This window comes from Stenotrophomonas sp. STEN056 (genome assembly GCF_056759635.1).
Window position 1 is genome coordinate 1 of record NZ_JBRRDL010000019.1, and the last position, 54,964, is coordinate 54,964.

The 54,964-nt window shown below is 65.3% G+C and carries 57 protein-coding genes and 2 tRNA genes (1 of these 59 cut by a window edge); 25 read left to right on the forward strand and 34 right to left on the reverse strand.

All coding sequences use genetic code 11. From position 1 onward, the window contains the following. Positions 1-220 precede the first annotated feature (220 nt). The gene (locus ACVOLO_RS11240) at positions 221-1,045 is read left to right on the forward strand and encodes a hypothetical protein (RefSeq protein WP_481570372.1); all 825 of its coding nucleotides are present in this window, start codon (positions 221-223) and stop codon (positions 1,043-1,045) included. A gap of 116 nt (positions 1,046-1,161) precedes the next feature. Here ACVOLO_RS11240 and ACVOLO_RS11245 read toward each other — a convergent pair whose 3' ends face one another. The 5 genes from ACVOLO_RS11245 to ACVOLO_RS11265 form a co-directional block, all read right to left on the reverse strand. Then, positions 1,162-2,442 (reverse strand): Xaa-Pro dipeptidase, encoded by a 1,281-nt coding sequence (locus ACVOLO_RS11245; protein ID WP_481570373.1) that lies wholly within the window; start codon positions 2,440-2,442, stop codon positions 1,162-1,164. A 149-nt stretch (positions 2,443-2,591) separates the two neighbouring features. Further along, the gene (gene lpdA / locus ACVOLO_RS11250) at positions 2,592-4,721 is read right to left on the reverse strand and encodes a dihydrolipoyl dehydrogenase (protein ID WP_481570375.1); all 2,130 of its coding nucleotides are present in this window, start codon (positions 4,719-4,721) and stop codon (positions 2,592-2,594) included. Positions 4,722-4,738: 17 nt separating this feature from the next. Then, positions 4,739-5,395, reverse strand: a complete 657-nt coding sequence (locus ACVOLO_RS11255) for a hypothetical protein (RefSeq protein WP_481570376.1) — start codon at positions 5,393-5,395, stop codon at positions 4,739-4,741. After that, positions 5,395-6,894 (reverse strand): dihydrolipoyllysine-residue acetyltransferase, encoded by a 1,500-nt coding sequence (aceF, locus tag ACVOLO_RS11260; protein ID WP_481570377.1) that lies wholly within the window; start codon positions 6,892-6,894, stop codon positions 5,395-5,397. The genes ACVOLO_RS11255 and aceF overlap by 1 nt, the downstream gene beginning before the upstream one ends. Before the next feature lie 60 nt (positions 6,895-6,954). Then, a complete protein-coding gene (locus ACVOLO_RS11265; RefSeq protein WP_481570378.1) occupies positions 6,955-7,509 on the reverse strand; it encodes a DNA-deoxyinosine glycosylase in 555 nt (184 codons plus the stop codon). A gap of 202 nt (positions 7,510-7,711) precedes the next feature. On the opposite strand from ACVOLO_RS11265, the gene ACVOLO_RS11270 reads away from it, so the two are divergent. Continuing rightward, the gene (locus ACVOLO_RS11270) at positions 7,712-8,350 is read left to right on the forward strand and encodes an OmpW/AlkL family protein (protein ID WP_481570379.1); all 639 of its coding nucleotides are present in this window, start codon (positions 7,712-7,714) and stop codon (positions 8,348-8,350) included. A gap of 255 nt (positions 8,351-8,605) precedes the next feature. On the opposite strand, the gene ACVOLO_RS11275 is transcribed toward ACVOLO_RS11270, so the two are convergent. Next, the gene (locus ACVOLO_RS11275; protein WP_481570380.1) at positions 8,606-9,367 is read right to left on the reverse strand and encodes a YiiX/YebB-like N1pC/P60 family cysteine hydrolase; all 762 of its coding nucleotides are present in this window, start codon (positions 9,365-9,367) and stop codon (positions 8,606-8,608) included. Positions 9,368-9,503: 136 nt separating this feature from the next. Further along, on the reverse strand, positions 9,504-10,067 hold the full coding sequence (locus ACVOLO_RS11280; RefSeq protein WP_481570381.1) for a CcdC protein domain-containing protein: 564 nt from the start codon (positions 10,065-10,067) through the stop codon (positions 9,504-9,506). Between the two features lie 258 nt (positions 10,068-10,325). Between ACVOLO_RS11280 and purH the strand changes: the two genes are divergently transcribed. The 4 genes from purH to purD are packed head-to-tail and all read left to right on the forward strand — an operon-like array spanning position 10,326 to position 14,467. Beyond that, complete coding sequence (gene purH / locus ACVOLO_RS11285; RefSeq protein WP_481570382.1) at positions 10,326-11,909, forward strand: bifunctional phosphoribosylaminoimidazolecarboxamide formyltransferase/IMP cyclohydrolase; 1,584 nt, start codon at positions 10,326-10,328, stop codon at positions 11,907-11,909. A gap of 11 nt (positions 11,910-11,920) precedes the next feature. Continuing rightward, entirely contained in the window at positions 11,921-12,748 is an 828-nt protein-coding gene (locus tag ACVOLO_RS11290) for a hypothetical protein (protein ID WP_481570383.1), read from the forward strand. After that, the gene (locus tag ACVOLO_RS11295) at positions 12,748-13,158 is read left to right on the forward strand and encodes a hypothetical protein (protein WP_481570384.1); all 411 of its coding nucleotides are present in this window, start codon (positions 12,748-12,750) and stop codon (positions 13,156-13,158) included. Before ACVOLO_RS11290 ends, ACVOLO_RS11295 begins: the two co-directional genes overlap by 1 nt. Before the next feature lie 22 nt (positions 13,159-13,180). Continuing rightward, positions 13,181-14,467, forward strand: a complete 1,287-nt coding sequence (gene purD, locus ACVOLO_RS11300; protein ID WP_481570385.1) for a phosphoribosylamine--glycine ligase — start codon at positions 13,181-13,183, stop codon at positions 14,465-14,467. Positions 14,468-14,705: 238 nt separating this feature from the next. Here purD and ACVOLO_RS11305 read toward each other — a convergent pair whose 3' ends face one another. Beyond that, positions 14,706-15,701, reverse strand: coding sequence for an aldo/keto reductase (locus tag ACVOLO_RS11305; RefSeq protein WP_481570456.1), 996 nt, complete (start codon positions 15,699-15,701; stop codon positions 14,706-14,708). A gap of 81 nt (positions 15,702-15,782) precedes the next feature. Between ACVOLO_RS11305 and ACVOLO_RS11310 the strand changes: the two genes are divergently transcribed. Both ACVOLO_RS11310 and yccS read left to right on the forward strand, forming a co-directional pair. Continuing rightward, positions 15,783-16,706, forward strand: a complete 924-nt coding sequence (locus ACVOLO_RS11310) for a LysR family transcriptional regulator (RefSeq protein WP_481570386.1) — start codon at positions 15,783-15,785, stop codon at positions 16,704-16,706. A gap of 83 nt (positions 16,707-16,789) precedes the next feature. After that, on the forward strand, positions 16,790-18,982 hold the full coding sequence (gene yccS / locus ACVOLO_RS11315) for a YccS family putative transporter (protein ID WP_481570387.1): 2,193 nt from the start codon (positions 16,790-16,792) through the stop codon (positions 18,980-18,982). A 149-nt stretch (positions 18,983-19,131) separates the two neighbouring features. Here the strand turns inward: yccS and ACVOLO_RS11320 are convergent, their stop codons facing one another. Next, the gene (locus tag ACVOLO_RS11320; protein WP_481570388.1) at positions 19,132-20,319 is read right to left on the reverse strand and encodes an MFS transporter; all 1,188 of its coding nucleotides are present in this window, start codon (positions 20,317-20,319) and stop codon (positions 19,132-19,134) included. A gap of 98 nt (positions 20,320-20,417) precedes the next feature. Between ACVOLO_RS11320 and ACVOLO_RS11325 the strand changes: the two genes are divergently transcribed. The 5 genes from ACVOLO_RS11325 to ACVOLO_RS11345 all read left to right on the forward strand — a co-directional run bounded on the left by ACVOLO_RS11325 (position 20,418) and on the right by ACVOLO_RS11345 (position 24,486). Next, positions 20,418-21,290, forward strand: a complete 873-nt coding sequence (locus ACVOLO_RS11325) for a LysR family transcriptional regulator (RefSeq protein ID WP_481570389.1) — start codon at positions 20,418-20,420, stop codon at positions 21,288-21,290. Positions 21,291-21,331: 41 nt separating this feature from the next. Beyond that, positions 21,332-23,221: an MFS transporter gene (locus ACVOLO_RS11330; RefSeq protein ID WP_481570390.1), complete on the forward strand. Its 1,890-nt coding sequence runs from the start codon at positions 21,332-21,334 to the stop codon at positions 23,219-23,221. Positions 23,222-23,319: 98 nt separating this feature from the next. Beyond that, complete coding sequence (locus ACVOLO_RS11335; protein WP_481570391.1) at positions 23,320-23,673, forward strand: hypothetical protein; 354 nt, start codon at positions 23,320-23,322, stop codon at positions 23,671-23,673. 31 nt (positions 23,674-23,704) lie between these two features. Continuing rightward, positions 23,705-24,076, forward strand: coding sequence for a CD225/dispanin family protein (locus ACVOLO_RS11340; protein WP_481570393.1), 372 nt, complete (start codon positions 23,705-23,707; stop codon positions 24,074-24,076). Positions 24,077-24,096: 20 nt separating this feature from the next. After that, positions 24,097-24,486, forward strand: a complete 390-nt coding sequence (locus ACVOLO_RS11345) for a DUF2752 domain-containing protein (protein ID WP_481570457.1) — start codon at positions 24,097-24,099, stop codon at positions 24,484-24,486. Positions 24,487-24,529: 43 nt separating this feature from the next. Here the strand turns inward: ACVOLO_RS11345 and ampE are convergent, their stop codons facing one another. The 6 genes from ampE to ACVOLO_RS11375 form a co-directional block, all read right to left on the reverse strand. Continuing rightward, positions 24,530-25,417 (reverse strand): regulatory signaling modulator protein AmpE, encoded by an 888-nt coding sequence (ampE, locus tag ACVOLO_RS11350; RefSeq protein WP_481570394.1) that lies wholly within the window; start codon positions 25,415-25,417, stop codon positions 24,530-24,532. Positions 25,418-25,487: 70 nt separating this feature from the next. After that, entirely contained in the window at positions 25,488-26,396 is a 909-nt protein-coding gene (nudC, locus tag ACVOLO_RS11355; protein WP_481570395.1) for an NAD(+) diphosphatase, read from the reverse strand. 115 nt (positions 26,397-26,511) lie between these two features. Beyond that, positions 26,512-26,844, reverse strand: coding sequence for a hypothetical protein (locus ACVOLO_RS11360; RefSeq protein ID WP_481570396.1), 333 nt, complete (start codon positions 26,842-26,844; stop codon positions 26,512-26,514). A 26-nt stretch (positions 26,845-26,870) separates the two neighbouring features. Continuing rightward, positions 26,871-27,257 carry an iron-sulfur cluster insertion protein ErpA gene (gene erpA, locus ACVOLO_RS11365; RefSeq protein WP_481570397.1) on the reverse strand — a complete coding sequence of 129 codons (387 nt, stop codon included), beginning with the start codon at positions 27,255-27,257 and terminating at the stop codon, positions 26,871-26,873. Positions 27,258-27,288: 31 nt separating this feature from the next. Further along, the gene (locus ACVOLO_RS11370; protein ID WP_481570398.1) at positions 27,289-27,726 is read right to left on the reverse strand and encodes a bactofilin family protein; all 438 of its coding nucleotides are present in this window, start codon (positions 27,724-27,726) and stop codon (positions 27,289-27,291) included. A gap of 2 nt (positions 27,727-27,728) precedes the next feature. Then, positions 27,729-28,466: a DUF6776 family protein gene (locus ACVOLO_RS11375; protein ID WP_481570399.1), complete on the reverse strand. Its 738-nt coding sequence runs from the start codon at positions 28,464-28,466 to the stop codon at positions 27,729-27,731. 168 nt (positions 28,467-28,634) lie between these two features. Here ACVOLO_RS11375 and ACVOLO_RS11380 point away from each other — a divergent pair, with 168 nt between their 5' ends. The 3 genes from ACVOLO_RS11380 to ACVOLO_RS11390 are packed head-to-tail and all read left to right on the forward strand — an operon-like array spanning position 28,635 to position 33,406. Beyond that, positions 28,635-29,276 (forward strand): DUF4126 domain-containing protein, encoded by a 642-nt coding sequence (locus tag ACVOLO_RS11380; protein ID WP_481570400.1) that lies wholly within the window; start codon positions 28,635-28,637, stop codon positions 29,274-29,276. A gap of 31 nt (positions 29,277-29,307) precedes the next feature. Next, on the forward strand, positions 29,308-31,128 hold the full coding sequence (locus tag ACVOLO_RS11385) for an EAL domain-containing protein (protein WP_481570401.1): 1,821 nt from the start codon (positions 29,308-29,310) through the stop codon (positions 31,126-31,128). A gap of 1 nt (position 31,129) precedes the next feature. Beyond that, complete coding sequence (locus ACVOLO_RS11390) at positions 31,130-33,406, forward strand: ATP-binding protein (protein ID WP_481570402.1); 2,277 nt, start codon at positions 31,130-31,132, stop codon at positions 33,404-33,406. Positions 33,407-33,563: 157 nt separating this feature from the next. On the opposite strand, the gene bfr is transcribed toward ACVOLO_RS11390, so the two are convergent. The 3 genes from bfr to ACVOLO_RS11405 all read right to left on the reverse strand — a co-directional run bounded on the left by bfr (position 33,564) and on the right by ACVOLO_RS11405 (position 35,038). Further along, entirely contained in the window at positions 33,564-34,034 is a 471-nt protein-coding gene (gene bfr / locus ACVOLO_RS11395) for a bacterioferritin (protein WP_481570403.1), read from the reverse strand. Positions 34,035-34,150: 116 nt separating this feature from the next. After that, positions 34,151-34,351, reverse strand: coding sequence for a (2Fe-2S)-binding protein (locus ACVOLO_RS11400; protein ID WP_057631586.1), 201 nt, complete (start codon positions 34,349-34,351; stop codon positions 34,151-34,153). An 87-nt stretch (positions 34,352-34,438) separates the two neighbouring features. Beyond that, positions 34,439-35,038: an RNA pyrophosphohydrolase gene (locus ACVOLO_RS11405; RefSeq protein WP_481570404.1), complete on the reverse strand. Its 600-nt coding sequence runs from the start codon at positions 35,036-35,038 to the stop codon at positions 34,439-34,441. 119 nt (positions 35,039-35,157) lie between these two features. Here ACVOLO_RS11405 and ACVOLO_RS11410 point away from each other — a divergent pair. Together ACVOLO_RS11410 and ACVOLO_RS11415 are read left to right on the forward strand one after the other, a co-directional pair. After that, a tRNA-Met gene (locus tag ACVOLO_RS11410) sits at positions 35,158-35,234 on the forward strand. A gap of 26 nt (positions 35,235-35,260) precedes the next feature. Continuing rightward, positions 35,261-35,335, forward strand: a tRNA-Gln gene (locus ACVOLO_RS11415). Positions 35,336-35,613: 278 nt separating this feature from the next. Here the strand turns inward: ACVOLO_RS11415 and rpsI are convergent. Then, a complete protein-coding gene (rpsI, locus tag ACVOLO_RS11420) occupies positions 35,614-36,006 on the reverse strand; it encodes a 30S ribosomal protein S9 (RefSeq protein WP_481570405.1) in 393 nt (130 codons plus the stop codon). Between the two features lie 2 nt (positions 36,007-36,008). After that, complete coding sequence (gene rplM / locus ACVOLO_RS11425; protein WP_481570406.1) at positions 36,009-36,437, reverse strand: 50S ribosomal protein L13; 429 nt, start codon at positions 36,435-36,437, stop codon at positions 36,009-36,011. 203 nt (positions 36,438-36,640) lie between these two features. On the opposite strand from rplM, the gene coq7 reads away from it, so the two are divergent. Continuing rightward, positions 36,641-37,285, forward strand: coding sequence for a 2-polyprenyl-3-methyl-6-methoxy-1,4-benzoquinone monooxygenase (gene coq7, locus ACVOLO_RS11430; protein WP_481570408.1), 645 nt, complete (start codon positions 36,641-36,643; stop codon positions 37,283-37,285). A 121-nt stretch (positions 37,286-37,406) separates the two neighbouring features. On the opposite strand, the gene sugE is transcribed toward coq7, so the two are convergent. Further along, positions 37,407-37,721 (reverse strand): quaternary ammonium compound efflux SMR transporter SugE, encoded by a 315-nt coding sequence (gene sugE / locus ACVOLO_RS11435; protein WP_481570410.1) that lies wholly within the window; start codon positions 37,719-37,721, stop codon positions 37,407-37,409. A gap of 141 nt (positions 37,722-37,862) precedes the next feature. Then, positions 37,863-38,657 (reverse strand): adenosylmethionine decarboxylase, encoded by a 795-nt coding sequence (gene speD / locus ACVOLO_RS11440; RefSeq protein WP_057506052.1) that lies wholly within the window; start codon positions 38,655-38,657, stop codon positions 37,863-37,865. Between the two features lie 152 nt (positions 38,658-38,809). On the opposite strand from speD, the gene crp reads away from it, so the two are divergent. Both crp and ACVOLO_RS11450 read left to right on the forward strand, forming a co-directional pair. Further along, entirely contained in the window at positions 38,810-39,499 is a 690-nt protein-coding gene (gene crp, locus ACVOLO_RS11445; protein ID WP_481570413.1) for a cAMP-activated global transcriptional regulator CRP, read from the forward strand. A 269-nt stretch (positions 39,500-39,768) separates the two neighbouring features. Continuing rightward, positions 39,769-40,530, forward strand: coding sequence for a sulfite exporter TauE/SafE family protein (locus ACVOLO_RS11450; RefSeq protein WP_481570415.1), 762 nt, complete (start codon positions 39,769-39,771; stop codon positions 40,528-40,530). A 243-nt stretch (positions 40,531-40,773) separates the two neighbouring features. On the opposite strand, the gene ACVOLO_RS11455 is transcribed toward ACVOLO_RS11450, so the two are convergent. The 11 genes from ACVOLO_RS11455 to ACVOLO_RS11505 form a co-directional block, all read right to left on the reverse strand. Continuing rightward, positions 40,774-41,496: a haloacid dehalogenase-like hydrolase gene (locus tag ACVOLO_RS11455; RefSeq protein ID WP_481570416.1), complete on the reverse strand. Its 723-nt coding sequence runs from the start codon at positions 41,494-41,496 to the stop codon at positions 40,774-40,776. Beyond that, the gene (trpC, locus tag ACVOLO_RS11460) at positions 41,493-42,287 is read right to left on the reverse strand and encodes an indole-3-glycerol phosphate synthase TrpC (protein ID WP_481570417.1); all 795 of its coding nucleotides are present in this window, start codon (positions 42,285-42,287) and stop codon (positions 41,493-41,495) included. The genes ACVOLO_RS11455 and trpC overlap by 4 nt, the downstream gene beginning before the upstream one ends. A 51-nt stretch (positions 42,288-42,338) precedes the next feature. Further along, positions 42,339-43,379, reverse strand: coding sequence for an anthranilate phosphoribosyltransferase (gene trpD / locus ACVOLO_RS11465; protein ID WP_481570418.1), 1,041 nt, complete (start codon positions 43,377-43,379; stop codon positions 42,339-42,341). A gap of 15 nt (positions 43,380-43,394) precedes the next feature. After that, the gene (locus ACVOLO_RS11470) at positions 43,395-43,907 is read right to left on the reverse strand and encodes a DUF1543 domain-containing protein (RefSeq protein WP_481570419.1); all 513 of its coding nucleotides are present in this window, start codon (positions 43,905-43,907) and stop codon (positions 43,395-43,397) included. Then, positions 43,904-44,554, reverse strand: a complete 651-nt coding sequence (locus ACVOLO_RS11475; RefSeq protein ID WP_481570420.1) for a LysE family translocator — start codon at positions 44,552-44,554, stop codon at positions 43,904-43,906. Before ACVOLO_RS11475 ends, ACVOLO_RS11470 begins: the two co-directional genes overlap by 4 nt. Next, the gene (locus ACVOLO_RS11480) at positions 44,548-45,132 is read right to left on the reverse strand and encodes an anthranilate synthase component II (protein ID WP_481570421.1); all 585 of its coding nucleotides are present in this window, start codon (positions 45,130-45,132) and stop codon (positions 44,548-44,550) included. The genes ACVOLO_RS11475 and ACVOLO_RS11480 overlap by 7 nt, the downstream gene beginning before the upstream one ends. A 131-nt stretch (positions 45,133-45,263) precedes the next feature. Next, a complete protein-coding gene (gene trpE, locus ACVOLO_RS11485; RefSeq protein ID WP_481570422.1) occupies positions 45,264-46,754 on the reverse strand; it encodes an anthranilate synthase component I in 1,491 nt (496 codons plus the stop codon). Between the two features lie 185 nt (positions 46,755-46,939). Then, positions 46,940-47,869: a lipid kinase YegS gene (gene yegS / locus ACVOLO_RS11490; RefSeq protein ID WP_481570423.1), complete on the reverse strand. Its 930-nt coding sequence runs from the start codon at positions 47,867-47,869 to the stop codon at positions 46,940-46,942. 254 nt (positions 47,870-48,123) lie between these two features. Then, positions 48,124-48,615, reverse strand: a complete 492-nt coding sequence (locus ACVOLO_RS11495) for an N-acetyltransferase family protein (RefSeq protein ID WP_481570424.1) — start codon at positions 48,613-48,615, stop codon at positions 48,124-48,126. Positions 48,616-48,618: 3 nt separating this feature from the next. After that, positions 48,619-49,293 carry a ribulose-phosphate 3-epimerase gene (gene rpe / locus ACVOLO_RS11500; protein WP_481570426.1) on the reverse strand — a complete coding sequence of 225 codons (675 nt, stop codon included), beginning with the start codon at positions 49,291-49,293 and terminating at the stop codon, positions 48,619-48,621. Between the two features lie 10 nt (positions 49,294-49,303). Further along, complete coding sequence (locus ACVOLO_RS11505) at positions 49,304-49,633, reverse strand: J domain-containing protein (protein WP_481570427.1); 330 nt, start codon at positions 49,631-49,633, stop codon at positions 49,304-49,306. 162 nt (positions 49,634-49,795) lie between these two features. On the opposite strand from ACVOLO_RS11505, the gene ACVOLO_RS11510 reads away from it, so the two are divergent. After that, complete coding sequence (locus ACVOLO_RS11510; protein ID WP_481570428.1) at positions 49,796-50,722, forward strand: phosphoribosylaminoimidazolesuccinocarboxamide synthase; 927 nt, start codon at positions 49,796-49,798, stop codon at positions 50,720-50,722. A gap of 97 nt (positions 50,723-50,819) precedes the next feature. Beyond that, entirely contained in the window at positions 50,820-51,299 is a 480-nt protein-coding gene (locus ACVOLO_RS11515; RefSeq protein WP_481570429.1) for an Mpo1 family 2-hydroxy fatty acid dioxygenase, read from the forward strand. Positions 51,300-51,348: 49 nt separating this feature from the next. On the opposite strand, the gene ACVOLO_RS11520 is transcribed toward ACVOLO_RS11515, so the two are convergent. Beyond that, positions 51,349-52,266, reverse strand: a complete 918-nt coding sequence (locus tag ACVOLO_RS11520; protein WP_481570430.1) for an NAD-dependent epimerase/dehydratase family protein — start codon at positions 52,264-52,266, stop codon at positions 51,349-51,351. Between the two features lie 71 nt (positions 52,267-52,337). On the opposite strand from ACVOLO_RS11520, the gene ACVOLO_RS11525 reads away from it, so the two are divergent. Then, a complete protein-coding gene (locus tag ACVOLO_RS11525; protein WP_481570431.1) occupies positions 52,338-53,270 on the forward strand; it encodes a universal stress protein in 933 nt (310 codons plus the stop codon). An 89-nt stretch (positions 53,271-53,359) separates the two neighbouring features. Next, positions 53,360-54,964 carry the 5' portion of a monovalent cation/H+ antiporter subunit A gene (locus ACVOLO_RS11530; protein WP_481570433.1) on the forward strand. Its footprint extends 1,224 nt past the window's final position, so 1,605 of the gene's 2,829 nt are visible here — the first part of the coding sequence; its start codon is at positions 53,360-53,362; its stop codon lies off the right edge, out of view.

Here is a 54,964-nt window from a genome sequence, read left to right on the forward strand (position 1 = left end):
GCAACGACCCCCCGCCCCCCGGGTCGGATCCCCCCACCCGCCCCCCTACCCGGGTCCTGGGCGGCGTAGCGGGGGGTGGGGGGGCGCCCCGCCCCCCCACCACCACCCCACCGCAATTGATCCGCGCACCCGGCCCTGCACACGGCGTACACGCGCAGTCACGCCAGGGCCACATCACATCGCCGATGGTTGGTGCTTTCACGCAACACAAGGCGAAAGCATGCGCACTGTCCACTTCCTCCCCGTAATCGCTCCCTGCACGCTGGCATTGGGCCTGCTCACCGCGATGCCCGTGCACGCAACACAAGGCGACCCCCGCTTTACGTTGCGCCTGGGCGCCATGAACATCGACACCGACAACACGATCCGCGGCAGCACCCGCATCGGCGGCCAGGATGTCGACTTGTCCGAAGATTTCAGCATGGGCGGGAAGGAATGGGAGCCGCGGGTGGACGGCATGTTCCGCATCAGTGATCGGCAGCGCCTGATCTTCGACTACTTCAAATACGACAAGGATCGGCGCGAGACGCTCGGCGAAACGGTGCGCTACGGCGACACCACGGTGCCGGCCGGCAGCTTCGTCAAAGGCGAGTTGAAGTACCAGGTCGCCACGCTGGTCTATGACTATTCGGTGGTGGACGGGGAGACATTCGATTTCGGCCTGCAACTGGGTGCCGAGTACGCCAAGATCAGCGCCGACGCGCATGCCGACCTGGGCGAGCTCTACCAGGGTCGCTTCATCAATGAGAAAGCCGATGGCATCGCGCCGGTGGTGGGCGCGCGATTGACCTTCACTCCGTCCGAGCACTGGATGATCAACCTGCAGGGCCAGTACCTCAACACGCGCTGGGGCAACTTCGACGACTACAAGGGTGATCTCAGCCGCGCCAATGCAATCGTGCAGTACAACTTCAACCAGAACTTCGGCATCTTCGCCGGCTACGACTGGTTCAAACTCGATGCCGACAAGCGCGGCAGCGATGGCGTGATCGGCCTGAAGCAGGAATTCAAGGGACCGCTGGCAGGTGTGAGCCTGTCGTTCTGAAGGCCGCGCTCACCCCAGCGTCGACGCCGACAATGCGCCCGTCGCAGCATCGCTGCGCTCTGAGAAGCTGCCCTCACCCCAACCCCTCTCCCGCATGCGGGAGAGGGGCTAGTTGCCTACGGCTGCAGCAAGCGCCCACCTTTCACCACTGCCACCGGGCGTGCCAGCACCGTCACGTCCTGCAGCGGATCACCTTCGACCGCGACCATGTCGCCAAAGCGCCCCACCTCAACTGCGCCCACGTCCGCCTGCCAACCCAGGGCTTGCGCTGCATTGACGGTCGCCGTGCGGATGGCCTCCAGCGGACTCATGCCCCACTCCACCATCTTGGCGAATTGACGGGCGTTGTCGCCGTTGGGGTAAACACCGCCATCGGAGCCGAACACCATCCGCACCCCGGCCGCATGCGCGTCACGGAAGGTTTCACGCTGTTTGCGGCCCACCTGTCGCTCCTTCTCCAGCGACTCGGGGAACAAACCGTTGTTCTCACCCTCGGCGAGAATGTAGTCACTGCCGTAGATGTCCATCGAGAACCAGGTGCCTTGCTGCCGCGCCAGCTTGAACGACTCCGCATCCGCCAGGCTGGCATGTTCGATGGTGTCGGCCCCGGCACGGATGGCCGCGTTGATGCCGTTCGTTCCATGCGCATGCACTGCCACCTTCATGCCCAGCCGGTGCGCCTCCTCCACCAGCGCCGTCATTTCCTCCTGGCTGTACTGCTGCTCACCCAGCGTCGTCCCCTTGGACATCACGCCTCCGGTGCCGCAGAACTTGATCACCTCGGCACCGAATTTGCGCAGCTTGCGCACCGTGGCGCGGATCGCATCCGGACCATCGGCTGCACCCGGATTGAGCACGGTCACCGACGGTGGCAAGCCTCCGCCATCGCAATGCCCGCCGGTGGCGCCGACGGCAAAGGTGGCCGGTACGATGCGCGGGCCATCGATGTAGCCGGCCTCGATGGCCTGCTTCAAGGCCACGTCATCGAAACCGGCCGAGCCGAGATTGCGCACCGTGGTGAAGCCCGCGCGCACCGTGCGGCGGGCATTGACCACGCCCACCACGGTCCAGAAATTGTCGGTGAATTCCAGGCCCTGGTAGCCGCCCAGCGTGGGATCGATGGTCAGGTGCACATGCATGTCGATCAGGCCCGGCAGCAAGGTACGCGCGCCCAGGTCGATGTGCTCGGCACCGGCGGGCATGGGATCGCCGGCGCGGCCGATCCGGCTGATCCGGCCATCGACGATTTCTATCTGCGGCTGCGGCACATAGCGGCCGCTGCGGACATCCAATAGACGGGCGGCACTGACCACGCTGGTTCCAGCATGCGCCGCCATGGACACACAAACACCGACAACGACCAGCGCGAGGGCTGGCACGCGGAATCTGGTTCGCATCATCGTTCCCCGGGACTATGGGTGGCGTCAGGGTTCAGCGGCGCCAGCTTGCGCCAAGCCCGCGGGGCAGGCAACCGGCCGGGGCGTAAACAAAGAACGCCCCGACAGGCGGGGCGTTCTCGGTGCATGCCGGCCTGGTGGCCGCCTGCTTACTTCTTCTTCGGGATATACAGATCGGTGATGGTGCCGTCGTAGATCTCCGAGGCCATCGCCACCGACTCACTCAGGGTCGGGTGGGCGTGGATGGTGTGGCCGATGTCCTCGGCCTCCGCACCCATTTCGATGGCCAGGCCGATCTCGGCCAGCAGTTCACCGGCATGCACGCCGACGATGGCACCACCGATCACGCGATGGGTTTCCTCGTCGAAGATCAGCTTGGTGAAGCCTTCGGTGCGACCAATGCCAATCGCACGACCGCTGGCCGCCCACGGGAACTTGGCCACGCCCACCTTCAGGCCCTTGGCCTTGGCCTCGGTCTCGGTGACGCCAACCCAGGCGATTTCCGGGTTGGTGTAGGCCACCGACGGAATCACGCGCGCCACCCACTCCTTCTTCTCGCCGAAGGCCACTTCAGCAGCAAGCTTGCCTTCGTGCGTGGCCTTGTGCGCCAGCATCGGGTTACCGACGATGTCGCCGATGGCGAAGATGTGCGGCACATTCGTGCGCATCTGCCGGTCCACCGGAATGAAACCACGGTCGGTGACTTCCACGCCGGCCTTGTCGGCATCGATCTTCCTGCCGTTGGCCGAGCGGCCCACCGCAACCAGCACGCGATCGAACGTGCCGCTTTCCATCGCCGGCTTCTCGCCTTCGGTGGCGGCTTCAAAGGTCACGGTGATGCCCTTCTTGTCGGCGGTCACACCCGAGGCCTTGGTCTTGAGGTGAACCTCGATGCCCTGCTTCTTCAGGCGGTCGGCCAGCGGCTTGACCAGATCCTTGTCGGCGCCCGGCATCAGCTGGTCCATGAACTCGACCACGGTGACCTTGGCGCCCAGCGCGCTGTACACGGTGGCCATTTCCAGGCCGATGATGCCGCCACCCACAACGAGCAGCGAACCCGGCACTTCGGCCAGTTCCAGTGCATCGGTGGAGTCCATCACGCGCTTGTCGTCCCACGGGAAGTTCGGCAGCTTCACCGCCTGCGAACCGGCGGCGATGATGCACTGCTCGAAACGCAGCAGCTGGGTCTTGCCGTCGTCACCGACGATTTCAAGCTCATTGGCCGAGATGAACTTGGCCACGCCCTGCACGGTGCGGATCTTGCGCTGCTTGGCCATGCCGGCCAGGCCCTTGGTCAGCTGACCGACGACCTTTTCCTTGTACTCGCGCAGCTTGTCCAGGCTGATCTTCGGCGCGCCGTATTCGATGCCCAGTTCATTGGCGTGCGCGGCGTGGTCGATGATCTCGGCCGCGTGCAGCAGCGCCTTGGACGGAATGCAGCCCACGTTGAGGCAGACGCCGCCGAGGCTGGCGTAGCGTTCGACCAGCACGGTGTCCATGCCCAGGTCGGCGGCGCGGAACGCGGCGGTATAGCCGCCCGGGCCGGCGCCCAGCACCACGATGCGGCACTCGATGTCGGCGGTGCGACCGCTGGACGGCAGCGCCTTGGCAGCGACGGCCGGGTCCGGCGCGCGGTGCGACGGCGTCACCGGCGGCTTGCTGCCCGGGGCCGCCTTGGCAGCGGCCGGTGCGGCGCCAGCAGCACCTTCCAGCACCACCACCACGTCGCCCTGCGACAACTTGTCGTCGAGCTTGACCTTGATTTCCTTGACCACGCCGTCGGCGGTGGACGGCACTTCCAACGTGGCCTTGTCCGATTCCAGCGTGACCAGGCCCTGGTCCTTCTTCACCGTGTCGCCCACGGCCACCAGGATTTCAATCACCGGCACGCTGTCGTAATCGCCGATATCCGGCACCTTCACTTCGACCGGGCCACTTGCAGCCGGTGCGCTTGCCGCGGCCGCAGCCGGCGCGGCAGCCTGCGGTGCGGGTGCAGCAGCAGGTGCCGGTGCCGGAGCGGCGGCCGGGGCTGCGCCCGCGCCTTCGGCTTCCAGAATCACCACCACGTCGCCTTCGGACAGCTTGTCATCAAGCTTGACCTTGATTTCCTTGACCACGCCAGCCGCCGTGGACGGCACTTCCAGCGTGGCCTTGTCCGATTCCAGCGTGACCAGGCCCTGGTCCTTGCTCACCGTGTCGCCCACGGCGACCAGGATTTCGATCACCGGCACATTGTCGTAATCACCAATGTCCGGAACCTTGATTTCAATCGTCGCCATTGTTTTCTCCTGTGGGCTCAGCCGGCGTCTTCGCCGTAGAACCTGTCATGCATCTTGTCGAGCGCGCGTTCGATGGCCTCGTAGCGCTTCTCGTACTTTTTGTCTTTGCTGTGTGCCAGCTCGGTCAGCAACGCCGCCTGTTGCAGCAGTGCTTCCAGCTGCCCGCAACCCGGGCGCAGCCCGCTGTAACGCTCGCCATTGACGGTGAAGGACAACACCTCACCATCGGTGACCGGCGCACGCGCGGCCACCTCCGGCGTGGACAACGCCTGCGCCCATACCTGGACCACGCGCTGTGCCAGTGCATCCGGCAACGGTGCCTGTGCGAACGACGGGCTCTGATCAAGACGCAGGTTCACCCCGGCGCGGCTGGCACCGCTGTTCCAGCTGTAAATGCGTTTCTCCGCCATACCTGCCAGCACCGACCATTGCCCGCTGCTGGCATCGCGGCGCAGCAGCACCTGCGATTCCTCGCCACGCGCCGGCAACAGCAGCAACGACAGCGCGTCTTCGGCCTGCCCGCCCAGCAGCTGCGAAGCTGCCTGACCATAGTTGCCCACTGCCGGCGGCCAACCTTCGCCCACCACCGGCTCGCACTGGCGTGCGGCCATTGCCGGCACGGCCAGCACCGCCAGCAGTGCCGTCAGCAACACGCGCCTGGGCGCGGTTCGCATCACAGCAGCACGCGCCGCATGTCGGCCAGCACCTGCGACAGGTACGTGGTGAAGCGTGCGGCCAGGGCGCCATCGATGACGCGGTGGTCATAGCTCAGCGACAGCGGCAACATCAGCTTGGGCGCGAATTCCTTGCCGTTCCAGACCGGCTGGATTGCCGACTTGGAGACGCCGAGGATGGCCACTTCCGGTGCATTGACGATCGGCGTGAATGCGGTGCCACCGATGCCGCCCAGCGAGCTGATCGAGAAGCAGCCGCCGCTCATTTCAGCCGGGCCCAGCTTGCCGTCGCGCGCCTTCTTGGCCAGCTCGCCGGTTTCCTGGGCGATCTGCACCACACCCTTCTTGTCCACGTCGCGGATCACCGGCACGACCAGGCCATTCGGCGTGTCGGCGGCAAAACCAATGTGGAAATACTTCTTCAGGGTGAGGTTCTCGCCGCTGGCGTCCAGCGAGGCATTGAACTCGGGGAACTTCTTCAGTGCCGCAGCGCTGGCCTTGATCAGGAAGGCGAGCATGGTCAGCTTGATGCCGGCCTTCTCGTTTTCCTTGTTCAGCGCCACGCGCAGGCCTTCCAGATCGGTGATGTCCGCCTGCTCGAACTGGGTGACGTGCGGGATCATCGCCCAGTTGCGGGCCAGGTTGGCGCCGGAGATCTTCTTGATGCGCGACAGCTGCACCACTTCGGTTTCGCCGAACTTGCTGAAGTCCACCTTCGGCCACGGCAGCAGGTTCAGGCCACCACCGGCAGCAGCCGGCGCAGCACCGGCGACGGCAACGCCACCAGACAACACGCCCTTGACGAACTTCTGCACGTCATCCTTGGTGATGCGGCCGCTCTTTTCGCTGCCGGCCACCTGCGCCAGGTCCACGCCCAGTTCGCGGGCGAACACGCGCACCGCCGGGCTGGCATACGGCACCTTGGACGGCAGCACGCCTTCGGCATTGAACTGCACCGGCGGGCTGGCCGGCTTGCTGGCCGGCAAGGCGGCTTCCTGCTGGATCTCGCGCTGGGCCAGCTTGTCGGGCACCGGGGCCACGGCCACCGGCTCGACCTTGGCGCCGGTTTCGGCAGTCGCCTCGACCTTGGCCGGGGCCGCCGGCGCGGCAGCGGGCTGGGCGGCGGCTTCGCTGACTTCAATCAGCGCCACGACCTTGCCTTCGGACAGGTTGTCGCCAACCTTGACCTTGATCTCCTTGACCACGCCGGACACCGACGACGGCACTTCCATCGTCGCCTTGTCCGACTCCAGCGTGACCAGACCCTGGTCTTTCTTGACCGTATCGCCGACGGCAACCAGCACTTCGATCACTGGAATGTCGCTGTAGTCACCGATATCGGGGACAAGTGCTTCCTTGATTTCGGCCATGAAACTACTCCAGCAACAGTGAGGGAATCCTCTATTGTGGCGCCCCCGGGCCCACGCGCCAACCGCTGGCGCTGAATTCGGCGGCGTATGTCCGTGGTCAGGCACCGGCCACGGCCGGCCCGGCTTCATCCTTGCCGTGCCCCGGCGCACTCCACCTGACTTGCCGGTTGTCTCCGTTGTCCTGCCCGGTCAGGCACCGGAGCGGCGCAGGCCGGAGGTTTTGGCCTTGTCCAGCCACGGCCGCAGCTGGCCCCATGCCTCCAGCAACCGCGGCTCGGACCATGCCGCATTGGCCGGGCTGGTCGATGGCAACGGCAACACCGGCAATGCAGCGGCCACAACCGGCAAAGCCGGTTGCACCCATCGCTGGAACGCAGCGTGTGCCGCGCCACCATTACAGGCGATCACTTTCAGCGCCGGCAGGCTGGCAATCAGTGCCGGCAGCGGATTGACCACCTCGCTGCCGCGCACGATGGCCGCATCCAGGCTGCCGCTGCGCTGGCATTGACCAATGACATCCCACAGCCCCACGCCGGCGCGTTGCAACTGCTGCATGCGCTGCGGGTAATCCAGCGTTGCATCAAAACCGCACAGTGTTGCCATCAATGGCCAGAAGCGGTTGCGCGGATGTGCGTAGTAGCGCGCTTCATGCAACGACACCGCACCGGGCATCGAGCCCAGCACCAATACGCGACAGTGCGGATTCACCTGCAATGGCAGGCCTTGCAACACATTTTCTTTCATCACACCCACCACAACATCGTGAATGGAATTTTCCCGCATGCCCGCGTGTACATGGGATTCCCCTCAATTTTGCTGAACACAAACCCATCGAAAACCCCTTGCGTACAGCGCGATTCATCTTTGCATCGCTACGGTTTGCACGCCCCGCAACGAGGGCCTCGACAACAACGATAGTCCCGATTGAGAGACTGAGGAGTCTGTTATGCGTTCGATCAAAATTCTGAGCCTTGCCACCCTGGGTGCGCTTGCCCTGTCGTCCACCGCGTTCGCGCAGGATGCCAGCAGCGACACCGCTTCGGGCAAGCACTTCGCCGTGGTCGGCGGTGTCACCTTGCTGCAGCCCAAGAGCGACCCGATCAATGGCGTGGACAAGTTCGACGGCGGCCCGGCGCCGACCGTGAGCGCCAGCTACTACATCAACGACAACTTCGCCGTTGAACTGTGGGGCGCCGTGGACAAGTTCAACCACCGCGTGCGTACCGATGGCGGCGCCAAGGCCGGCACCGTTGAGCAGCAGCCGATCGCGCTAAGCGCGCAGTACCACTTCGGCGCGGCCGACAACGTGTTCCGCCCGTTCGTGGGCCTGGGTTACTACGAGTCGAACTTCAGCAACGAGAAGATCGACGGCCTGAGCGACACCGGCAACCACGTCGGCGTGGATACCGCCAAGGGCGCCATCGGCACCGTGGGCGTGGACATGAACATCAACTCCACTTGGTTCGCGCGTGCCGATGCACGTTACATGCACGCTCGCCCCGACCTGCGCGTGGCTGGCAGCAATGCCGGCGAGCTGAAGATGGACCCGTGGACCGTGGGTTTCGGTATCGGCGCACGCTTCTGATAAGCGCGGCACCGTTCCGATTCAGCGGAGCATGAAGAGCACGGGCCGTTCGTGGCCCGTGCTTTTTTATTGGTTTTTTTTGTTGTGCAGATTGTGCTTGCCCCCCTCTCCCCAACCCCTCTCCCGCGAGGGGAGAGGGGCTACAGCTGAGATCGCAGGCAATGCTTGTGCTCGCTGCGTTTCAAAGCCCCTCTCCCCTTGCGGGAGAGGGGTTGGGGAGAGGGGTTAAGGAGAAGCGCAAACTTCCCTTGCGCGCTACGGACTGCCGTCATCACTCCACTGCAGCGCCAGGTAGTCGAAGTTGGTCTGCAAGCGCGGTTTGACGATGTCGAAGAACGGGGAGACATCGAAATCGCGCGGCGTGTACAGGCTGTAGTTGCGGATGTGCAGGATTTCCTGGCGCTGTTCGCGGGCGCCCACCTGGCCCGAAATCGTTTCGATCTCCGGCAGGATCGGATAGCGGATCGACTCAAACGCCTGTGCCAGCAACGTCGAGCAGATGGCCTTGGTCGGCTCGCCGCTGCCCAGGGCGATCAGGCGCCGGCGCATGTGCCCGGGCACCGGCGGCTGGCGGATCAGGTAACGGGCCAGGTCGAATACGTTTTTCAGGTCGTAGCTGTAACCAATGCGGGTACGCATGAAGCCCACCAGTTGCTCCACCGCCGCCGGCGCCAAGCCCTGCGGCCGGCAGATGCGGGTGTGCTGGTGGGCAAACTCACTGAGCGGAACCCGCCGCACGCCTTCCTCCACATCCACGTCGATCAGCATGGGCTGCGGTTTGCCACCTTCCACCAGCGGCTCCTCACCGATGTAGAGCGCGGCGTGTGACCAGGTGGATTGGCTGAGGTATTTGATCGCGGTGGAGAAGCGACTGTTGCCTTCCACCAGCAGCACGTCGCCACGCCGCAGGGTGCGCAGCAGCAGTGCCGGGTCACTGGTGGAGGGCCGCGCCTGGTTGCGGCGCGGTTGCGCCAGAAAATGTGCCAGGTGCCGCCCCAGGAAACTCAACACACCCATTGCCTGACCTCCCCGAATCGTGGTGTCAGCGTAATGGCTGCGCGGCCGTGCCGCCATGCGACCACCCCAAACGTGATTGCAGTAACTACGCATGGCCGGTTGAAGTGACTGCAGCGCCGCCCGGCTTTCCACTCACTCAATGCGGGCTGCGGTCATAGCCGCGATACCGCTGGTGATGCCGTACCCGGCGCCGCAGCAGCAGTGCGTACATGCCGGCGTAACCCAGCAGCACCGCGGCCATTCCCAGCAGACCGGCGTGACTGAGCCAGCCCGTCTGCGGCCACGGCACGCCATTCATCGAGGCTTGCCAGCCCTGCAGCATGCCCGCCACCACGCGCACCAGGATCATCACGGTCAGCCCCAGCACCAGCCAGGTATTGGGTTTGTAGAACAACACCTGCGGCCCGGCCTCGAAACGGGTCAGGCCATGCCCCAGGACGCCCAGTGCAAGGCCCCCCAGCCACCCCAGCCCGGCATAGGCCCAGGCGCCTGGCCACCAGAAGCCGGCGAGGATGGCGAAGACGGCAAACAGCAGCGTGGACACCGCCGTGCCCCAGAGGTTGAAGGTAACCAGCCACGGCCGCGCCTGCCGGCGCGCGCCACTGCTGCGGAAGCGTTGCCACAGCGACAACGGCAGCAGCATCAACAGGATTGCCAGGAACACCAGCAAGGCCAGGGGCACTGCAAGAAGCAAAGGCATGGTCGCTTGATCCATTGAAACCGTGCCCGCGATCAACGCAGGCAGCGTGGTTGCCGGTATGCAGGCGATGGCCGCCCCTCCGGGGAAGCCCGCCAGCCTGCACCGGCAAGCCTAGGCCCTGATCCGTCATTGTCGCGTGGGCAAATGAGCGGGAAGGCGGTTTACCGCCCCTGCCCCGGCACCACCGGAGCCCCCGGCGGCCACGGATGTGACCACGCGGCTACAATACCGGCCCGCTTCCGCTGCCCCCTTGCCCCCATGTCTTCTGATCTGCTGCCCGTACGCCGGGCTCTGCTGTCCGTTTCCGACAAGACCGGCCTGGTCGATCTGGCCCGCGCCCTGGCTGCCCGCAACGTCGAATTGCTGTCCACCGGCGGCACCGCCAAGGCGATCCGCGACGCCGGCCTGCCGGTCAAGGACGTGTCCGATGTCACCGGCTTCCCGGAAATGATGGACGGCCGGGTCAAGACCCTGCACCCGCTGGTGCACGGCGGCCTGCTGGGCCGCGCCGGCACCGACGATGCCGTGATGGCCGAACACGGCATCGCCGCGATCGACCTGCTGGTGCTGAACCTGTATCCGTTCGAGTCGGTCACCGCCAAGGCCGACTGCACCCTGGCTGACGCCGTGGAAAACATCGACATCGGCGGCCCGGCCATGCTGCGCAGCGCGGCCAAGAATTTCGCCCGCGTCGCCGTGGCCACCAGCCCGGACCAGTACGACGCGCTGCTGGCCGAGTTGAATGCCAACGACGGCAAGCTGTCGGCCGCCAAGCGTTTTGAACTGTCCGTGGCCGCCTTCAACCGCGTTGCCCAGTACGACGCGGCGATCAGCAATTACCTGTCGGCGGTCAGCGACACCAGCACCGCGGTGCCGGTACGCGCCGAATACCCGGCGCAGATGAATTCCTCCTTCATCAAGGTCATGGATCTGCGTTACGGCGAGAACCCGCACCAGAGCGGCGTGTTCTACCGCGACCTGTACCCGGTGCCGGGCACGCTGGCCACCTTCGTGCAGCTGCAGGGCAAGGAACTGAGCTACAACAACCTGGCCGATGCCGATGCCGCATGGGAATGCGTGCGCCAGTTCGACGTGCCGGCCTGCGTCATCGTCAAGCACGCCAACCCGTGCGGCGTGGCCGTGGCCGCCGATGTCGGCGCCGCCTATGAAATGGCTTACAACACCGACCCGACCAGCGCGTTCGGCGGCATCCTCGCCTTCAACCGCACGCTGGACGCGGCCACCGCCAAGGCCATCCTCGACCGCCAGTTCGTCGAAGTGCTGATCGCCCCGGACTACGAGCCGGCCGCGCTGGAATACGCCACCAAGAAGGCCAACGTGCGCGTGCTGCGCATCCCGGCCGGCGATGCGCGCAACAACTACGACACCAAGCGCATTGGCTCGGGCCTGCTGATCCAGAGCGCCGACAACCGTGGCATGACCATCGACGAGCTGAAGACCGTCACCCAGCGCGCGCCGAGCGCCGCTGAACTGCGCGACCTGCTGTTCGCCTGGCGCGTGGCCAAGTACGTCAAGTCCAACGCAATTGTTTACGCCAAGGACGAGCGCACCATCGGTGTTGGCGCCGGCCAGATGAGCCGCGTGTATTCGGCGCGCATCGCCGGCATCAAGGCCGCCGATGCCGGCCTGGTGGTGCCGGGTTCGGTGATGGCCTCCGATGCATTCTTCCCGTTCCGTGACGGCCTGGACGCCGCCGCCGAAGCCGGCATCACCGCGGTGATCCAGCCGGGCGGTTCGATGCGCGACAACGAAGTAATTGCCGCCGCCGACGAACATGGCATCGCCATGGTGTTCACCGGCGTGCGTCACTTCCGTCACTGAGTACGGCAAGCATGGCGACGGGGATGTTTCCACGGCTGGTTTCCCTGGGCGCCGTGCTCCTGCTGGCTTCGTGCCAGCAGGGCACGCCGGTGGCTACCGATGCCACGCCACAAAAACCCGTGCTGCGTCACGACGACGCCGTACTGGCGCTGCTGCAGGAGCGCTACGGCGCGCCGGCGCAGTTGCAGGGGCAATGGGCGCAGCAGCTGGATGATCCGGGCACCGGGCATTCCCGCGCGATCCACCGCGAGGTCTGCGCCGACCGCAACGTCGCCATCGGCCAGAACCGCTACCGCATGCTGGCCGTCTGCACGAGTTATGACGACGCCACCTCCATCGAGCTGGGCACCAGCGATTTCATCGTGCTGCACGAAGCTGCCGACGGCACCATGCAACTGGCTGCCGAACTGCCGGGCCGTGCCAGCGGAACCAGCGGAAAGCCGGGGAAAGTGAGCACCCTGCAGGTCGGTGCCGGCGCCTGGGCCTACCAGATCGATGACGAGCAGGTGGCCATCGGCGCGCTGATGCGTGATCGCTCCTGGCTGCTGTTTGACGGCGGTGACACCGTCGCCGATGCCGGTTGGCTGCGCGTCCACCTGGACAATCACAACGCCATTGAATGCAACAGGGCCGGCGGCTGCGCAAACGGCACGCTGGACTGGAACCTGGATGTACAACCGGACGACAGCCAGCCCAGCTTGCGGCATTGGCCACTGCGCGTGCAGGAGTCCGGCAGGGGCTGCAACGGCCGGGTGAACAAGGCCCACGTCATCGACTACGACCCGGCGCAATCGCGCTACCTGATTCCAACCCAACTGCAACGCGAGGGCTGCAACTGATGTGGCGGATTTCCCATGCACTGCTTCTCTCCGCCACGGCCGTGTTGCTGGCCGGCTGCGGCAACCGCGCACTGACCGAGGCGCAACGTACCGCGATGGAGAGCATGAGCAAGCAATTGCCGGCGCCCTACCGGGACGGATTGATCATCGATTCGGTGCACCGTCATGGCGATGACCTGGTGCAGATGATCCGCTTCCCCGATGCCACTGTGGACATGGCCAAGGCCAAGCCCGAGTTGTTCGAGCAGCTGCGTGTGGACGAAGACAACGCCATCACCGAACTGTGCACGGACAAGGCCCTGCTGCCGGTCTACGAAGCAGGTGGCGGCATGCGCCGTCGTTTCGTCGATGCCAATGGCGCGGTGTTTTTCGAGGTCACGCTGAAGGCCTCGCACTGTGTCTCCAACTGATCGCCCCACAGGAACTGACCCCATGAAAATCCTCGTCATCGGCTCTGGCGGCCGCGAACACGCCCTGGCCTGGAAGCTGGCGCAATCGCCGCGCGTAAGCGAAGTGATCGTCGCCCCCGGCAATGCCGGCACCGCCACCGAAGGCAAGTGCCGCAATGTCGCGCTCAAGGTCACCGACATTGCCGGCTTGTTGAAGCTGGCGCAGGACGAAGCCGTGGGCCTGACCGTGGTTGGCCCGGAAGTGCCGCTGGTGGCCGGTGTGGTCGATGCCTTACGCGCCGCCGGCCTGCGCATTTTCGGGCCGACCGCTGCCGCCGCGCAGCTGGAAGGCAGCAAGGCGTTCGCCAAGGATTTCCTGGCACGCCATGGCATTCCCACTGCGTTCTACGCCGTGCACACCGAGGTCGATGCTGCGCTGGCCTACCTGCATGAAAAGGGCGCGCCCATCGTGATCAAGGCCGATGGCCTAGCCGCCGGCAAGGGCGTGATCGTGGCAATGACGATGGACGAGGCCGAAGCCGCCGTGCGCGACATGCTCAGCGGCAATGCGTTTGGCGATGCCGGCGCGCGCGTGGTGATCGAGGAATTCCTCGAAGGCGAAGAAGCCAGTTTCATCTCGATGGTCGATGGCCGCACCGCACTGCCGATGGCCACCAGCCAGGACCACAAGCGCGTGGGCGACGGCGACACCGGCCCCAACACCGGCGGCATGGGCGCCTACTCGCCGGCCCCGGTGGTGACGCCGGAAGTGCATGCACGGGTGATGCGTGAAGTGGTCGAGCCGACCGTGGCCGGCATGATCGCCGACGGCGTGCCGTTCACCGGCTTCCTGTATGCCGGGCTGATGATTGATGCCAGCGGCGCGCCGAAGGTCATCGAATTCAACGTGCGCTTTGGCGACCCGGAAACCCAGCCGGTAATGCTGCGCCTGCAGTCGGACCTGGTCGACCTGCTGGAAGCGGCCATCGATGGCGCACTGGCCGGCGTGGAAGCGCAGTGGGATCCGCGTCCGTCACTGGGCGTGGTGCTGGCGGCCAAGCCCTATCCGGAAACACCGATTGTCGGTGACGTCATCAGCGGCCTGGGTGACGTGCCAGGCAGCGCCAAGGTGTTCCATGCCGGCACCGCCCTGGACGCCGATGGCAATGTGGTCAGCGCCGGTGGCCGCGTGCTGTGCGTGGCTGCACTGGGCGACAGTGTTTCCGATGCGCAGCAGCATGCCTATGCGGGTGTGGCCAAGATTCACTGGGCCAATGAGTTCCACCGCAACGACATCGGCTGGCGTGCGATTGCACGCGAGCAGCAGTAAGACCGCAACTGCGAAGGGCGGAGGCGGGAAAGCAAAAGCTCCCCCCTCTTCCGCCCTTCGGGCACCTTCTCCCGCGAGGGGAGAAGGGGTAAATCAGCTTCGGAAGTGCCACGCGCTCTACGCTATGCATGACGTCGTGACCATCTAAACGCACAAGCAATGCTTGATGGGTTCCCTTCTCCCCTCGCGGGAGAAGGTGCCCGAAGGGCGGAAGAGGGGGCGATTTTTTCGCCCTACCTCACCGATGCACACTCCCGATACTCGCCGCCGGGTAACGCGCGCCTGCGGCCGCATCCACCGGGAACACCGCATCAATCCGTGCCAGATCGGCCGCATCCAGCACCACGTCCAGCGCGCCGAGGTTTTCTTCCAGATACGCCAGGCGCTTGGTTCCGGGAATCGGCACCAGGTCATCGCCCTGCGCCAGCACCCACGCCAATGCCAGCTGCCCCGGGGTCACGCCCTTGCTCGCGGCAATCGCGTTGACCTGCTCCACCAGCGCCAGGTTGCGGGCGAAGTTCTCGCCCTGGAAGCGCGGTGACTTGCTGCGGTAGTCGCCTTCCTCGAAATCCGCCGGGCTGCGGATCGCGCCGGTCAGGAAGCCACGCCCCAATGGCGAGTACGGCACGAAGCCGATGCCCAGTTCGCGCACGGTGCTCAGCACGCCGTTGTGCTCCGGCTCGCGCGACCACAGCGAATATTCGGTCTGCAGCGCGGTGATCGGGTGCACCGCATGGGCGCGGCGAATCGTCTCCGGTGCCGCCTCGGACAAGCCCAGGTAACGCACCTTGCCCTGCTCGACCAGCCGCGCCATTGCGCCCACCGTGTCCTCGATCGGGACGTTCGGATCCACGCGGTGCTGGTAGTACAGGTCGATATGGTCCACGCCCAGCCGCTGCAGGCTGGCCTCGCAGGCGGCCTGCACATATTCCGGGCGGCCATCGACGCCACGCGACTGCGGGTCGCCCGGGTTGAGCAGCACGCCGAACTTGGTCGCCAGGAACACCTGCCCGCGGCGGCCGGCAATGGCGCGCCCCACCAGCACCTCGTTGGTGTGCGGGCCGTACATGTCGGCGGTGTCGAGCAAGGTGACGCCGCGCTCCAGCGCGCGATGGATGACCGCCATTGACGCGCTGTCATCGCCACGGCCGCCATAGAACGCACTCATGCCCATGCAGCCAAGGCCAAGGGCGGAAACAACCGGGCCATCACGGCCCAACATGCGGGTCTGCATCGCCATGCATCCATCAACGAAGGGGACGCCACTGTAGGCCGGCACCACTGCGCGGATAAACCCGCATAATCGGGACTGACCATGAAGCCAGACCGCACAATAGACCCCGCCCTGCTGCCGGCACTGGCCGCCTTTGCCTGCGTGGCCCGGCACGCCAGCTTTCGTCAGGCGGCCATCGAACTGGATGTATCGCCGTCGGCGCTGTCGCAGACCATCCGCAACCTGGAGCGTCGGCTGGGAGCGCGGCTGCTGCAACGGACCACCCGGCGCGTCGGCCTGAGCGAGCCAGGCCACCACCTGCTGCAGGAAATACTGCCCGCGCTGGAACGCATTGGCGGCGCCCTGCAGGCCATGGAAGCAAGCCGCGACGTGCCGGCCGGGCAGTTGCGCATCACCACACCGCGCTTTGCCGCCGAGCACCTGCTGCTGCCGTTCCTGCCCGCCTTCCATGCCCAGTTCCCGCAGGTGCAGGTGGAGTTGTCGGTCCAGTCGGCAATGGTCGATGTGGTGGCCGAAGGCTTCGATGCCGGCATCCGCCTGGGCGAATCGCTGGCCGCCGGCATGATCGCGGTGCCACTGGGCCCGCCGCTGCGGCTGGCGGTGGTGGCGGCACCGGCGTACCTGCGGCAGCACGGCACACCGGCGCGGCCGGAGGAGCTGGTCGACCATGCCTGCCTGCGCCACCGCAGCAGCGACGGCCGGATCATGCCGTGGGAGTTCAGCCGCGACGGGCATGACTTTTTCATCGAAGTGGATGGCCCGCTGTTGCTCAACGACAGCCAGCTTGCGCTGCACGCCGCACGCGCCGGGCTGGGCCTGCTGCAGGTGTTCGCACACAGCGCGCGCGCCGAGCTGGAAGACGGGCGCCTGCAACGCGTGCTGGACGACTGGCAGCTGCCATTCGCCGGCTTCCACCTGTACTACCCCTCGCGTGACCAACTGGCGCCGAAGCTGCGGGTGTTCATCGATTTCATGCGCGCGGCCACGGCGGCGGCGTTCCATTGATGCACACACCGCGCCGGCCACGCTTGCCTGTGCAACAGCCGCATCGCAAGCTGCGGCTTTGACGCAAGGCCATAATCTCCGGCATGTCCCGCATTGAACGCCAACTGGGCCAGCTCTGGGCCCATGAGAAAGCCAGCTACGGCCTGCGCGTTTTCATCGCCCTGACCAGCGTGCTGGCCTATGGCTGGTACTACGACCGCATCGGTGCCATCCCCGGCCTGTTCCTGGGCATCATCGCCAGCGCCATCGCCGAGACCGACGACAACTGGTGGGGGCGTACCAAATCGGTGCTGCTGTCGTTGCTGTGTTTCACCCTGGCCGCCGCCTCGGTGGTGTGGCTGTTCGCGTACCCGCTGCCGTTCATCACCGCACTGGCCCTGACTGCCTTCTGCCTGACCCTGCTCGGTGCGCTGGGCGAACGCTACGCCTCCATCGGCCAGGCCACGGTGACCCTGGCCATCTACACCATGCTGGCGATGGACCAGCTCAAGTCGCCCGGCCCGGCGTGGCAGGAAGTGTGGCACCTGCTCATCGGCGCGGCGTGGTATGGCGCCTTGTCGATCCTGTGGACAGCGATGTTCGCCAACCGCCCGGTACGCGAACGGCTGGCGCGGCTGTTCTTCGAACTGGGCCATTACCTGCAGCTCAAGGCTGACCTGTTCGAGCCGGTACGGCACGGCAACCTGGAAGCACGACGGCTGACGCTGGCCGAACAGAACGTGCGCGTGGTCGAAGCACTGAACACCGCCAAGACCGCCATCCTCAGCCGCTTCGGGCGCTCCGGCCGGCCCGGCGTGCAATCGGGCCTGTATTTCCGGCTGTACTACATGGCGCAGGATTTCCACGAGCGCGCCAGTTCCTCGCACTATCCCTACGAGGCCTTGGCCGACACCTTCTTCCACAGCGATGTGCTTTACCGCTGCCGGCGCCTGTTGTCATTGCAGGGCAAGGCCTGCCAGGCGCTGGGCCAGGCCATCCGCCTGCGGCAACCGTTCACCTATGGCGAGCAGGCGCTGCAGGCCGGCCAGGACCTGACCGAATCGCTGCACTACCTGCGCGAACAGAAACGGCCGCAATGGGCGCGCCTGATCGGCTCGCTGCAGTTGCTGGCGCACAACCTGTCCAGCATCGAGCGGCAGCTCTCCGAGGCCTCGCTGGCCGACACGCCCATGGAAGGCATCGACACCCGCCTGCGTGATTCCTCGCCGCATACGCTGCGCGAGATGGCCACGCGCCTGCGCCAGTCACTCACCACCGGCTCGCTGCTGTTCCGCCACGGTGTGCGCATCGCGGTGGCGCTGATCGCCGGTTATGTCGTGCTCAAACTGGTGCACCCGGAAAACGGCTACTGGATCCTGCTGACCATCCTGTTCGTGTGCCGCCCGCATTTCGGCGCCACCCGCCGTCGTCTGGTCGAGCGTATTGCTGGCACGCTGGTGGGCCTGGGCGCGACCTGGGCGCTGATGCAGCTGTTCCCCGGCACCCATCTGCAACTGTTGCTGGCATTGGCGGCAGCGCTGGTGTTCTTCTTCAACCGCACCGACCGCTACCTGCTGGCCACCGCGGCGATCACGGTGATGGCGCTGGTCTGCTTCAACCTGCTTGGCGATGGCTTCGTGCTGATCTGGCCGCGCCTGCTGGATACGCTGATCGGCTGCGCCATTGCCGCCATCGCCTCGCTGCTGATCCTGCCCGACTGGCAGGGCCGGCGCCTGCACCGGGTGATGGCGCAGGTGGTGTCCAGCAGCACGGCGTATCTGGAGCAGGTGCTGGGCCAGTACCGCAGTGGCATGCGCGACGACCTGCCCTACCGCGTCGCCCGCCGCGACATGCACAACGCCGACGTTGCCCTGTCGGTTGCACTGGCACACATGCTGCGCGAGCCCGGTTATGCGCGCGGCAATCTCGATGGCGGCTTCCGCTTCCTGGCCTTGTCCAACACGCTGCTTGGCTATCTGTCGGCACTGGGCGCGCACCGCGCGCAATCCGCGTCGGTGGAAGCAGACCCGGTAATCATCGCCGGCCATCAACAGTTGCAGCATTCGCTGTCACAACTGGCCGATGCCCTGGCCCGTCGCGATACGGCAACCCCTCAGGAGGAAGAAATCGCGCTGGCCGATGCGCTGGAACAACTGCCCGATGACATCGACGAGAAGGCACGCCTGGTCCGCACGCAGCTGGCGTTGATGCTGCGGCTGATGCCCAAACTGCGCAGCACCGCGGCCGAGGCCATCCAGCCGCAAAGCGCTCTCCCCGCCGCTGCAGGAGCAACTTGAACCACTCCCGCTGCCATCGACGGTAGGAGCGACCTCGGTCGCGAAGCCGGAATGTGCGTAAGTTCAGCGCGGATGGGGCTGCAGGATCGGTGCATCCCCGCTGTCTTTGGCTTGATGTGCTTGGCGACCAAGCTCGCTCCTGCGACACATCAACCGCGCGGCCGACGCACCGGCATGAAGAACACGGTCAGTCCCACGACCGCCAGCAACGCGCCCAACGCACACACCCCGTTCCAGCCGTACTGCGTCCACACTGCGGTGCCCAGCGCCGAGCCGCTGGCGCCACCAATGAAGTAGCAGGTCATGTAGGCCGAGGTGATGCGGCTGCGCGCACTTTCATCCAACTGGTAGATCACGCTCTGGTTGTTGATGTGCACCGCCTGCACCGCCACGTCCAGCAGCAGCACGCCGACAACCAGGGCCACCAGCGACAGCGGTGCCAGCACCAGCACCAGCCACGACAGCAGCAGCATCGCCAGGCCACCACCGGCCACCCAGCGGCCCAGGCCACGGTCGCTCAACCGGCCGGCGCGACTGGCAGCCAACGCACCGGCCGCGCCCACCAGACCAAACAGGCCAATGGTGGCAATGGAATACCCATAGGCCGGGCCGGACAGCAGGAACGCCAGTGGCGTCCAGAACACGCTGAAGCCGGCAAACAACAGGCCCCCCAGCAAGGCGCGCTGGCGCAGTACCGGCTCGTCGCGCAGCAACGCCAGCACCGAGCCGATCAGGCGCGGGTACGACAGCGACGCGGTTGGCTTGTGCGTGGGCAACAGCTTGTACAGGGCCATGGCGAACAACAGCAGGGCGGCACAGGCCACCGAATAGATGGTGTCCCAGGAGCCCACGCCGGCCAGCACCCCCGAGGCCGTGCGCGCCAGCAGGATGCCCAGCAGCAGGCCGGCCATGAGCGTGCCCACCACGCGCCCCCGGTGTTCCGGCACGGCCAGCGTGGCTGCATGCGGGATGATCACCTGCGCGGCCACCGCGCTCAGCCCGCTCAAGGCGGTGCCCAGCAACAGTTGGGTGAGACTGCCGGCGCTGGCACTGATCGCCAGGCCCACCGCCGCCAGCACGAACAGGCCGACGATCAGCCCGCGCCTTTCCAGCCGGTCGCCCAGCGGCACGATCAGCAACAGGCCGGTGGCGTAGGACAGCTGCGCCACCGTCACCACCCAGCCCGCCTGGCCGGCGCTGACCTCGAACACGCCGGCCAGCATCTGCAGCAGCGGCTGGGCGTAGTAGTTGCTGGCCACGATCAGGCCAGTGGCGGTGGCCAGCAGCAGCACCCGCGACTGACTGAGCGGGTTGGGAGGGGAGGCATCGAGCGACATGGCGGTGGGAAGGTGAAGAACCGGGCGCCAGTCTGTTCGCGGCCCAGCAATGACACAAATGCATTGTTTTCATTGCAGCCATCTGTTTCAGTGATGGCATGTTCACCCTGCGCCAGCTTGAGTTTGTCGTCGCCGTGGCCGAGGAAGGGAGTTTCACTGCCGCCGCAGCGCGCTGCCACACCGTGCAGTCGGGGCTGAGCCACCAGGTCGCCCGGCTTGAAGAAGCCTTCGGCGCGCGCCTGTTCGAGCGTGGCCACCGGCGGGTCAGGCCCACCGCCGCTGGCGAGGTATTCCTGCGCAACGCCCGCCTGACCCTGCAGGCCGCTGCCCGCCTGCAGGAGGAAATGGCACTGGCACTGGGCACGGTGCGTGGCCGCATCAACATCGGCCAGATCACCTCGCTCAATGTGGTGGACGTCCCCGCCCTGCTGGCGACCTTCCGTGCCGCGCACCCCGCCGTGGACGTGCACCTGCGCGTAGGCATGAGCGAGGCGCTGCTGGCCGATCTGGACGAGGGCAGGCTGGACGTGGCGCTGATCGGCGTTGGCCCGCAGCTCGCTCTGCCCGCCCAACACCGGCTGCTGCACGAAGAGGGGCTGTCGCTGGTGATGCCGCCGGAGCATCCCCTGCTCGCGCTGCAGGAAATCCCGCTGCAGGCCCTGGACGGCATTCCCTTGGCCGCGCTGATCCCCGGTGCTGGCGTGCGCCGCATGGTCGACGATGCCCTACTCGGGCTCGGCATCCACCCACAGCTCCAATACGAAGTCACCCACAGCGAGATACAGCGCCAACTGGTGGCCGCAGGCCTGGCAGTCGCGGTAGTCCCAGCCAGCATGGCCGACCACATGCAGGGCGTGGGCGTGCGTCCCCTGGCCGAAACCTTTCAGTTCCGTACCTGTGCGGTATGGCGGGCCGATCCGACGCCAGCCGCACGCGCCCTGCTGGCGCTGCTCACCCCGCTGGCAGCGTAGTCGCGGTCTGCTAAGGTGCCGCGCAGAACCGAGGAGACACGATGTCAGGCCACAACCAGTTCGCGCTGCTCAAGCAACGGCGCTTCCTCCCGTTCTTCATCGTCCAGGCGCTGGGCGCATTCAACGACAACATCTACCGCCAGGCGATCATCGGCCTGCTGTTCTACCTGGGCGTCAGCTCCGAGGAGCGCACGCTCTACACCAACCTTGCGCCAGCGCTGTTCATCCTGCCGTACTTCCTGTTCTCGGCCCTGGCCGGGCAAATCGCTGAAAAGCTGGAGAAGCAGCGGCTGATCGTGATCACCACCACGATGGAAATCGTGATCATGTCGGTGGCCGCCATCGGCTTCCTCACCCAGAGCATGCCGGTGCTGTTGATCGCGCTGTTCTGCACCGGCCTGCAGTCCACCCTGTTCGGCCCGGTCAAGTATTCGGTGCTGCCGTCCATCCTCAAACCCGAGGAATTGACCGGCGGCAATGGCCTGGTGGAAATGGGCACCTCCATTTCCATCCTCACCGGCATGATCGCCGGCGGCATGATCTTCGCCCTGGCCAGCAGCCACGGCCCGCTTGTCGCGGCGGTGGCGATCATCGCCCTGGCCGTGGCCGGCAACATCGCCTCGCGCATGATCCCGCGCCTGGATGCCGGTGCGCCGGAGCTGAAAATCAACTGGAACCCGCTCAGCGAATCGCTGGCGGTGCTGCGCATGGCCAAGAAGCAGAAGGCGGTGCGCAACGCCATCCTCGGCGTGTCGTGGTTCTGGTTCTTCGGCACCGTGCTGACCTCGCAGCTACCCACCTATGCGGTGGTCAACCTTGGCGGCGGTGACACGCTGTACATCTTCGCGCTGGCGCTGTTCTCGCTGGGCACCGGCGTCGGCTCGCTGCTGTGCGAGAAGCTGTCCGGGCGCATCGTCGAGATTGGCCTGGTGCCGCTGGGCGCATTCGGCATGAGCGCGTTCCTGCTCGACCTGTACTTCGCCCGCAGCGGCGTGGTGACGGTCGCCGAGCTGGACGTGGCCGGTTTCCTGCAACAGCCGGGCAGCTGGCGCATCGTCATTGACCTGCTCGGCATCGGCCTGTTCACCGGCTTCTTCGTGGTGCCGCTGTTCGCACTGATCCAGAGCCGCACGCCGAAGTCGGAAATGTCGCGCGTGTTCGCCGCGCTCAACATCCAGAACTCCGGCTTCATCGTCGCGGCGGCAATACTCGGCCTGCTGGCCCAGCGCCTGCTCGGCCTGAGCATTCCACAGGTCTTCCTCGCACTGGCCATCGCCAACGCACTGGTGGCGATCTACATCTTCAGCATCGTCCCCGAATTCCTGATGCGCTTCCTCAGCTGGGTGATGGTGCGCACGCTGTACCGGCTGCGGGTCAAGGGCGTGGAGGCCAACGTGCCCGATGAAGGCGCCGCGCTGATCGTCTGCAACCACGTCAGCTACATGGATGCGCTGATCCTGTCGGCGACGATTCCGCGCCCGGTGCGTTTCGTCATGTACTACAGGATCTTCAACATCCCGGTGATGCGCTGGATCTTCACCACCGCCAAGGCCATCCCCATCGCCAGCCCGAAGGAAAACGCTGACCTGATGCAGCGCGCTTTCGACGAAGTTGACGCGGCATTGGCCGACGGCGAGCTGGTCTGCATCTTCCCGGAAGGTGCATTGACCAGGGACGGCGAGATGGCCGCGTTCAAGTCCGGCGTGGAGAAAATCCTGGCCCGGCGCCCGGTGCCGGTGGTACCGATGGCACTGAAGGGCATGTGGGCCAGCATGTGGAGCCGCCGCGACACCCGCCTGGGCCGGATGCGGGTGCCGCGCCGCTTCCGCGCGCATGTCGAGGTGGTCGCAGCCCCGCCGGTGGACGGCGCACACACCGATGCGGCGCAGCTGGAAGCCCAGGTGCGGGGCCTGCGCGGCGACCAGGCGTAGGTATTTACGCTTTCCAGAAGTAGGACAAGTAGCTAGGCTACGTCCCATTGCGTGCCGCCGGGGAAGCAGGCGGCACGTCACCAACCTCTGGGGAGTACATGGACAGTTCCACGCCACCGCCCGCACCACCGACGCCGCCACAGCCACCCGTGGCCTACAGCCCGCCGGCTGCACCGCAGGTGGTGCATCACTATCACCACCCGGAAAAATCCGGTGGTGTGGCCGCGTTGCTGGAGGTAATCCCGGGCCTGTTCCAGGTCTTCGGCATTGGCCACATGTACGCCGGCAACGTCGGCACCGGCCTGATCTTCATGTTTGGCTACTGGGCCCTGGCCTTCGTCAACTTCCTGCTGCTTTTTGTCTTCATTGGATGGATCACCTGGCCACTGTGCTGGGTGGCCGCCATGATCATTTCGCCGCTCACTGCGGCAAATGCCTGCAAAGCCCGCTAGTTCCGCCTCTCATCCGCACAAGGAGTATCCGATGAACGCAGTCCCGCCCCCCGGCATGCATGCAGGCGACGCCAGCGGCCCGGTCCCCACCCACCTGGCATGGTCGATCGTGATCACCGTGCTTTCGTTCCTGGTCTGCTGCGTCTCCTGCTACAGCTTCCCGGGCATCATCACCGGCATCGTCGCCATCGTGTATTCGAGCAAGGTGAACACCCTGCTCAATGCCGGTGACCGCGCCGGCGCCGAACGCGCTTCCAGGTCCGCCAAGACCTGGGCCTGGGTCACCACCGGCATCCTGATCCTGGCCGTGATCATCGGCGCTGTCTCCTTCGCCTACATGGGCACCGAAGGCTACATGGAGCAGTTCGAACAGATTCGCCGCCAGATCGAAGCCGCACAGTGATCCTGACGCGACGCTGGCTGATGCTTGCTTCGTTGCCGGCCGCTGCCACGGCCGGCGCAGGCATCTGGGCGTTGCGCACCTTCAACCCAAACCTGCCGGGCAATCCGTTCCCGCCCTGCGTGTTTTTGACCATCACCGGCCACTACTGTGCAGGGTGCGGGATAACCCGCGCCCTGCACGCCCTGGTTCATGGCGATGTGGCCACCGCGGTGCAGATGAATGTACTTGCGATGCTGCTGCTGGCACTCACGCCCTTTGCCGTGGCGTGGCACGCGGGCTGGAAGCCGGCGTACCTGCAGCCTGTCGCCAGGTGGATGGCATCCCCCTGGCCCTGGGTGGCAACGCTGACCGGCTTCTGGATCATCCGCAACCTGCCCTGGTTCCCCTTCACCCTGCTCGCCCCGGGCTGACCCACCGGCCCTTGCCGGGGCAGCCCCGGCGCCTGCCGCCGCGTCAGCCTACCCAGCCGGCGATCACCAGCAGGGCCAGCAGCGCCATCCACAGCAGCAGCATCCGCCACACCAGGCTCATCGCATCGCGCAACTCGGGGTAACGCTCGTCCACCGGCGCGATGCCGGTCAGGCGTGCCTCATCGGCTTCTTCCATCCGCTCGGCGCCCACGCTTGCGCGCGCAGCCTGCGCCAGGAAGCCCAGCTCCAATGCCAAGCGGTTGCCACCGGCGCGGCGCCAGGCGGAGAACACCGTGTCGAAGTTGCCCACCAACGCCATCGACAGGGTCATCAGCTGCGCCACCGGCCATTCCAGCACTGCCAGTGCCGTCGCTCCGCCCTGCCGGGCGGCATCGGACAACACCGCCGATTGCGGGCCCTGCAGCGACTGCGCCAACAGCCGGTAAAGCACGGCGCCAAACGGCCCAAGCAGCAGGAACCAGAACAACGGCGCAAACCAGCGCCGCAGTGCATCGGTCGCCGTCGCCTCGACCAGCGATGGCGCATCTTCACGCATGCTGCCGCCACCGGCCTGCAGGTGCGAAACCGCAGCGTCGCGGCCGCTGGCATCCTCGGCATCGATCACCGCTTCGACATCGCGGTCCAGGTCACGCGGGCCCCAGCACAGGGTCAACGCGACAACCCCGAACAGCAGCGACGGCAGACCATACAGGCGCCCGGTCAATGCCCATTGCAGCAGCGCCACCAGCAGCACACACAGGGTGATGGCCATCACCAGCCCATAACGGCTGCCCGTGGCTTCGCCCGTGTGGCCCTGCCACCATTGCAGCCAACGCCCATACCAGCGCCAGTCACGCAGCGACGCCATCGCCGCCGGGGCCAGATGGCCCAGCACCAATGCCGCAATCACCGCTACCAAGGTTGTGAACATGCGTCTCCTCCGGCCTGCGATTGTAGGCCCTGCCGACGCGCTGCACGGGGAAGCATGACGTCCGGCACCCTCATCCGGTCCTGCACTGGTACCAATGGTTGATCAGCGTGCGGGCAATGGAGATGCGCGGAGGCAGCAATACGCCCTGGCCATCGTCGTCGACATCACGACGCAGCGCCGCGCCCACTTCCTCGATGCTGAACCAGCGCGCGTCCTCCAGCTCACCGTTCACCGTCGGCGTGTCGTCCTGGGCGGTGGCGAAAAAGCCCACCATCAGCGCGCCGGGAAACGGCCACGGCTGGGTGCCCATGTAACGCGATTCAATCACCCGTACCTTCGATTCCTCGAACACCTCACGGGCCACGGTCTGCTCAAAGGTTTCCCCCGGCTCCACGAAACCGGCCAGCACCGAGTAACGCCGCGCCACCCAGTTGCTCTGGCGGCCCAGCAGCAGCCGGTTGTTGTTCTCCACCGCGACGATCACCGCCGGATCAACGCGCGGGTAATGCTCGGTGCCGCATTGGTCGCAATGGCCGATGAAACCGGCCCGGCCAAACCGCACCGGCCCGCCACAGACACCACAGAAGCGGTTGCGCGAGTGCCAGTACGACATCCCGCGCGCATAACAGAACACATCGGCCGCTTCAGCCGGCCAACTGGCGGCGGCCTGGCGCAGGTCGATGCGGTTGGGTGCGCGCGTGGTGAGGGTGCTGGCTTCGGCAACAAACCAGGCGCGGCCATCGGCACTCAGCCCCAGGAACACCGCCGCACCCGGGCCACCGCCCAGTTCACGGCCATTGACCAGGAACGGCTGGCCCTGGGCATCGGCGAACGCCGTGCCATCGGTATCCAGCACCAGAACCCGTGCCTGCGGCCAGAGCCGGCTCAATGCATCGGGGTCGTCACGCAGGGCATCACCGCGATCCAGCGGTGCGCCAGCAAAGGAGTATCCAGAGAAGGAACGATCAGGATTGGACATCCGTCAGAGCCTGCCGCCAAAGCGTGTCCATCGCAAGCGCGAAAGGCCCGCGGTTTGGCGGGCCCCTCGACACATTGATTCGGTTCAATCCACAAACCCGGCCGGGCGCGAACGATCAGCCGGCGCTTGCGGGCGGTTCGACACCCACTTTCCCGAGCAGGTTGCGCGCGCTGGCCAGCTGTTCCTCGGTGAACAGCTGCTTCCACGGCTCCTGCAGCACCAGGTATTCGACGCTGAGCTTGAGGTTCTCCGGCCCGCGCAGGAACAGCTCGGTGAACCCATCCGACGGGCTGCCGGCAATCAGCAATTGATCCGCTGCCGCCTTTCCGCCCTGGCTCAGCACCATCTGCCGGAAACGTGTCGCGCGATACGGTGGCTTGAGCCGAGCAGCCTGCTCATAGATGTTGAGCATGGCGGCGTGGAACTGTTCTTCGAGATGGGATTGCATGGAACGCGGGGGAATGCGGGATGAGCTCAGACCGAGAAGCTGCTGCCGCAGCCGCAGGTGGTGCGAGCATTGGGGTTGCGGATCACGAACTGCGCGCCGGTCAGGCTTTCGCTGTAATCCACTTCAGCGCCCATCAGGTACTGCAGGCTCAGCGGGTCCACCAGCAGGGTCACCTCGTTGGTGACTACGGCCAGGTCGTCCTCGGCACGGTTTTCATCGAACTCAAAGCCGTACTGGAAGCCCGAACAGCCACCGCCCTGGATATACACGCGCAGCGCCAGGGCATCGTTGCCTTCGTCCTGGATCAGCTCATGCACCTTGGCCGCCGCCGCCGCGGTGAAGTTCAACGGGCGGTCCAGGGACTGGTAGTCAGGCGCCGGCTGCGCGCCGGGCAGGGAAACTAGCGTACTCATGCGGCCAGCATGGGGGCGGGCCGAAGCGGTTTCAAGCTTCGGCGGCTTCAATTTTCTTTGATTTACGCTCGGCCTGCTTGTCATCCGGGGCCGGCAGGGCGGCCATCGTGGCGGTATGCACCAGGCGGCCATTGAGCTGCGCGCCGGCGTTCATTTCCACGACCTGGTAGTGAACGTTGCCGTTCACGCGCGCGCTGGGGGTCAACTCAACCCGTTCGGTGGCGTGCACATCGCCGTCCATGCGGCCACTGAGCACCACCACGGCCGCACGCACCTCGCCTTCGATATGGCCGTGCTCGGCCAGCGTCAGCATCGCCTGACTGCCTTCGGCGGCCATCACCTTGCCGATGATGCGGCCATCCACATACAGGCCGCCGCTGAACACCACGTCGCCGCGGATTTCCACCTGCGAGCCGATCAGGGCATCCACGGACAGCTCACCGCCGCTTTTGGACTTGCTTTTGAACATGCCTACTCCCCTCTGCCGTTGCCGGCGAGTTTCCAATCAAATGTCTGTGTCGCGCCCCCCCCAGGCCCGGACAGGGAGACTCGCACACGTTGCGGTGTGAAATCCCGGGGCAGCATCACGCTACCGTCCAACTGCTGGAAATATCGGAACGAATACTCCTGCCCCGGCACCGATTTGCGCTGGTGCAGGTCATCCCAGCTGACCGTGGTCAGCTTGCCGTCCTTCACCCCTTCGACCGAAAAGCGCATCTGCCCCTGGCTGATGGCGCCGCGGTTCAGGTTCTGGGTCAGCACCACGCTGTAATGCCAGGTGCCGGCCGCTTCAGGGGAGAACTCCACCGAATGTGCATTGAGCCCCTTGCGCTGGCTGGTCGAGCCCACCAGACGCTCATAGAAGGCCACATCGGCACGCAGCCCAGCGATCTCCTCGTCGCGCTCGGCCAGCGAGGCCTGCACCTCGGTGTTGGCCGCGCGGCTGATCCGGTCCGAAGCTTCCAGCGTGGCCTGACGCTGGCGCTGCTCTTCCAGCTGGCTGCGCTGCTGCGCCACCAACTGCTCGCTCTGCCGCAGTTTTTCGCGCAGGCCGCCCGCATCGGGGGAGGCGTAACGCGATGCCAGCCAGCCCACCAGCAGCAGGGACAGCAGCCAGGCGCCGGCAAGGATGGCAATCGGCACCCAGCCCGGGCGCTGGCCGCCACTGCCGCGGGGGGTGATCTGGAAACGTGAAATCCGCTGGGTCATGGCAGGCTCCGGCCCCCTGCAAGGGTGGGCCTGTGCTCCGTCTGAAACGACGGGCCAGTGTAAACGACCACTGGCCGCCCGCGCCGGGGACGGCACATCTGGCAATCACGGCACCCATGCTCGATAGTTGCGATCCTGCTCACAGTTCTCCCCCCGGAGCCCCTTCCCATGACCGAAGCCCATGTTTTCGTCATCGGCATCCTGTTGGCCTGGATGGCCGGCATCCGCGTCTACCTCACCGTGTTCGGGGTGGGTGTGGCCGGGCTGATGGGTTGGGTTGACCTGCCCCCGGCGCTGCAGGCCACCGAGTCCTGGTGGGTACTGGGCACCTCCGGCGCGCTGGCCATCACCGAGTTCTTCGCCGACAAGATTCCCGGCGTGGATTCGATCTGGGACTTGCTGCAGACCCTCACCCGTGTGCCTGCCGGTGCATTCCTGGCTGCGGCCACACTCTCGCCCGATGGGGAGTTGAGCACGGGCGTGCTGGCCGCCGGCGCCGGCGTCGCCCTGGCCAGCCACGGCCTGAAAGCCGGAACCCGCGCACTGCTCAACACCTCACCGGAACCGGCCAGCAACTGGATGGCCTCCTTCGTCGAGGACGGGCTGGTGATCGGCGGCCTGGCATTGGCGCTTGCCCATCCGTGGCTGGCGTTGATCCTGGTACTTGGCGTGAGCGTGATCAGCGCACTGGTGGTCTGGCTGGTGTGGCGCATGCTGTGGCGGGGGCTCAAGCGTCTTTTCGCGGCACCTTCCCCCGCTGCCGCTTCATTGCCCGGCGGGGGCGATCATTCGCTCCCACCCGCTCCTTGAACGCATAATCCCCGGTCTACCGGGAGTACCGATGGCCAGCAACGACACCCCTAACACCACCGCCCGCCCGATCCGCGCCGAGACGCCGCCTGCCGATTACTGGCAGCGCTGGAGCGTGCGCAACGCACCACCGGCCGAGGTCGTGCAGGCCCAACTCAAGGCCGCCAGCAACGCCGCAACCACCGATGCCGCGCCGTCGGTCGCCGACGACACGCCGTACCGCGTGCTGATCGTCGAAGACAACCGCTCGCAGGCCTTGTTCGCACAGAGCGTGCTGCATGGCGCCGGCATGCAGGCCTTCGTGCAGATGGAAGCCGAAGGCGTGCAACAGGCGATCAGCGAACACCGCCCCGACCTGATCCTGATGGATCTGCACATGCCGGGATTGGACGGCATGCGCTTGACCGCGATGATCCGCCAGCAGCCGCATCAGCAACTGCTGCCGATCGTGTTCCTCACCGGCGAGGCGGACCCGGATCGCCAGTTTGAAGTGCTTGATTGCGGTGCCGACGACGTGCTCGTCAAACCCATCCGGCCGCGCCACCTGGTTGCCGCTGTTGCCAACCGCATCCGCCGCAACCGCCAGCAGGCACAGGGCAAGTCCGACAGCGGCCCGATGCTGAACAACCCGGAGACCGGGCTGCCTACCCGCCACAACGTGATGCGGCAACTGCAAACAGCCATCTCCGCGCAGCAGCCCGCCGGCGTGATGTTCATCGAGATCGCCAGCGCCCTGGGCCTGCGCGAGCGCTATGGCTACGCCAGTTTCGAGCGTTTGATGGTGCAGGCCGGCCAGCGTCTGGCTGACAACCTGCAGCCGCATGTGTTGGCGCGCCTGAACGACAACAGCTTCCTGCTGCTGGCCCGCGACATCGCCGCCGAAGCCGTTGAACCCCTGGCCCAACGCATCCGCGAGCGGCTGTCGGCCCAGCCGTTTTCCGCACGCGAGGACGAATCCGTGTTCCTGCGTTGTGCCGTTGGCCACGCCGCGCTGCCGGGCAGTTTCAACGATGCCGACCAGGCGCTGGAAGCGGTGGAACGTACCGCGCTGCAGGCACGCCTGAGCAACAACGGCATTGCCGCCTACACGCCGGAAGAAGCCACTCTCGATGACGAGCACCTGGCCCTGCTCGATGGCCAGCTTGAGCTGGCATATCAGCCCATCGTCGCCGTTGCCGGTGGCGACACGGCGCAGTACCAGGTGTTGTTGCGGCTGCGCCAGAGTGACGGCACCCTGCTTTCCGCCGGGCAGGTGATCCCGGCTGCCGAAAGCGCTGGCCGCATCGCCGACCTGGACCAGCAGGTCGTGGAGCACGCACTGGGCCTGCTGCACCTGTATCAGTTCGCGCAGCCGCCGTTGCGCCTGTTCGTTTCCCAATCGCTGCGCACGCTTTCCCGGGGTGCATACGCGCAATGGCTGCTGAAGGCATTGCAGGAGCGGCAGGTGGCCGGCAACGGCCTGGTGATCGACGTGCGCCTGTCCGACGCACTGGTGCACGCGGTCAGCCTGCAGCAGTTCTGCTCCCAGCTGATGCCAGCCGGCGTGCAGTTCTGCCTGAGCCAGTTCGAGCCCGGGGATGAAGCCAATGCGCTGCTCACCCAATTGCCGCTGAGCTACATACGGATGGCGGCGCGCTATGCCGGCAGCCATACCAGCCAGCAGCTGCGCGATGAACTGCGCGAGGCCATCGACAACGCACACCGTGCCAACCTGCAGATCATCGGCCAGCAGATCGAAGACCCGCAGGCGGCCGCAGCCATGTGGATGGGCGGCGTGGATTACATCCAGGGCAACGTCGTACAGCGCGCGGGCAACGAGTTGAATTTCGACTTCCAGAACGCGGTGCTCTGAAGTGAGCGTCTCGGGGGGGACGCGAAACTGGGCACTGGCAGCGGCCGCTTGCGGAGCTGCCGCACTCGCCGCGCCATTTCTTCCGCAACTGCCGGCCATCGCCGGCACCCTTGCCGGCGCGCTCGGCATCCTGGCCGCATTGCTGGCCGCCGGGCATGCCCACGCGGCGGCGCGGCGCCAACACGCACTGCAACTGCACAGCGAAGAGCTGCAACTGGAATGCAAGCAGCTGCGCCAGGCAGAAATCGGCCACAGCCAGCTGGAACAGCAACTGCTGCAGGCCAAACAGGCGGCCGAAGCCGCCACCCTGGCCAAGGGCGAGTTCCTGGCCACCATGAGCCACGAGATCCGCACCCCCCTCAACGGCATCCTGCCGATGCTGGAACTGGTCGCGCAGGGGCCGCTGGACATGGAACAGCGCAGCATGCTGTCCACCGCCACCGAAAGCTCGCGCCAGCTGTTCCGCATCGTCGATGACATCCTTGATTACTCCAAGCTGGAAGCCAACCGGCTGGAGCTGGAAGTCACCACCTTCAACCTGCGCGAAACGCTGGAAGGCATGCTGCTGCTGATGCAGCGCAGCGCCGAGCACAAGGGCCTGCAGCTCTCGCTGCATATCGATCCGGCGGTGCGGCTGCCGGTGCGTGGCGATCCGGTGCGCCTGCGCCAGGTGCTGGGCAACCTGCTGGTCAATGCCATCAAGTTCACCGAGCGTGGCAGCATCCAGGTGCGGGTCGCGCGGCTGGGTGAAACCCCGGCCCAGCACCAGTTGCGCTTTGAAGTACGCGACACCGGCATCGGCCTGGACGCGAGCCAGCGCGAGCGTCTGTTCCAGTCCTTCACCCAGGCCGATGCGTCGACCACCCGCCTGTACGGTGGCACCGGGCTCGGCCTGGCCATCTGCAAACGCATCATCGACCTGATGCACGGCAGCATCGGCGTGCAATCGCAACCCGGCCGCGGTTCGACGTTCTGGTTCGAGATCCCGCTGTTGAAAGTCATCGGCGACCTGCACCGCCCCGAACACCTGCGCAACGCGCGCCAGGTACTGCTGGTCTCGCCCGAACCACGCCTGCGCCACCGCCTGGAGCTGGTGCTGCCCGCCTGGGGCTATCAACCGCGTATCGCCCACAACCTGCAGGAAGCACTGGAACGCCTGCGCAACCCCACCGCGTCCGGCGGCTGGCACGCGGTCATCGCCGATCTCGGCCCGCTGCGCCACGGCGCTGCCGCCCTGCAGCGCGCGATCAACCGCATGGAAGCCGATGCCCCACGCCTGTTGTGGCTGTATGGCGACGCCGCAGTCCCCGAAGAGCTGCACGAGAACGCCACGCTGCTGCCGCGTCAGCTGCCCGATTCGGAGCTGCGCAAGGCACTGACGGACACGTCCCTGCCCGCGCCGGCACCGGCTGAAACCGCCCCAGCGGACGCCCCGCCGGCACAGCCTGCCGCCCTCGCCGCGGGCGACATCAGCGGCATGTCGGTGCTGGTGGTGGAGGACAACCCGGTGAACCTGCTGGTCGCACAGAAGCTGCTCACCACCCTTGGCTGCCGCACCGACCGTGCCGAAAACGGCGCCATCGCGCTGGAGAAGATGCACACGCAGCGCTACGACGCGGTACTGATGGACTGCCAGATGCCGGTGCTCGACGGCTATGCCGCCACCCAGCGCTGGCGCCAGCACGAAGCCGACACCAACACCCCGCGCCTGCCGATCATCGCCATGACCGCCAACGCCATGGCCGGCGACCGCCAGCGCTGCCTGGACAGCGGCATGGACGAATACCTCTCCAAACCGATTTCCCGCAGCCAGCTGCAGTCCTGCCTGCAAGCCTTCAGACCTGCACCACCCAGCCTTACGGTAGCCGCCATGAGCACTCCCAACGCCCCTTCGTCCCACCCTGCACCGACGGCCCCGGCGCTTGACCGCGCAGTGCTGGACGAACTGCTGGAGATCGTCGGCGAAGACACCTACACCATCATCCAGCTGTTCCTGGACGAAACACCGATCCTGCTGCAGCAGCTACAGGCTGCCGCCACCAACAACGACCTGCTCCGTCTGGGCGAGGTGGCCCACAGCCTGAAGTCCTCCAGCGCCAATGTCGGCGCATTGACCTTGTCTGAAACCGCCAGGCAGCTGGAACATGCCGCGCGCAGCGGCACATTGGCCCAGCCCACCGGCCACGCGGCACGGATGCTCACCGAGTTTTCCCGCGCACGTCAGGCACTGCTCGGCTACCAGGCCGACAAGCGCGGTGAGCCGCTTTCCCCGGGCTGAAGGCCTCACAGGTACCAGCCAGGCAACTGCCCGCCCATGGTGACAGGCAGAAAAAAGGAACCGCCGCATGTGCGACGGTTCCTTCAGTTTCACGGGCCGGCCCCGGATATATCCGCTGGGCATGCATGCCTGGACGGCAGCACCGGGTCGCCCTTGATCAGTCGTCGATCTTGGTGAGCAGATAGTTCGGCTCGCCGATACGCTCGATCAGATCCAACTGCGTTTCCAGCCAATCGATGTGCTCTTCCTCCGAGTCGAGGATCTTCACGAACAGCTCGCGGCTGACGTAATCGCCAATGGACTCGGCATAAGCCACGGCCTCGCGCAGCACCACCACGCCTTCGCTCTCCAGCGCCAGGTCGCACTTGAGAATCTCGGTGGGGTTCTCGCCGATGCGCAGCTTGCCCAGCGCCTGGAAATTCGGCAGCCCTTCAAGGAACAGGATGCGATCAGAGAGCACGTCGGCGTGCTTCATCTCATCGATGGATTCCTTGTACTCGTGTTCGGACAGTTCCTTCAGCCCCCAGTTCTTCAGCATCTTGGCGTGCAGGAAGTACTGGTTGATGGCGGTCAACTCGTTGTAGAGGACCTTGTTGAGGAATTCGATGACCTTGGCGTCGCCTTTCATGCGCGGGCTCCTTGTATAGAACGAGCGCACTTTACCCCTTGCCGGGGAACAATGAAGGAACGCGAATCGTGATCATTAGCCCCCGCACACCGTCCCGGTGCGCGGCCAAGGCAGGCTCAGGCGGCCCGCAGCAACGGTAGCGGCAACTCGCGGGTCGCCCGTGCCTGGTCCAGCAAGCCAGCGGCCATGTCCAGGCAGGAGCCACAATTGGAACCGCAGCCGGTACGCATGGTCAGCTCGGCCACACTGTCACAGCCGGCAAGCGCGGCTTCACGGATCTGGTGATCGGTAACCCCATTGCAGATGCAGACGTACACGGTGTGGTGCTCTTCAGACAGCCGAACTGGCTGAAAGGCATTCAATCGCAAATGCGAATAGTTGTCAATTTCGAGCGTTAATCACTCTTAACTCTGCTTGCGCCAGCCCGCCTGCCGCCGCTGCAGCTTGCGCGGCCGCTCATGCCCAGCGGTGTTGCCCGGCAACCAGGCCTCCTGCGCCGCCGCGGGCATCGACTGCACATCGGCGCTGGCAATCCCACGGGCAAGCGGTGCCAGATGCCTCAACGCACGTGCGTAAACACCGCGCTTGAACATCACCACATGCTCAACCGGGTACCAGAAATCCACCCAGCGCCAGCTGTCAAACTCCGGCGTCTCGGTCAGGTCCAGACGCACATGCGCCTCGTCGCCGGTCAGGCGCAGCAAGAACCAGACCTGCTTCTGGCCGATGCAAACCTGTCGTTCATTGCGACGGATCGCCCTGCTGGGCAAGCGATAGCGAAGCCAGCCAGGGGTCGCCCCCAGCACTTCGACATGTTCAGGCAGCAGGCCGGTTTCTTCCTGCAGCTCGCGGTACATGGCCTCGACAGGCGTCTCGTCGGTGTTCATTCCACCTTGCGGAAACTGCCAGCCATCCCGGCGCACACGTCGTGCCCAGAACACCTGCCCGTCTTCCCGCATCAGCACAATGCCGACGTTCGGTCGATAGCCGTCCGGATCGATCACGATGCGGACTCCTAAAATTTCTACTGTCGGGGACTCTGCCATGGCCTTGCCCGGGCCACAAGCAAAGAAAAAACTATTGACAGTTCATCTTCATATGCCCAGAATTGCCGGCTCCCCGAGGCTATGTAGCTCAGCCGGTTAGAGCACAGCACTCATAATGCTGGGGTCGGTGGTTCGAGTCCACCCATAGCCACCAAGGGACGCAGGTTTGACCTGCATTACAGCCCCGTCGCCAAGCGGTAAGGCATCTGACTCTGACTCAGACATTCGGAGGTTCGAATCCTTCCGGGGCTGCCAGACATGAAATGGCCCGATCGAGAGATCGGGCCATTTCTTTTGTTCGGGATTCGGGATTCGGGATTCACAAAGGCTGAAGCCAGAGCAGGATCCAGATCAAGAGCATCCGTCCGCCTGACGAAAAGAATGCAGGGGTCGACGAACACCCGGCCACAGCGCCATCCCAGGAAAGAGGGCTTCGGCCCTGCCCCATCCCCGGCTCCAAAACGACAAAAGCCCGGCCGAAGCCGGGCTTTTGCTTTCCCAGTGGGGCTCCGAAGAACCCCACCCCAAGGCGATTAACGCTTGGAGAACTGGGTGGCGCGACGTGCCTTGTGCAGGCCGACCTTCTTACGCTCGACTTCACGGGCGTCACGGGTCATGAAGCCAGCCTTGCGCAGCTCGGACTTCAGGGTTTCGTCGTACTCAACCAACGCACGAGCGATACCCAGACGGATCGCACCGGCCTGGCCGGTGGTGCCGCCGCCGGTGGCGGTGACCAGGATGTCGAAGGTTTCGGTGTTCTTGGTCAGCTCCAGCGGCTGACGCACGATCATGCGCGCAGTCTCACGGCCAAAGAACTCGTCCAGCGGACGGCCATTGACGGTGATGTTGCCGGCGCCCTTGCGCAGGAACACGCGGGCAGTGGAGGACTTGCGGCGGCCAGTGCCGTAGTTTTGAGTGATAGCCATGATTAGATATCCAGAACCTGCGGCTGCTGTGCGGCGTGCGGATGCTCAGTGCCAGCGTAGACCTTGAGCTTGCGGTACATCTGACGGCCCAGCGGGCCCTTCGGCAGCATGCCCTTGACGGCGATCTCGATCACGCGCTCCGGGTGACGCTCAAGCGCCTGCTCCAGGGACTCGGTCTTCAGGTTGCCGATATAGCCGGTGAAGCGGTGGTACTTCTTGTCTTTCAGCTTGTTGCCGGTAACGGCAATCTTGTCGGCATTGATGACGACGAGGTAATCACCCGTGTCAACATGCGGGGTGTAGACCGGCTTGTGCTTGCCACGCAGGCGGCGAGCCAGCTCGGTGGACAGACGGCCCAGCGTTTTGCCGGCGGCGTCAACGAGGTACCAGTCGCGCTGGACGGTCTCGTTCTTTGCAGTGAAAGTGCTCATAAAGAACTCTATGTAGGTCGGGCTCATTGCGGCAATGGACTGCCGGAACTCTGCCACGCGTTGTTAAGGTAAAACACAAGCGCGGAATTGTACTGGCCCGGCGGGGCCGGCGCAACCTGCCCCGCCTTTCATGAACCAGCGGCCTTGGCAGGCCGGGAGCCAGCGGCGAGAATCCGGGCACCCCACCACCCTGTGCACCCGACATGACCCGCGCACGCGTAAATACCCCCCTGGATCACCTGCTTACCGAGGCGCAGCGTGCCTTGGACACGGTGTTCGGCAATCCGGCGGCGGCCCGCCCCAATCCGGCCGGCGATACGCCCGAGGTTGTGTTGAACCCGGCAGAGACCCAGCATGCCGCCGGGCTGATGCGCATCAATCATGTGGGCGAGGTGTGCGCGCAGGGGCTGTATTTTGGCCAGGCCGCCGTAGCCCGCGACCCCGCCACCCGCGAACACCTGCTGGCGGCCGCACAGGAAGAAACCGATCACCTGAGCTGGTGCGCGGATCGACTGCAGGAGCTGGGCAGCCGCCCCAGCCTGTTCAACCCGCTGTGGTACGCCGGCAGCTACACCATCGGCACCCTCGCCGGCCTACGCGGCGATGGCTGGAACCTTGGCTTCGTGGTGGAGACCGAGCGCCAGGTGGAAGCCCACCTGGACGAGCACCTGGAAACCCTGCCCCCGGCCGATCAACGCAGCCGCGAGATCCTCAAGGTCATGAAGATCGATGAGGCCCGCCACGCCGATCACGCCGAGCATGCCGGCGCACGCAAGCTGCCGTTCCCGATTCCATCGGTGATGGCATTGGCATCCAAGGCGATGAAGACCATCGCCTACCGGATTTGATGCCTCAGCTGTAGAGCGCAGCCATGCGGCGCGGGTTTGTGCATGAAGCCCTGCCGTGCATGGCTCGGCACTGTGCTGCGTTGCCGTGGAAGCCGCTTGCCGACCGCGGCCCGGCGTTGCCTCAGCTGACCAGCTTCAGGCCCATCACGCCGGCCACGATCAGGCCGATGCACAGCAGGCGCGGCCAACTGGCACTGTCGCCGAACAGGAGCACTCCGGCTATCGCCACGCCAACGGCACCGATGCCGGTCCACACCGCATAACCTGTACCCACGGGGATGGTGCGCAGCGCCTGGGTCAGCAACCACAGGCTGATGCCGGCCATCACCACCGTGATCACGCTGGGCCACAACCGGGTGAAACCATCGCTGTACTTCAGGCCCAGCGCGAAACCAATTTCAAACAGGCCTGCCAACAGCAGGTAGATCCAAGGCATTGCCGTACATCCTCCAAAAACAAAAAAGACGACGGCCCGGTGCATGCACCGGGCCGCCATCGGCAAACGTCTGCATTGCTGCAGGGCGGGCCGTCCCGCCTGTTGTCACGGCAGCGGACAAGCCCGCCGCCGCGTTGATGCTTACTCGGCTAGGTTGCGGCCGTGGAACAGTTCTTCGATCTCGCGGCGCAGCAGCGCTTCGATCTTCATGCGCTCCTTGAAGGAAAGGTTCTTGGCCTTCTCTTCAAACAGGTACTGGTCCAGGTCGAAGTCCTTCAGGTGCATCTTCGTGTGGAAGATGTTTTCCTGGTAGACGTTGACGTCGAACATCTCGTAACGCGACTTGATGTTCTTGGCCAGGAAGTTCTGGATCGAATTGATCTTGTGGTCGATGTAGTGCTTCTTGCCCTTCACGTCACGGGTGAAGCCACGCACGCGGTAGTCCATGATCACGATGTCCGATTCCAGACTCTCGATCAGGTAGTTCAGCGCCTTCAGCGGCGAGATGACGCCGCAGGTGGCCACGTCGATGTCGGCACGGAACGTTGCGATACCTTCCTGCGGATGGGTCTCCGGGTAGGTGTGCACCGTGATGTGCGACTTGTCCATGTGGGCGACCACGGCGTCGGAGATCAACTCCTTGCCCGCGGCCTTCTTGTCGATCACCGGCTCCTCGGAAATGAGGATCGTGACCGACGCACCCTGGGGGTCGTAGTCCTGGCGCGCGATGTTCAGGATGTTGGCGCCGATGATCTCGGCCACATCGGTGAGAATCTGCGTGAGACGATCAGCGTTGTACTCTTCGTCGATGTACTCGATATAACGCTGGCGCTCTTCTTCGGTACGCGCATAGCAGACGTCATAGATGTTGAAGCTCAAGGCCTTGGTGAGGTTGTTGAATCCTTGCAACCTCAGGCGAGGCAACGGCTTGACCACGGCGGTCGATCCTGTAGATGGTGGGAAAGGGGGAAGTATGGGGCAAAGTGTCCCCCTGCGAAACGTGTCCCCCGTCCACCGGGTTTGCCCCTTATGATTGGCCTCGTTAAGCTTGCCCGTTAAGCAAGTTCATTCTTTATGTGAACGTCACCATGAGCTCAGGGAACGTCAATACAGTGTCCAACGTGCGACTCGCCACCAGTCCGCTGGCTCTGGATATAGCCACCATCGACCGCTTTCTGGCCCATAGCCACCGCCGGCGCTACCCCGCGCGGACGGATGTGTTCCGCCCGGGCGACCCTGCGGGAACCATGTATTACGTGATCTCCGGCTCGGTCAGCATCATCGCCGAGGAGGACGATGACCGGGAACTGGTACTGGGCTACTTCGGTTCTGGCGAGTTCGTCGGCGAAATGGGCCTGTTCATCGAATCTGAAAAACGTGAAGTCATCCTGCGCACCCGGACCCCGTGTGAGCTGGCCGAAATCAGCTATGAGCGCCTGCACCAGCTGTTCCTGGGGCCGCTGTCGGTGGATGCCCCCAAGCTGCTGTATGCCATCGGCTCGCAGATTTCCCGGCGCCTGCTGCATACCAGCCGCAAGGCCAGCCGCCTGGCCTTCCTAGATGTGACCGACCGCATCATCCGCACGCTGCACGACCTGGCAAAGGAGCCGGAGTCGATGAGCCACCCGCAGGGCACCCAGTTGCGCGTTTCCCGTCAGGAAATCGCCCGTCTGGTAGGTTGTTCGCGCGAAATGGCCGGCCGCGTGCTGAAGAAGCTGCAGGTGGACGGCGTATTGCATGCACGCGGCAAGACCGTTGTGCTGTACGGGACGCGCTGACTCCGCCCCGGTCATGCGCCCATGGTCTGCAGGCAGATCATGGGCATCGCTGCCGGCCCCTCGCTCGCAAGGTGAACTCCAGGCCCCCTGCCGCACGCCCGGACGCACTGTACCCTCCGCCCTTCGGATATCACGACTGGATTTGTCACCCATCGCATCGCCGGGGCGCGATGCCATTCGGGTGTGATCCGGCCATGGAAAGGCCATTGGCCGTTGGTTGCCGATGCAGCTTTCCTTGACCTGAACGGCGCTGGCACGCAGGCTGGGGCATGGAATTTGGCAATGAATTTTACTGGTTCATCCTGATCGGGCTGGGCGCGCAGTTGGTGGATGGCGCACTGGGCATGGCATTCGGGCTGATTTCGTCCTCGGTCCTGTTGAGCATGGGGCTGCCGCCAGCGGCGGTCAGCGCCAGCATCCATACCGCTGAGGTGTTCACCACCGGCGCGTCCGGGGTTTCGCACCTGGTCGCCGGCAACGTCGACAGGCGGCTGTTCCTGCGCCTGGCCATATCCGGTGCGGTCGGCGGGGCAATCGGGGCCTATGTGCTCACCCAGTTGCCCGGCGATGTGGTCCGCCCGTTCATCTACCTTTACCTGCTGGTACTGGCGATTTTCATCCTGGCCCGTGCGGCCGGCAGGTTCGCGCCGCGCCAGGAAGTGAAGCGGGTTCCCGTGCTGGGGTTCTTCGCCGGCCTGCTGGATGCCAGCGGCGGCGGCGGCTGGGGCCCGGTGGCCACCTCCACCCTGCTGGCCCGCGGCGGGCAGGCACGCACCACCATCGGCTCGGTCAACGCGGCCGAGTTCGTGGTGACGCTGTCGATCTCGATCACCTTTTTGCTGTCGATGGGGCTGCAGCACCTGTCCATCGTCGCCGGCCTGCTGGTCGGCGGAATGATGGCCGCGCCAGTGGCGGCGCTGCTGGTCAAGCGGGTGAAGGAGCGCTGGGTGCTGATTGCCGTCGGCGTGCTGGTGCTGTCGATCAGCCTGTTCCAGATCGGCATGGCGGTGATGAAGCTGCGGGGAGCGTGAGGCAAAGCTCTTGCTTTTGATCCTGCCCGCCACGTTTTCGCAGGGGTAGGCTCCCCCGGCAGGTCAGAAGCCCCCCTCATCCGCCCTTCGGGCACCTTCTCCCGTAAACGGGAGAAGGGATGCCGGCGCCGGCTGATTCCTCAGGCAAGTCGAAAGCCCCCTCATCTCCCCCACCTTCGCGGAGGCAGGCTCTTCGGACACCGTCTCCCGTACGCGGGAGAAGGGACGCAGGCTCCGTTCAGATCACTGCGGCAGCGGCTTGCCGCCGCGGCCTGGGCAACCCCAGTTGAGGATCGGGGTGCCGGCCGGCAGCACCTTGCCGAAATACTCCACCCGCGAATGCTTGGGGTTGACCACCACCGGCGCTTTGGCAGCCTTGAGCAGCGGCAGGTCGGCGGTGCTGTCGGAATAGGCAATGGCGATGTCGCCATAACCACGCTCGCGCAGCATGCGCATCTTCTCTTCGTTGTGGCAGTGGCGGGTGGCGCCCATTGCGCCCAGCCGGCGGCCAACCTCGCTGCCGATCACCGGCACGTCCTGGTGGGCAACGAAGCCAAGGATGGCGCGGGCCAGTTCCGGCGGCGCGCCGGTGGCCACGACCACCCGGTCGCCCGCCCTGCGATGCGCGGTAAAAACTCCCAGCGCATGCGGCAGCAGCTTCTGGCGAATCTCCGGCTCGTGCTTGAGCACGTACTGGTCGATCACCTTGTTGAATTCGCGCGCCTGGTGCAGGCCGAAGGTGGCAATCCACACATAGCCGGAAATGCCGAACCGCCGGGTTGGCAGCATCGCCACCAGCGGCCCGAGCAGCGGCGTGGCAAGCGCCGCCGCCAGCAGCCGCAGGGGGTTGCGCTTGATCAGCCAGGCGAACAGGTGGCTGCCGGAATCGCCGTCGTAGAGCGTGTGATCGAAGTCGAAGACGACCAGTTGCGCGTCGTCGCTGGGCACAGGGTAGGAATCAGTCATGCCGGGAAGAATAGCTGACGCAGGCCCTCACCCGGCTCCTCCACGCGCATGAAGGCTTCGCCGACCAGGAATGCGTTGACCCCGGCATCGCGCATGGTCTTCACGTCGGCCGGGCCCAGGATGCCGCTTTCAGTAACCAGCAGGCGGTCACGCGGCACGGCGTCCTTCATCGACAGCGTTGCATCCAGCGAGACCTCGAAAGTGCGCAGGTTGCGGTTGTTGATGCCCACCAGCGGCACCGGCACCTGGATGGCGCGTTCCAGTTCGTCGATATCGTGCACTTCCACCAGCACGTCCATGCCCAGTTGCATGGCCAGGTCGGACAACTCGGCCAGCTGGCGGTCGTCCAGCGCCGAAACGATCAGCAGGATGCAGTCCGCACCCAATACACGCGCTTCAACCACCTGGTACGGGTCGATGACGAAATCCTTGCGCAGCACCGGCAAGGTGCAGGCCTCGCGCGCCTGTTGCAGGTACGCATCGGCACCCTGGAAGAAATCCACGTCGGTCAGCACCGACAGACAGCTGGCGCCGCCGAACTCGTAGCTCACCGCGATGTCGGCCGGGTGGAAGTCCGGGCGGATCACGCCCTTGGACGGGCTGGCCTTCTTGACCTCGGCAATCACTGCCGGGTCGCCGTTGGCAATGGCCGCCTGCAAGGCATTGGCAAAACCGCGCACCGGCGAAGCATCGCCCAGGCGCGCCTTCAACTCGGCCAGCGACACGCGGGCGCTGCGCTCGGCCACCTCCTGCGACTTGCGGGCAAGGATGGTGTTGAGGATGTCGCTCATGGATCGGTTTCCTGGAAGACGGGCGTTGCGCGCACGGTGAGAGGGAGGGAATTATCCGCGATTGCCGGCCAGCACGCGGCTGGCATCGACGTACTGCTGCATGCGCGCACGCGCGCTGCCATCGGCGATGACGGCACGCGCACGCGCCAGACCATCGGCAATGCTGTCGGCCACGCCCGCCACATACAGCGCCGCGCCGGCATTGAGCGCGACGATGTCGTTGGCCGGGCCCGGCTGGTTGTCCAGCACCGCGCGCAGCATGGCGATGGACTCTTCCGGATTTTCCACCTTGAGGTTGCGGCTGGCCGACATGGCGATGCCGAAATCTTCCGGATGAATCTCGTACTCGCGCACCTTGCCGTCGCGCAGCTCGCCGACCAGGGTGCCAGCGCCCAGCGAAATCTCGTCCATGTTGTCGCGGCCCCACACCACCAGCGCGCGCTCGGCCCCCAGTTCGCGCAGCACACGCGCCTGGATACCGACCAGGTCAGGGTGGAACACGCCCATCAGGATGCTGGTGGCACCCACCGGATTGGTCAGCGGGCCAAGGATGTTGAAGATGGTACGCACGCCCATTTCGCGGCGTACCGGCGCCACCACCTTCATTGCCGGGTGATGCACCGGCGCAAACATGAAACCGATGCCGGTCTGTTCGATGGCGCGGGCCACCTGTTCCGGCTGCAGCTCGATCACCGCACCCAGCGCTTCCACCGCATCGGCACTGCCGGACTTGGACGACACACTGCGGTTGCCATGCTTTGCCACCTTGGCGCCGGCCGCGGCCACCACGAACATCGAGCAGGTGGAAATGTTGAAGGTATGCGAGCCATCACCGCCGGTGCCGACGATGTCCACCAGATGCGTCTTGTCGGCGACGTGCACCGGCAAGGCGAACTCGCGCATCACCGTAGCTGCACCGGCAATCTCGCCCACGGTTTCTTTCTTGACCCGCAGGCCGGTGAGAATGGCGGCGGTCATGGTCGGCGAAATTTCGCCGCGCATGATCTGTCGCATCAGGTCGACCATCTCGTCGAAGAAGATTTCGCGGTGTTCGATGGTGCGTTGCAGGGCTTCGGACGCGGTGATGGTCATGACAACTCCAGAAAATCAGGAAATTACGATGTAGTCGCTTTGGCTGTGGATGCCGCCGTGCGCACCGGGAATCAGCTGCACATGCAGGCCACCAATCGGCCCGACCGGCAGGCAGCTGTCCACTTCCAGCAACGCGTCGCGATGCGGTTTGATCCACTGTGCGTGCGCCTGTGCCAGCGCCTTGCGCTTTGCCTCGACCGCATCGGCGGCGACTACCAGCAGGTAGCGGTGGTCTTCGCCAAACTGACCTTCCACATAGCCGCCCAGGTTGACGAAAAACAGCGTCGGCGCGCCGGCTGCAGGCGCGTCATTGGACAGGCGCACCTGCCACTCATCAACGCCATCGACGGTCATCCACGAATCCAGATGCAGGCCTGCAGCTTCACCGAACCATTGCTCGCGCAGTTGCGCATAGGTCTGCTCGATGCCGGGGCCTACCGCGAACACCACGTCATGCACCTCGGTATTGGCGCGCGCATGACGACCGCCGAGCATCACCACGAACAGACGGAAATCTTCCAGGCTCACGGCGTCGGCCTCGCGGTCAGTGCCAGGCGCAGGCCGAAGCCGATGAACAGCACGCCGGCCAGCTTGTCCAGCCACTGCATGCCACGCGCGGCCCAGCGGCTGCTGCGCACGCGGTCTGCCGCCAGCACGTAAGCGGCGTTGACCGGCAGCGCGTTGACGGTGAACACCAGGCCCAGCAACGCGAACGCCAGCGCCTTGTTCTGCACCGACGGCGCGATGAACTGCGGCAGGAAAGCCAGGAAGAACAACACCACCTTCGGGTTCAACACATTGGTCAGGAAACCTCCGGCAAACACCTGCCACCACGAACCGGCGCTGCCGCTGCTGACGGCAATATCGGCCTGCAACGTCGAATCGCCGGTGTTGCGCAGCAGGCGCACGCCCACCCACAGCAGATAGACCGCGCCGATCCACTTGATCACCGTGAACAAGGTGGCCGACGTCGCCAGCAGCACACCCAGCCCCAGCGACGCCAGCGCTACATGCACCAGGCAACCGGCACTGATGCCGGCGATCGCGGCGAATCCTGCACGACGTCCACCGCGCAACGAGCGGCTGATGATGTACAGCACGTCCGGGCCCGGCGTGAGGTTCAACAGCCAGCCGGCCAGCATGAACAGCAGCAACTGGCTCGGCTCGATCAACATGTGCGGTCCAGGAAGTTCTTCATCAGCGCGTGGCCGTGCTGGGTGAGGATGGATTCGGGATGGAACTGCACGCCTTCCACCGGATATTGGCGATGGCGCAGGCCCATGATTTCTTCCATCGAACCGTCCGGGTTCTCGGTCCAGGCGGTGATTTCAAGTTCAGCCGGCAACGTGTTCTTGTCCACCACCAGCGAGTGGTAGCGGGTGGCTTCGTAGCGATCCGGCAGACCGGCAAACACACCCTTGCCTTCATGGCGGATCGGCGAGGTCTTGCCGTGCATGATGTTGCTGGCACGGATCACGTCACCGCCGTAAACCTGGCCGATGCTCTGGTGGCCCAGGCACACGCCAAACACCGGAATATGCGGGCCAAGCTGGCGGATCACCTCCAGCGACACACCGGCTTCGTTCGGCGTCTTCGGGCCGGGCGATACCACGATGTGCGAAGGCTTCAGCGCGGCGATTTCAGCAACGCTCAACGCGTCGTTGCGCACCACCTTCACCTCGGCACCCAGCATCTGCAGGTACTGCACAAGGTTGAAGGTGAAGCTGTCGTAGTTGTCGATCATCAACAGCATGTGAGTAGGCTCATTGGGCGATCAGGAAGACCGTGTAGACGTTTTTGGGAAGGGGGATGCTGCCGGTTTAAAGGGATTCGGCGACCACAGCGATCAAGCGCAGCTGGAAGCCAATGGCGTCACTGCCTGGCTCACAACCCCTTCGCCGCCTGCGCCACCGCACGGAACAACGCGCGGCCCTTGTTCATGGTTTCCTGCCATTCGGCATCCGGATCGGAGTCGTAGACCACGCCGCCACCGGCCTGCACGTACAGGTAACCGTCCTGGATCACCGCGGTGCGGATGGCGATGGCGGTATCGGCATCGCCGTTCCAGCCGATGTAGCCAACCGCGCCGGAATAGACGTTGCGCTTGACCGGCTCCAGCTCGCGGATGATTTCCAACGCGCGGATCTTCGGCGCGCCGCTGACGGTGCCGGCCGGGAAGGTTGCGCGCATCACGTCGCTATAACTGAGCCCGGCCTTCAAGGTGCCGGTGACTTCGCTGACGATGTGCATGACGTGGCTGTAGCGCTCGATCACGAACTGCTCACCCACCTTGACCGTACCCGGTTCAGCGACACGGCCGACATCGTTGCGACCAAGGTCGATCAGCATCACGTGCTCGGCGCGCTCCTTCGGGTCGGCCAGCAGTTCGACTTCCAGCGCCTTGTCCAGCTCCGGTGTGGCGCCGCGCGGGCGGGTGCCGGCGATCGGTCGCACGGTGACGATGCCGTCGCGCAGGCGCGCCAGGATTTCCGGCGACGAGCCAACCACCTGGGTGCCACCGACATCGATGAAATACATGTACGGCGAAGGATTCAACGCACGCAGCGCGCGGTACACATCAATCGGCCGCGCACGGAACGGCACGCGCAGGCGCTGGCTAGGCACCACCTGGAAGATGTCGCCGGCGCGCACGTATTCCTGCGCCTTACGCACCACTGCGTGGTATTCCTCGCGGGTGAACGAGGACTTGAAATCCTGCTCGTCGATGGCATCGGACACCTGCGACTGCGGATAACCGGCACCGCCCTGACGCAGGCGGTGCGCCAGCTCATCAAGACGACGGTTTGCGCGCGCCCAGGCCTGCGGCTGCGCCGGGTCGGCATGCACGATCAGGTACAGGCGGCCCTTGAGGTTGTCGAACACCGCCAGCTCTTCGGACAGCATCAGCAGGATGTCGGGCGTGCCCAGTTCGTCGGGCTTTTCGCCCGCGCCCAGATGCGGCTCAATGTACTGGATGCACTCAAAGCCGAACCAGCCGACCAGGCCGCCGGTGAAGCCCGGCAGGCCTTCCAGCTCCGGCACCGCGTATTGCTTGCGCAGCACTTCCACTTCGGCCAGCGGGTCGGCCACCTCGCGGCGCTCCACCACTTCGCCCAGCTCGCTGACTTCCAGCGTATGGCCGCGGAAGCTGTAGATGCGGCGTGCCGGCAGGCCAATGATGGAATAACGCCCGAAGCGCTCGCCGCCTTCGACCGATTCAAACAGGTAGGTATATGGGCCGTCGGCGAGCTTCAGGTAAACCGAGAGCGGCGTGTCCAGGTCGGACAGCACTTCGCGGACAACGGGGACGAAATTATGCGGGTGTGCGCTGTGGCCTTCAGCGGCCAGCTGCTGGAACTGCTCTTGCGTGATCAAGACGGCTTTCCTTCCGGGAAACGACGGTGGCGGGACGGACGACGGCAACGGGCCACCATCGCCACCAGCGGCGAGCGGAAGAAAGGGAACGCTTGGTCGTCAGAATGGGCACCGGGCAACTCTACCGCAAGATCGCAAGCCAGTGTGCACTCGCAACATCGGAACTTGCTTGCAGCTGCAACGATTCAGCCGCTGAGCAGGGCACATTCCGTCGGCAGATGCATGCGAACCCGCCCCGGCACACAGCGCACATGGAAGTGCCGGGCCTGCAGCGGCTCACCGTCCAGGTTCAGCGTCATCGGCTGCTCGGCCACGATCCAGACCTCCGCCATCCGGGCGCGCACCGCCACCTGTTCCAGCGCCGCATGCTTGCCTTCGCTGAACAAGGTACCGAGGGTGGAAGCCACCTCCCCGGCCAGTTCGGGAACGATGCTCAGTTCAAGCAGGCCGTCGTCGAGCAGGGCATCCGGGCACAACACCTGGCCGCCGCCGGCCTGGCGCCCGTTGCCGATCCCCAGGGCGATGAACCCGCCCTCCCACTCGAAACCCTCCCCCTGAATACGGGCACGGACGGGCTCGATCCTGCCCAGCCGCGAGATGCCGGTGATGACGTAGGCCAGCCCGCCGAGCATCTTCTTCAGGCCATCGTGGGTTTCCACCGTGACCTCGGTGCCGAAGCCGCCACTGGCCAGGTTCGCACACCAATGCACGCGGCCATCGCCGTCCACCTGCAGCAGATCGATCATGCGTGGCCGTGAGTTGCCTGCCAGCTCCAGTGCTGCCAACGGCTGCTCGGGGATGCCGGTAGCAGTGACAAAGTCGTTGGCCGTACCCAGCGGCAGCAGCGCCAGTGCCGGCAGGGCTGCTGCGTCCTGGCCGGTATGCGCCAGCGCCTCGGCCACTTCGCTCAAGGTGCCATCGCCACCACCGGCCACGATCACCGCTGCCCCCGCGGCGATGGCTTCGCGCACGTAGCGCTCTGCATCGCCGGCCTCCCAGGTCACCCGCACCGCCAGCGGCTGGCCGCGTTCCCGAATGTCGGCAACTGCATCGCGCACGGCGTCATCGCCTGCGGATTTGCCGTTGAGGATCAGATACCAATGCGTGTGGCCCATGCGGTTCTCCGTGCGAGGACACGCAGCCTAGCAACTGCCTGTTGGGCTGCCGGTGAATGTCACACAGCCGTCATGGAACCTGCGGAGAATCGAAGGCCATAGCAGGGATGATGGATGGAGGCAGGATCAGCCTCCGAATGAATTCCCCGGCCGCAGTGGCGACACTGCGGCTTTTTTTTGCCCGCCATACCGAGCCATGCTCGGCATGGGCTTTACCGGCAAGGCCTCTGCCGAGCATGGCTCGGCATTACAGCTCAGGCGCCTGCGGCGAATTTCTGCAGCGCTTCGCCCTGCAGGCGATACACGGTCCACTCATCCTGCGGCAGTGCGCCGGCGGCCTTGTAGAAGTCGATGGCCGGCGTGTTCCAGTCCAGCACCGACCACTCGAAACGGCCGCATCCCTGCGCCACCGCAAGCTTGGCGATGTGCTGCAGCAGTGCCTTGCCGGCGCCACTGCCGCGCGCTTCCGGGCTGACGTACAGGTCTTCCAGGTAAATGCCGTTGCGGCCCAGCCACGTGGAGTAGTTGTAGAAATACACCGCATAACCAATCGCCTGACCATCACGCTCACAGATCAACGCCTGCGCCTTCGCCTCGGCACCGAACAGGCTGGCACGGATGCCGGCCTCATCGGTCTGCACCGAGGACTCGGCTTTTTCGTAGATGGCGAGCTCGTGGATGAAATGCAGGATCAGCGCTGCATCATCAGCGGTGGCGGGACGGATGTGGATACTGGACGCGGCCATGGCTCAGGCACGCACCGCCGCCACATTGGCGCGCATCTGGGCGATCACGTCGGTGTAGTTCGGTGCGTTGAAAATGGCCGAACCGGCGACGAAGGCGTCGGCACCGGCGGCGGCGATCGCGCCGATGTTGTCGGCCTTGACGCCGCCGTCCACTTCCAGGATCACCGGCTTGCCCAGCTTGTCGATCATCGCCCGCACTGCGCGCAGCTTGTCCAGCGTGGACGGAATGAACGCCTGGCCGCCGAAGCCCGGGTTGACCGACATCAGCAGCACCAGGTCCAGGTCTTCAAGCACCCAGTCCAGCACTTCCACCGGGGTGGCCGGGTTCAACACCAGGCCGGCCTTGCAGCCATGCGACTTGATCAACTGGATGGTGCGGTGAACGTGGCGGCTGGCTTCGGGGTGGAAGCTGATCAGGCTGGCACCGGCTTCGGCGAAATCCGGGACGATGCGGTCCACCGGCTCGACCATCAGGTGCACGTCGATCGGCGCGGTCACGCCATGCTTGCGCAGCGCCTGGCAGACCATCGGGCCGATGGTCAGGTTGGGCACGTAGTGGTTGTCCATCACATCGAAATGGACCCAATCGGCGCCAGCGGCGAGAACGTTGTCGACCTCCTCGCCCAGCTTGGCGAAATTGGCCGACAGGATGGACGGGGCGATGATGCAGTTGGACATGACAGGGCCTTCAGCGTTTGCGCAGAGTTTTGATGCGGTCGTAGGCGGCGTTGATCTGCCGGGCCTTTTTTTCGGCCTGGGCGCGCAGTTCGGGCGCGGCGCCGGCCACTTTGTCGGGGTGGTATTGGGACATCAGCCGGCGGTAGGCCAGGTCGATTTCCGCGTCGGTGGCGTCGCGGGTGACCCCCAGCTCGCGGTACGGCAGGTCCTTGCCCAGGCGGAACCAGTCACTGTCGAAGGCATGCCCCAGGATCAGGCCGATGACCGCGCCAAACAGCGGATTGGGCCTGAAAAGCAGGGCCCCGGCGATGAAACCAAGTAATTTTCCGTACCAGCGCATGGGCAAGTGAATGGGTCTGGGCGGTTGGGCCCTGCATTTTATGCCACAGCGGCCCGATCCGGCTTTACACTAGGCCGCCCGCCGTCCAGCCGCGGGCCCAACGGGTTTCCAGGCCCGGGTCCTCCACGCCGGCGGCTTCACAGCCAAGTCCCAGGAGTGCCCGTGCCAACCACGCTGTTGCAATCCGATCTTCCCGGCCTGCCCTTGCGCCACCGCGGCAAGGTGCGTGATGTGTTCGATATCCCGCGCGAACGTCTGCCTGCCGGCACTCCACCGGGCGAATACCTGCTGATCGTGGCCACCGACCGCCTGTCGGCGTTCGACGTGGTGCTGCCCGACCCGATCCCCGGCAAGGGCGAAATGCTGTGCCAGGTGTCCAATTTCTGGTTCGCCAAGACCGCGCACCTGATGCCCAACCACCTGACCGGCATCGACGTGGCCAGCGTGCTGCCCGAAGGTGTGGACCCGGCGCTGTATGCCAAGCGCGCGGTGGTGACCAAGAAGCTCAAGCCGGTGCCGGTGGAAGCCATTGCCCGCGGCTACCTGATCGGCAGCGGCTGGAAGGATTACCAGCGCACCGGCAAGGTCAGCGGTATTCCGCTGCCGAACGACCTGCAGCAGGCTGAGAAACTGCCGGAAGCGATCTTCACCCCGTCCACCAAGGCCGCCGTGGGTGACCACGACGAGAACATCGACTTCGACGCGATGGTCAAGACGGTGGGCGCGGATCTGGCTGAAAAAGTGCGCGATGCCACGCTGCGCATCTACAAGTTCGCCGCTGAATACGCGGCCGAGCGCGGCATCCTGCTGGCCGACACCAAGTTCGAATTCGGCACCGATGCCGATGGCCGCCTGTACATCATGGACGAGATGCTGACGCCGGATTCCTCGCGCTACTGGCCGGCTGACGAGTACCAGGTGGGCATCAGCCCGCCGAGCTATGACAAGCAGTTCATCCGTGACTATCTGGAAACGCTGGACTGGGGCAAGACCGCTCCCGGCCCGGCGCTGCCGGCCGAAGTGATCGAGCGCACCCGCGCCAAGTACGCTGAAGCCCTCGAAAAACTGGCCAACATCAGCATCGACTGACCCCCACCAGTCACCCCCTCACGGACGCGCCCGGCCCCACCGTGCGCGTCCGTAGGGAAGCCGCGCTATGCTCTGTCAGCCAACCCGGGAGGGGACCATGGACATGAGCAGCGCACGGCCAGTTGACCGCTATTTCGCAAGTTATTCCGGCGACCACCGCAACAGCACCAACCAGGCGATCCATGTCGTCGCGGTACCGGCCATCCTGTGGTCCGTGATTGCCCTGCTGTGGTGCATCCCGCCGCTGCTGCCGTGGTTCCAGCACGGCATCTGGGCCGCGCTGGCCATGTTTGGCACCTGGGCCTACTACAACCGGCTGTCGCGCCCGCTCGGCGTCGGCATGCTGATCATCTTCTTCGTGTTCGGCTGCATCTGCCGGCTGCTGGAAGACCGGCTCGGCATCCAGATGCTGCTGTACATCGCCATCGACGTGTTCGTGCTGGCATGGATCGCACAGTTCATCGGCCACAAGATCGAAGGCCGTCGCCCCAGTTTCCTGACCGACCTGACCTACCTGCTGATCGGCCCTATCTGGGTATTGGCCAAGCTTTTCCGGCAGTTTGGCTGGCGCTACTGACCGCCACAATCGGCCATATCTGGCTTGCCGAATGGCAGGCGAGCAGGCATTACTCCCCCGGCTGCGCAGACTCCGGTGCCATGACCATTGCCGCCTCGATCAGGAACGGACGCGGCGCGTAGCCGAAATCGCGGCGTGCGGGTTCGATATCGAATGCCAGCGGTTCCTGCATACGTGCCAGCGCGGCAGCGTTCATGCCTCGCAGCCACCCTGCGGCATGCGCGCCACGCAATGCCAGCCGAAACAGCGGCACGGGCACGGGCACGCGCAGCAGGCGTGGCCGCGGCTGCAGCGCGGCAAGCACCCGCCGCACCATCTCGCTGTAACCCAGTACTTCACCGCCCCCCAGTGCGTACGCCTGGCCCGCTGTTGCCGGAAACGCCAATACCTGCATGGCGGCATCGGCCAGGTCCTGCACATGCACCGGCTGGCGCAGACCGTTGGCTGATGCAGGCAGCACGAAGATGCCACTGCGCCGGGCCATGCTTGCGATGGCGCTCAGCGTCTTGTCGCGGCCAGCGCCATAGACCAGCGTCGGCCGCAGCACGGTGGCAGCGACGCCACGCTCATGGCTTGTGGCAAACAGGCTGGTCTCCGCCTCGCGCAACCGCCGCGCCACGTCGCGCTCGGCCGGCTCGATGGAGTCCTGCTTCACGTCCACGCTGGTCGAACCAAAGGCCACCACACGCGGTGCACTGATAGCCGAAGCGCTGTACCAGCGTGCGAAATGATCCAGCGGCCCCATGCTGAAAACCACATCAAAGTCCGATGCGCCCTGCCACTGCCCGGAAAGGTCGCCTCTTATCCACTCCAGCCCTGGGCGCGACGAACGGGCTTCACGGGATACCGCGGTGACCTGCCAGCCTGCCTGATGCAGATTGGCCAGCAGGCGCTCGCCAATCTGGCCACTTCCGCCGAACACCAATGCCCGCAAAGGCCCCTGCTGATTTCGTACACACTCATCCATACCGTACAGGATAGGGGATGAAGCACAGGCTGCGCTGTGGGTAGACTCCTCGAATCCACATCGAGGACGCCATGACTCTTCCCATCGCCCCGCCTACCTCCCTCCTGCTCGCCACCGACCTGAGTGCGCGTTGCGACCGTGCCCTGGCCCGTGCGGTGCAGTTGGCACGGCAATGGAATGCGCGGCTGGTGGTGGCCACGGTACTTCCCGATGCCACCGGCGGCGGGGTTTCCTCCAGCCTGCTGCCATTGGCCTCGCCGCTGGATGAGCTGCGCGCCCGGCAACTGGCCGAACGGCGCCTGCAGCGGCTGCTGGATGATCACGCGCAAGATATGGTGGTGGATGTGCGCATTGGCCATGGCCATGTCGGCAAGGCCGTGCTGCAGCTGGCCACGGAAGAAGACTGCGGCTTGATCATCACCGGGATCTCCAGCGACCCGCTGTTCGAGCTGCCCCTGCTCGGCTCCACCGTGTTGTGGCTGACCCGGCATTCGCTGCTGCCGGTGCTGATCGTGCATGAGCGCGTGCGCGGGCCGTATCGCAACCTGGCGGTGGCCTGTGACTTTTCCGACAGCACCGACGGTGCCACGCGCCAGGCGCTGGCATTGTTCGGTGTGCCGCTGCAGCTGTCGCTGGTGCATGCACTGGAGTCTCCCGGCAGCCTGCTGTTTTCCGGCGACCGCGAAAGCATGCAGGAGCACGCACGCAGCGAGGCGCGCGAGCAGGCCCAGGCGCGGCTGGCAGGCCTGCGGCCCCTGCTCGGCCAGGCTCATGTGCACAAGGTGATCGAACCCGGCGACCCGGCCCGTGTCGTCAGCGAACATGCGCAGGCAGCCGGTACGGAGCTGGTCGTGGTGGCCACCCATGGACGCAGCGCGCTGTTCCACCTGCTCATCGGCAGCGTCGCGCGCCAGCTGGTTGAAGCATTGGAAACCGACACGCTGTTGATACGCGATGCGCGTTCCTCGGCGGCAGCCACTGAGGTGGTTGGCTCCCCGCCCTGAACCCAAACGGCCCGTTCATAAAAAGCGCGCGGGCGTAAAAAAGCGCCTGTTAGACTCCGAGACCCGCTCGTCTCACACTGCGCTCCCGCATGACGCCAGTCCTGTTGCTGCTCCTCGCGTTGCCGTTCCTGTTGGCAGCGGTCATCGCTCTGAATGGCCGCCTGTCCCGGGCCGGTGCTGCATGGCTGGCCGGTGCCGCGCCAGTGCTGGGGGTGGCCATCCTGGGCAGCCTGACGCCGGCCATCCTGGACGGCGAGGTGGTCCGCAGCAGCTGGCAATGGCTGCCGCAGATCGGCCTGGACTTCAGCCTGCGCCTGGATGGGCTGGCCTGGATGTTCGCCGGGCTGGTGCTGGGCATCGGTGCGCTGGTGGTGCTGTACGCACACTACTACCTCTCGCCACGTGACAGCGCGCGCCGCTTCTACAGCTACCTGCTGCTGTTCATGGGCGCCATGCTGGGCATGGTGTTGTCCGGCAACCTGTTGCTGCTGATGGTGTTCTGGGAACTGACCAGCATCAGCTCGTTCCTGTTGATCGGCTTCTGGTCGCACCGCAAGGACGCACGCGAAGGCGCGCGCATGGCCTTGATCGTCACTGGCGGCGGCGGCTTGGCACTGCTGGCCGGCGTGTTGTTGATCGGCCGCATCGTCGGCAGCTTCGACCTGGATGTGGTGCTGGCCTCGGGTGATCTGATCCGCGCCAGTGCGCTGTATCCGTGGGCGCTGCTGCTGGTGCTGGCCGGCATCTTCACCAAGAGCGCGCAGTTCCCGTTCCACTTCTGGTTGCCGCATGCGATGGCCGCGCCGACGCCGGTGTCGGCCTACCTGCACTCGGCCACGATGGTGAAGGCCGGCGTGTTCCTGCTGGCACGCCTGCACCCGGCACTGGCCGGCACCGAGCTGTTCTTCTACGTGGTCAGCGGCATTGGTGCGATCACGCTGTTGATCGGCGCCTGGAATGCGATCTTCCAGCACGACCTCAAGGGTTTGCTGGCGTATTCGACCATCTCGCACCTGGGCTTGATCACGCTGCTGTTTGGCCTGTCCACGCCGATGGCGGTGGTGGCCGGCGTGTTCCATATCCTCAACCACGCCACCTTCAAGGCCTCGTTGTTCATGGCCGCCGGCATCATCGACCACGAGACCGGCACCCGTGACATGCGCCGGCTTGGCGGCCTGCGCCGGCTGATGCCGATCACCAGCACGCTGGCCATCGTCGCCTCGCTGGCGATGGCCGGCATTCCGCTGCTCAATGGCTTCCTGTCCAAGGAAATGCTGTTCGCCGAAGCACTGGCCACCGGCGGCCCGGATTGGATGCGCTCGGCGATCAGCGTTGCCGCACTACTGGCCGGCATCCTCGGCGTGGCCTACAGCCTGCGCTTCGTCCACGACACATTCTTCGGCAAGGGCCCGGTGGACCTGGACGTGGTGCCGCATGAGCCGCCGCGCTGGATGAAGGTGCCGGTGGAAGTGCTGGTGGTGATCTGCCTGGCGGTCGGCATCGCCCCGGCGCTGACCATCGCCCCGGTGCTGCATGCCGCGGCCAGCTCCATCCTGGGGGCAGCAATGCCTGCCTACAGCCTGGCGGTGTGGCACGGGTTCAACCTGCCGCTGGCGATGAGCGCCGTTGGCGTGATCGGCGGCATCGTGCTGTATTTCGGCCTGCGCCGCTTCATGGACTTGTATGCCGTGCGT

What these genes read in the sequence shown, in the direction of transcription:
- ACVOLO_RS11240 (WP_481570372.1), top strand. Translation starts at nt 221, where the DNA reads ATGCGCACTGTCCACTTCCTCCCCGTAATCGCTCCCTGCACGCTGGCA.
- ACVOLO_RS11245 (WP_481570373.1), bottom strand. Translation starts at nt 2,442, where the DNA reads ATGCGAACCAGATTCCGCGTGCCAGCCCTCGCGCTGGTCGTTGTCGGT.
- lpdA (WP_481570375.1), bottom strand. Translation starts at nt 4,721, where the DNA reads ATGGCGACGATTGAAATCAAGGTTCCGGACATTGGTGATTACGACAAT.
- ACVOLO_RS11255 (WP_481570376.1), bottom strand. Translation starts at nt 5,395, where the DNA reads ATGCGAACCGCGCCCAGGCGCGTGTTGCTGACGGCACTGCTGGCGGTG.
- aceF (WP_481570377.1), bottom strand. Translation starts at nt 6,894, where the DNA reads ATGAAGCCGGGCCGGCCGTGGCCGGTGCCTGACCACGGACATACGCCG.
- ACVOLO_RS11265 (WP_481570378.1), bottom strand. Translation starts at nt 7,509, where the DNA reads ATGAAAGAAAATGTGTTGCAAGGCCTGCCATTGCAGGTGAATCCGCAC.
- ACVOLO_RS11270 (WP_481570379.1), top strand. Translation starts at nt 7,712, where the DNA reads ATGCGTTCGATCAAAATTCTGAGCCTTGCCACCCTGGGTGCGCTTGCC.
- ACVOLO_RS11275 (WP_481570380.1), bottom strand. Translation starts at nt 9,367, where the DNA reads ATGGGTGTGTTGAGTTTCCTGGGGCGGCACCTGGCACATTTTCTGGCG.
- ACVOLO_RS11280 (WP_481570381.1), bottom strand. Translation starts at nt 10,067, where the DNA reads ATGCCTTTGCTTCTTGCAGTGCCCCTGGCCTTGCTGGTGTTCCTGGCA.
- purH (WP_481570382.1), top strand. Translation starts at nt 10,326, where the DNA reads ATGTCTTCTGATCTGCTGCCCGTACGCCGGGCTCTGCTGTCCGTTTCC.
- ACVOLO_RS11290 (WP_481570383.1), top strand. Translation starts at nt 11,921, where the DNA reads ATGGCGACGGGGATGTTTCCACGGCTGGTTTCCCTGGGCGCCGTGCTC.
- ACVOLO_RS11295 (WP_481570384.1), top strand. Translation starts at nt 12,748, where the DNA reads ATGTGGCGGATTTCCCATGCACTGCTTCTCTCCGCCACGGCCGTGTTG.
- purD (WP_481570385.1), top strand. Translation starts at nt 13,181, where the DNA reads ATGAAAATCCTCGTCATCGGCTCTGGCGGCCGCGAACACGCCCTGGCC.
- ACVOLO_RS11305 (WP_481570456.1), bottom strand. Translation starts at nt 15,701, where the DNA reads ATGCAGACCCGCATGTTGGGCCGTGATGGCCCGGTTGTTTCCGCCCTT.
- ACVOLO_RS11310 (WP_481570386.1), top strand. Translation starts at nt 15,783, where the DNA reads ATGAAGCCAGACCGCACAATAGACCCCGCCCTGCTGCCGGCACTGGCC.
- yccS (WP_481570387.1), top strand. Translation starts at nt 16,790, where the DNA reads ATGTCCCGCATTGAACGCCAACTGGGCCAGCTCTGGGCCCATGAGAAA.
- ACVOLO_RS11320 (WP_481570388.1), bottom strand. Translation starts at nt 20,319, where the DNA reads ATGTCGCTCGATGCCTCCCCTCCCAACCCGCTCAGTCAGTCGCGGGTG.
- ACVOLO_RS11325 (WP_481570389.1), top strand. Translation starts at nt 20,418, where the DNA reads ATGTTCACCCTGCGCCAGCTTGAGTTTGTCGTCGCCGTGGCCGAGGAA.
- ACVOLO_RS11330 (WP_481570390.1), top strand. Translation starts at nt 21,332, where the DNA reads ATGTCAGGCCACAACCAGTTCGCGCTGCTCAAGCAACGGCGCTTCCTC.
- ACVOLO_RS11335 (WP_481570391.1), top strand. Translation starts at nt 23,320, where the DNA reads ATGGACAGTTCCACGCCACCGCCCGCACCACCGACGCCGCCACAGCCA.
- ACVOLO_RS11340 (WP_481570393.1), top strand. Translation starts at nt 23,705, where the DNA reads ATGAACGCAGTCCCGCCCCCCGGCATGCATGCAGGCGACGCCAGCGGC.
- ACVOLO_RS11345 (WP_481570457.1), top strand. Translation starts at nt 24,097, where the DNA reads ATGCTTGCTTCGTTGCCGGCCGCTGCCACGGCCGGCGCAGGCATCTGG.
- ampE (WP_481570394.1), bottom strand. Translation starts at nt 25,417, where the DNA reads ATGTTCACAACCTTGGTAGCGGTGATTGCGGCATTGGTGCTGGGCCAT.
- nudC (WP_481570395.1), bottom strand. Translation starts at nt 26,396, where the DNA reads ATGTCCAATCCTGATCGTTCCTTCTCTGGATACTCCTTTGCTGGCGCA.
- ACVOLO_RS11360 (WP_481570396.1), bottom strand. Translation starts at nt 26,844, where the DNA reads ATGCAATCCCATCTCGAAGAACAGTTCCACGCCGCCATGCTCAACATC.
- erpA (WP_481570397.1), bottom strand. Translation starts at nt 27,257, where the DNA reads ATGAGTACGCTAGTTTCCCTGCCCGGCGCGCAGCCGGCGCCTGACTAC.
- ACVOLO_RS11370 (WP_481570398.1), bottom strand. Translation starts at nt 27,726, where the DNA reads ATGTTCAAAAGCAAGTCCAAAAGCGGCGGTGAGCTGTCCGTGGATGCC.
- ACVOLO_RS11375 (WP_481570399.1), bottom strand. Translation starts at nt 28,466, where the DNA reads ATGACCCAGCGGATTTCACGTTTCCAGATCACCCCCCGCGGCAGTGGC.
- ACVOLO_RS11380 (WP_481570400.1), top strand. Translation starts at nt 28,635, where the DNA reads ATGACCGAAGCCCATGTTTTCGTCATCGGCATCCTGTTGGCCTGGATG.
- ACVOLO_RS11385 (WP_481570401.1), top strand. Translation starts at nt 29,308, where the DNA reads ATGGCCAGCAACGACACCCCTAACACCACCGCCCGCCCGATCCGCGCC.
- bfr (WP_481570403.1), bottom strand. Translation starts at nt 34,034, where the DNA reads ATGAAAGGCGACGCCAAGGTCATCGAATTCCTCAACAAGGTCCTCTAC.
- rpsI (WP_481570405.1), bottom strand. Translation starts at nt 36,006, where the DNA reads ATGGCTATCACTCAAAACTACGGCACTGGCCGCCGCAAGTCCTCCACT.
- rplM (WP_481570406.1), bottom strand. Translation starts at nt 36,437, where the DNA reads ATGAGCACTTTCACTGCAAAGAACGAGACCGTCCAGCGCGACTGGTAC.
- coq7 (WP_481570408.1), top strand. Translation starts at nt 36,641, where the DNA reads ATGACCCGCGCACGCGTAAATACCCCCCTGGATCACCTGCTTACCGAG.
- sugE (WP_481570410.1), bottom strand. Translation starts at nt 37,721, where the DNA reads ATGCCTTGGATCTACCTGCTGTTGGCAGGCCTGTTTGAAATTGGTTTC.
- crp (WP_481570413.1), top strand. Translation starts at nt 38,810, where the DNA reads ATGAGCTCAGGGAACGTCAATACAGTGTCCAACGTGCGACTCGCCACC.
- ACVOLO_RS11450 (WP_481570415.1), top strand. Translation starts at nt 39,769, where the DNA reads ATGGAATTTGGCAATGAATTTTACTGGTTCATCCTGATCGGGCTGGGC.
- ACVOLO_RS11455 (WP_481570416.1), bottom strand. Translation starts at nt 41,496, where the DNA reads ATGACTGATTCCTACCCTGTGCCCAGCGACGACGCGCAACTGGTCGTC.
- trpC (WP_481570417.1), bottom strand. Translation starts at nt 42,287, where the DNA reads ATGAGCGACATCCTCAACACCATCCTTGCCCGCAAGTCGCAGGAGGTG.
- trpD (WP_481570418.1), bottom strand. Translation starts at nt 43,379, where the DNA reads ATGACCATCACCGCGTCCGAAGCCCTGCAACGCACCATCGAACACCGC.
- ACVOLO_RS11475 (WP_481570420.1), bottom strand. Translation starts at nt 44,554, where the DNA reads ATGTTGATCGAGCCGAGCCAGTTGCTGCTGTTCATGCTGGCCGGCTGG.
- ACVOLO_RS11480 (WP_481570421.1), bottom strand. Translation starts at nt 45,132, where the DNA reads ATGCTGTTGATGATCGACAACTACGACAGCTTCACCTTCAACCTTGTG.
- yegS (WP_481570423.1), bottom strand. Translation starts at nt 47,869, where the DNA reads ATGGGCCACACGCATTGGTATCTGATCCTCAACGGCAAATCCGCAGGC.
- ACVOLO_RS11495 (WP_481570424.1), bottom strand. Translation starts at nt 48,615, where the DNA reads ATGGCCGCGTCCAGTATCCACATCCGTCCCGCCACCGCTGATGATGCA.
- rpe (WP_481570426.1), bottom strand. Translation starts at nt 49,293, where the DNA reads ATGTCCAACTGCATCATCGCCCCGTCCATCCTGTCGGCCAATTTCGCC.
- ACVOLO_RS11505 (WP_481570427.1), bottom strand. Translation starts at nt 49,633, where the DNA reads ATGCGCTGGTACGGAAAATTACTTGGTTTCATCGCCGGGGCCCTGCTT.
- ACVOLO_RS11515 (WP_481570429.1), top strand. Translation starts at nt 50,820, where the DNA reads ATGGACATGAGCAGCGCACGGCCAGTTGACCGCTATTTCGCAAGTTAT.
- ACVOLO_RS11520 (WP_481570430.1), bottom strand. Translation starts at nt 52,266, where the DNA reads ATGGATGAGTGTGTACGAAATCAGCAGGGGCCTTTGCGGGCATTGGTG.
- ACVOLO_RS11525 (WP_481570431.1), top strand. Translation starts at nt 52,338, where the DNA reads ATGACTCTTCCCATCGCCCCGCCTACCTCCCTCCTGCTCGCCACCGAC.